We start from the raw sequence: 57,671 nt of genomic DNA on the forward strand, positions 1-57,671 counted from the left end.
CTTAGTTGTACTTTGAAGACTTCACATTATCTTATCTTCCATATAGTGAATTATTACCATATTCAGTCTCTGTTCCCTCTTCCCCCCCAAAGTCTCCATTGTGTTCAAAATCGCGTAACCCTGCTCTGTATTAATAGCGCTTGCTAGATCTCATTTTTAAACTATTGAAACGATAATTGGTTCATGGTGTTGTTTTTGTTTCATTTCCATTTTATGATTACGTTAAGTCTGAAATGGAGAGCATGCCGTGAATGAGGTAGAGCGTTTAAAACAAATTGCATTAAACATGCAGCAAGAGCAGTTGAGTAGGAAAGAGATCATAGAGAAACAAACATCGGTTGATGTCTCTGACGATCAAGTTGATGGTATTGACCGCCTTATTTATAACCACTGTCTAAATAAAAAGACGTTACGTGAGCATACAAGACTTGCCCCTGCAACCTTTCAAAAGCGCATACAGGCGGCGCTTGATAATAACGTCATCACTGAGCCTATCTATCAGAATAAACAGCATTTATTTACGCGACATGACATACTTTCTCTTATTGAACACTGGGGATTTGAGTCGTACAAAGATAAATATTTGCCACGAGTCATTGCTGTAGAAAATCAAAAAGGTGGTACTGGAAAATCAACCACAACGGCGTTAATGTCAACTGCGGCGGCATTAGATTTAGATACTAATGCTCGCGTATTACTCATTGATTTAGACCCTCAAGGAACGTTGGGCCAAGGCATGATTACGCGTACTGTGAGAGATGATGCGATTTATCTTACTGCGATTGATTTAGTACTCGGCGAGCTTGAAACGCAAGGTGATTATAGAGAGCTTATCGACTCAGGGTACACAGAGTCAGACATCATTAAAAACGCCCCTTTTAACACACACTTACCGAATCTCGATGTGTTACCTGCCTTTGCGACCGATGAAAGGTTCCATGATATTTTTTGGCAATCGGACGATGAAACAAAAGATAAGTTAATAGCACGACTCGCTAGCGATATTGTTCCTGTTCTTCAGGAATCTTATGATCTCATTTTTATTGATACACCACCTCAAGAGTCTCCATTGATCTGGGCTGCTAATGAAGCACTTGACTGCCTACTTATACCCATTTCTCCTCGAGAATACGATTACTCTTCAACCACTAACTATCTTTTGACGACGGCGTCGAGATTTGATGATTTACCTTCGAAAGGAAAAAACCTAGTTTGGAGTCGAGTACTTGTCGTCAATCATGATGAGAAAGTGAAAGCAGAAAGGGATACGGTTGATAAGCTCTCAAGAACGGTACAAGACAAACTGCTTTCTTCATACATAGTCCACTCTGAGCTTATGGTAGCGGCAGCCGAACTCAACAGAACGCCACTGGATGTAATGAAGTCCGAAAAATTGTGTTCTTCTAAAAAGTATGACGATGCAATTGCTTCCATCAATTCTGTATACAAACAAATCATCCGTGAACTAAAAGCGGTATCGGTCAAGACAGAGAATGAGTAATGAACAGTAAATATAGCAGAGCGACTGGCAAAGAAGCGTTTTTAGGCAAAGCGTCGAAAGGACACTTACAACAAGGGAATAATCTACAAGTCAGCACCAAACGTGAAGTCAAAGAGTACAAGCTAGAAAGTGGAATATACAAAGCCGTTCGACACGTGATAGCGCCCGACGACATTGAAACCAAAACACGCTCGCACACCTTGAATCCTCGTAATCAAGAAGCGTTAAACTACGATGCGGCAAGCTCAATCATCGAATCAATTCGCGAAAAAGGAATAGATACGGATTGTTTGGGGATATGGTCAAGCGATAACCAGACCATTTTAGTGATTGAAGGAAGCTTGAGGCGATATTGTGCGATAGAGACCAAACAACCCTATCCTATTTGGGTATTGCCGTCAGACTCTGCTTCGAGCAGCGATATTAGATCTCTGATCCGAGATGCACATTCTCTAAAGCCACATTCTCTTCGAGAGCGCGGCCAATCTATGATGGTTGAGGCCAGTGAACATGGCGTTGAGCCAACAACGCTGACTATCAATGAATTGGCTTCTCTTCTTTCAATAGGAAGAGAAACCGTCAGAAAGGCAATACAAGCGTTAAAAGTCGATGAAGAATTGCTGCATATCTTTCCAGACTATGAAGGTATACCCAATAGTTTTTATGCCAAACTAGCAAAAGTAGAGAAAGCGCTGAAAAAATTCGGTTCAAATATTCAATCGTTTAAGGACTCAATTCTTACCGACAAAGAGATCAAATCTTGCTCGCAATTGGATAAGTCTGAACGTCAAGAACTTGTCATGACTGTGATGGAAAGACAGGTTTTGGCTCTAAAAGGGGCAGGTTCAGCTAAGTCAGAAACAGTTGAAGATATTGTGCACTTCTCGTCTAAAGATAAACATATAAGAAAGCGAGTCAGCGCGAGTGGCAAAAATATTAAGTTTGAATTCTCCAGAATGGATAAAGCACTTATCGATAAAGTGGAGTCTTTAATTCGGGACTACTGCTCCTAAGAATCTTCACATAGCTCATCGTGTGTCCGATTATTTTCTCACACAAAACAAACCGTGTAACTATTTGATAATTAGAAATAAAGCTAATTTTTTAAGCAAAAACAACCGGGGTTGTTCGCACACCTTAAAGACGAAACCTAAGCAATAGAAGACATTTGGCCGGTCCTATTGACTGGCCACAGGGTCTCATTTATCTCATAGAGTCCATCCAAATGAATAGTGCCTATACTAGCCAAGTGAATAAAATTTTTTGTTATGTCGTTCTGTATTCTACTGCAGGAATAAGTATGTATCTAACGGTTACGTTTATGTACTCACTGGGTCAAGGGACAGGTTTAGCCACAACATTTGCAATCCTTGGATTGTTGTTTGATGCGGTAAAAAACTATTCACCGACGTTGATCGTGAGCATTTTTAATAAAACCAAATCCACAGTCATATTGCTCGGCATTATCTGCATCACTTTGACGTTTTTAAGTACCACTGCCTCAATTTATTCTCTTCAAAATGGCGTTGAAAGTGCCCTATCAAGCAGCAAGGAAGCTCATGTCATCAAGAAAAAAATAGAGTCGCTACAACAAGAAATCACCGACTTAGAAACGCTAAGATCTAGACAACTGAGCATCAATCATATTACTCAGGCCAGTGCTACCTCAAAACGGCTTGCAAACAAAAGAGCGGCTTTGAACAAGACGATGGAAATCTCTATCGATGTGAAAAGCGACAGCTTACTCTCTGTGTACTCAACGCCAATAATCCTCACGATCTCAATCACATTAGAAATTCTTTCTATTGCTATGACCCTGTGTCTTCACTGCCTTGAAAAAAAACAGCCAAAGCACATCGCCGAAAGCCTTACTGGATCGCACAATTCTATTGCTATACCACCAGTTAGCCAAAAGTCAGACCCTGCAGCTGGCTTAGATAGTATGACTTCAGATGTGAATTGCTTGGCAAAGACAGAAAAAGTAAAAATGGAATGCTCTGCCCTAGTCAATCCGAAAATTTTACAAGACATCAAACAAGCTCTTATCGAAGGCTCGTGTCTGCCAACACATCGTTCAGTGTATGAAAATTTTCGAAATTGTATTCGCCAAAAGGAAGTGAAAGTGTACATGATGGAATTGGCAGAAAATAATATCATTCGTCCAAGCGGAAATGGAGCCTATGTTTTACCGTCGTAGTTTCACTATTTCTGTCTGGAATATCTTCGATGTAGATAGGTTGCTTGAATCACCACACAAACCTGAGGCCAGCTTAAAAACAAGAAGCCTTTATCATAAGGCCATCAAGGCTCTAGATTTAATAGTGAGGTTAGCCCAATAAGTCACTTCATATAATGCTGAGTTTATATTTGGTGTACTAACATTAAGTGTCTCTTTGTAGTGAAAAGGACAAATGATGGTGCCTATGTAATGGCACTTCATGGACCCATTATAGAGGAGAAGTACTAATGAATATGACAATGCTTATAGTCGCGGTAGTAACAGCCAATTTTGCCACTACTGCGCTTGCACTAACCCCACCTACCCAACAAAGTAACGACCAGTTTAAACAGCATCATGAGTATCATCACGGTATGGACATCGAGCAGTACGAGCTTGCGCCTACGGCAATTTTGCCACTGTCACCGAGCGATCTTGCTAATAACCAAAGTATGACTTGTGATATCGAAGCTTTTATGACAACTAACAGTAGGGTATTGATTAATGAGATCATTGCTCAAGGTACAGAATGTATCAATTTGCTGTTTTCTGTGAACAGTTCAATTCAGGAATCCGTCTTTGATTCTCATCATATGCACAATGTCGCTTTTCACACAGCAAGCTCAGCGAAATCCTATGCTGGCGGAGGAAGTGGCGAACTTGAAGCTTTATATTTATACCTTCGTGCTGGTTATTACGTGGAGTTTTACAATGATAATGTGTCATTTGCTTCTTGGGTAACGCCAGTCGTACGTCAATCAATTGATGCGTTCGTTGCTAACGCTCATTTTTACGAAAATAGTGATGCGCACGGAAAAGTGTTGAGTGAGGTGATTATCACTATGGATAGCGCAGATCTACAGCACGTTTATTTATCACAAGTGACTCAGTGGTTAACACTATGGAATGATGATTATGCTCAAAGTTGGTACATGCGTAATGCGGTCAATGGTGTCTTTACAATTCTGTTTAGGGGGCAACACAATGCTCAGTTTGTTGATATTATCGGTGATCAAATGGAGTTAGTTAACGCTCTAGGAAGTTTCGCTTTAAGAGACAGTTCAATTGGCGCTAGTGATGAGTTTATGGCCGCCAATGCAGGTCGCGAGCTTGGTCGAATGACCCATTATTCAGGCAGTGCAAGCTCTACTGTGAAGAGGAAAATCAACGAAGTTTTTGCGCGGTACAAGATGTATGGAAAGGGCGATGCAGTTTGGCTCGCGACAGCATCTGCCGTGTCAGATTGTAGCGTATTTAAAATTTGTAACTTTGAAGCCGAGCTGAAACCTATGGTTCTATCACAAAGTTACTATTGCAGCTCAACGATTCGAATCTTGTCGCAAAACATGACACAAGCCCAACATATAGCGGCGTGCTCTAAGATGGGTTATGAGGAAAGTGACTTTCATCAATCAGTGGAAACGAAGTGGCAACCTGTTAAGGACGACTACAACACGCAGCTTCAAGTGAATATTTTTGATTCAAGTAGCGCTTATAGTAAATACGCCGGGCCAATTTTCAACATTAGCACGAATAACGGTGGTATGTATCTAGAAGGAGACCCTTCGTTACCAGGTAACATTCCAAATTTTGTCGCTTATGAGGCGACATATGCGAACCCAGAACACTGGGTTTGGAACTTAGAGCATGAATATGTGCACTATTTAGATGGCCGATTTGATCTTTATGGTGATTTTAATCATCCAACGGAAAAAGTGGTGTGGTGGAGCGAAGGTATTGCTGAATATATCGCTAAGGGCAACAACAACCAGGATGCGATCGATACGATTAAAGATGGTTCGACATACACGCTCAATGAGATTTTTGAAACAACGTATGATGGTTTTGATGTTGATAGAATTTATCGTTGGGGCTACTTAGCGGTTCGCTTTATGTTTGAGAAGCATAAGCAAGAGGTAAACTCGATGCTTCAAGAAACGCGCCAAGGCAATTGGAAAAATTACAAATCAGTCATTACTCAATGGTCAACGAGATACCAAAATGAGTTCGAGCAGTGGCAAGTAGCGCTTACATCGGAAGCGAGATCCAAAGCTAGGTAAAATGATATTCCTAGGCCCACATTGAGAAGGGGCCTAGGCTGATTTCGATTATTTGTATTAGTTCGGACTAGATCTGACACTTAACCCCAAAATCGAAATTGGGGTTTTTATTTTGAAAGAATACTATTTCCAGGAAGTTAGTTAATTTTTAATTGAAGGGGTAAACACCTATATAAACTCGCTCTTATACAGGTATACAATCTACTGTGAATTCGTATTTGAATACGTTTTCTAAATTAATTTAAGCGTTACCCACTTATACTATGAACGATTTGAAAGAAAGTATCACCAAATATAACTATGCGAATGGTCAGGAAAGTTTAACTCGCATTAACACTAGAAATTCGCTAGTATCCTGTGTATCAAGACCCTACAGTGAAGCAAATCGTGCACAAAAAATAGCTTTTTTTTGCGTTCTGTTGATGAACGTCATTTTTGCACTTAGCTATTTATACAACAAAGAAATAACGCATTATATTAATCCACCTCTTAGTTACTACTTTCAATCTGTACAGGCATTAGTTTGCTGTGTCGTTATGATGGCTTTTGTCTGGTATTGCAAAGCACTTTTTCCAAAAACAGGAAAGACGCTCTTACTTACCTGTGGTTTCTTAATCGTATTCCTTATCACGACGTGGGCGCCAGTACTCCGATTGACCCCGTTTCCCCCCATAGATAGCGACTTATTCAATCTTGATCAAGTGCTTGGCATTGACCAAAATAAAATCTTGGGCTTTGTTCACCAATACCAATACCTCGTTAAACTGTTGGCCCTTGCATATAATTCACTCGTGGTGCAGTTTATGGTATTGCCTTTGTTACTGTTTATTGTTTTTAAAAGAGAATGTGGTGAAGGTTTTATTGCAAAGTTTGCTTTAGTGAATTTTTTGGGGCTGAGTACTTATTACTTTTTTCCTACAGCTTCTCCAGCAAGCGTTCTTGATCATACATTCCTATTAGGTGGACAAATAAACCTCGCCTTAGAGTTCAAACAGATTCATCAAGGAATCACCCCGACGGTTGAAGGCGTCGGATTAATTAGTTTTCCGTCTTTTCACGTTATTTGGTCTACGTTATTTACCTATACGTTTAGAAACACCAAATGGGTGTTTTATCCACTACTCGTCATCAATACATTTTTGATAGCAGCTACTTTTCTCTTAGGGTGGCATTACTTTGTAGACATTTTGGGCGCCTGGGTCGTAGTCGCTTTGGCGATTTGGTTTGTTGACAAAAAGGCCAGATATAGAACAGTTACCTCGCTGCTCTTGTGCATAAAAGGAAAGTTGATATCTAGATTAATTCGCTTGAGCCAATGTTGGAAAGCTTGAACAATCAATATACGAAGAAAAGCCCATGTTCCTAAGCCCAGTACAAATAGGCTATGATTTCAAGTAGTTGATTTATTGTATAATTTTTCCCTTTTACATGGATTGAATGATGGCTACTGTTGAAGTGAAATGTCGTTTTTGTTCTTAGACTGACCCTGTCATGAAGCATGGGCGGAACCCGAGAGGTATCCAGCGATACCGTTGTTCGGAATGTAAACGAAGCTTTCTTCACGATTACGCTTATGAAGCCTGTCTACCCGGAGTAAAGGAAAAGATCGTCGACATGGCTATGAATGGCGCGGGACTACGAGACACAGGACAAGTGCTGAAAGTCGGCTACAACACGGTTTTGCGCACTCTAAAAAGCGCCAACCAAGGCAAGGAACCACGATCCCGTTTGATGACGCGAATATTGAACTCATTTGCGAAGTTGACGAGCAGTGGTCGTTTGTCGGAAATAAAAAGAATCAATGCTGGTTGTGGTACGCATCACAAAGAATCGAGCGAGAGTATTATTAGTAGTTCAACTAATTGGAGTCACGATCCACAAATGGATCAAGTAATTTATTCGAGTTCTTATTCCCATCTTTCAGAACTATATGATTAGAAGTAGGCTGGCCTTTTTGCGTAATAGCGAATGTGCATTGTTTTGTTACCACTAAACAGGATTGTCACCTCCTACACTCAGTCAACTTGAGCATAGGATAAGGTTTGAACAGTCTAAATCTGGGTATCAGAAGGTGAAGTATAGTGAATGGCTGTTTTATACAACAAAGCTAAGTAGGGATACAAAGTAAGCACAAGTGACAGCCTTAAGTATGAATGGTGTATTAGAATAATGAAAATATTATAGGTAAATATTATAATGTTATATTTTAGCTTTTGTAGAATTCAAGTTGTTATATATTCATTTTTCTTGTCTATCCTGTCTTCTTTTTGTTATATTCCTAGTCGATATTACTTTTTATTTCCTTTTTCTGTTCTCACAATGTATTTGTTTTTTAGATTCTTTTTTTATATAAATAATAAATGTATTCGTATTATTTTTTATTTTTTGTTTGTTTTTTCTTTTGTTGTATTAAATGCATATCGATATCAATATGGTGATGAGTTTAATTACTCTACCTTACTAGTTGTCCTTGATAGTAATTTTTCAGAATCCATTAATTTTATATCTCATCTTCCAATATTGATATATGTAGAATCGTTGGTAATTATTCTTTCTTTTATCCCGTTTTTATTAATTAAGTATGATCTTAGGTCTGTTAATATATCTAAAAGCCTTTTAATTATACTTCCTGCTTTGATTTTATGTTTATATTTTCTACCTAATCCGGTAAAAGGAGTCGTACTCTCTTTGAAAGAATTTTTCAAGTCATATAATACTCTAGTTTTACAGTCAAGAGTTAATTCTTGGAAAGAGGAAACGATTAATAAAACATCTAGCTTTGGTGGTGTTAAAGTCATAGTCATAGGTGAATCTGTTGGTATAAATTATATGGATAACCTAAATAGAAATAGTAATTCAAAATTATACTTTCCAGGAGTTGAAATATATAAATCCGCCATATCTCCATCAACAATAACAGATATTTCTGTCCCAATGATAATGACATATCACAAGGTGTTAAAGCCCAACTACTCAAAATCATTAATTAATCTTGCTAATGATCTAGGATATAAGACTTATTGGATTAGCAATCAAGGATATATAGGAAGATATGATACGCCTATAACAGCATTGGCAAAGCAAGCAAGTCAGCAAACATTTTTAAATAGGAAAAGTTATATTTATTCAAAAAACGATAAGGATGTTTTGAGACCCTTTTTAAAATACCTATTATCACCGTATAAGAATAAGCTAATTGTTATTCATCTTATGGGATCTCATGAATATGCTTGTGATCGACTAACAAGAGATGAATATAATAGTATTTCTAGTAATTTGCCTTATAGTAAGGATCTAGTAGAAAAATGTTATATTAGATCTATCAAAAACACATCGCAGTTGCTTGTAAAAATAGTTAACATGATGAGGCAGTTAGATGTAAAAGCCTCGCTGTTTTACTTTTCAGATCATGGGCTAGTCACCATAAAAAATAAACCTTATCTGGTACACGATAGAAACGATGTGCCATACTTAAACTCTGTCAGGGTTCCTTTAATATATTGGGATAAGATGAGTAACAACGTCATTGTTAATTCAGATAAAGTTTGCTTGTCGAATTTTTCTAGGATTGCGGCTGGCTGGCTTGGCCTAAAAGAGCGTAAGCGTATTTCTTTGGGGGATTGCAAATACGTATTGAATTCTAAGAGTGAGCCAGTAAACATAAGTAAGTTGAAAACTGAAACTTCTTCCTTGGGATTTCACATTCTCTGAGCTTTATGTTTAGCGATTTGGTCATTACTCCAACTAGTTGATTCACTAGTAATACTCTTGCTCAATGAAAGTACCGACCACCTTGTCGTGCATGGTTTCTGACTTAGAGAAGCCAATCGTTTTTCTCACTAATCTCTTTAGTCGAATACGTAAAGTGAGATTGGTCCGCTCGATTCTTTGTGATGCGTACCACAACCAGCGTTGATTCTTTTTATTTCCGACAAACGACCACTGGTCGTCGACTTCGCAAATGAGTTCAATATTCGCGGCACCAAACGGGATCGTGGTTACTTGCCTTGGTTGGCGTTTTTTAGAGTGCGCAAACCGTGTTGTAGCCGGCCTCCTGCACTCGTCCTGTGTCTCGTAGTCCCGCGCCATTCATAGCCATGTCAACGATCTTTTCCTTTACTCTGGGTTGACAGGCTTCATAAGCCTAATCGAGAAGAAAGCTTCGTTTACATTCCAAACAATGGTATCGCTGGATACCTCTCGGGTTCCGCCCATGCTTCATGACAGAGTCAGTCTGAGAGCAAAAACGACATTTCACTTCAACAGTAGCCATCATTCAATCCATGTAAAAGGGAAAGGTTATACAATAACTCAACCACTTAGCGCCATGACCCGCACTCGTTTGTCACGAGTGGCATCGTGCATATGCTAAAGTTGCTGCTTAGCATGACCCCGATTTAGTAAAAATTAAGCATCTTCAACGATCACGGGTATATCATTTTATCTTTGTATTCGAGTCAACTAAAGGTGATTGGGTAAACTTTGTCATCTGGTTGTATACAATCTTCCTTATGTTGCCAATCTGCTTGACTATTACAGTAATCACCTCCATGTTATCGCATTATTTTGTTCTATAGATTTGATAATTATGGATAATTTTCGTAAAAAACAACAAGGGAATGCTAGTATTATTTTCATTTTGATGTTGGCAGGAATGATTGGTTTGTTTCCGCTAGCCACAGACTCTGCCCACGCTTTACAAACAAGAGCACTCTTAGATGATGCATCTGAAGTTGCATCTATCGCAATTGCAGCGCTCAATGATCCTAATAAAGGTTCTAGCTCTGGAAGCCAAACAAATAGAGCTATCGTCGAAAATTATGCGTATGCGTATGTTCCTGGAGCAGACATACAGTCGGTAGCCGTCAGCCGAAAAGACTGTGAGATGAAAAATGTAATATGCTTAGCCCATTTTCAGGGAGGTTATCAGTACCAGGTTAATGTTTCAATGACTCAACAGTCGTGGTTCAATGGAAATGGTTCAATGCCTAGTTTCGGAGACTCCTACACTGTAAGAAGCCAAGCTATTTCGCAAAAGCTTAAAACTGTTCCAGTAGATGTTGTCATTGCGGCAGATTTTTCTGGCTCAATGAGAGATACATGGTCTGGTGGTACAGTGGCAAAATACAAATCTTTAATTGATATTATTCATCAGGTTACAAGCCAACTTGAGGTAGGAAATCAACAAGCAGTAGGGTCTAGCCCAAGTACTATTGGATTAACAGCGTACAATTTTTTTAACCATAGTATTCCAAGAGACTTGAGTAGCGGTGGAGCGTGTCGTATGACTCAAGAGCATGTGTATACTAAAGGCTGGTTTAGAAAAAAATATATTGACGTTTATCAAACTATCCGAGAAATATTTGTTCCCAAAAACCATAGCCATTGTGACACAAAGACAATAGATAATTCTATATTCTATGATATTAGTCTGACTACTGATTTCGAAGCGTTTAATCGTGCGTTAAGTCATTTTTATCCAGATCATGGAACAGCATCTTTTCAAGGTATAATTAGAGGCGCTCAATTGCTTAATGAAGGTAATAACCCAAGACGTTTGATGATTATAGTTTCTGATGGTGTGGATAGCCCGGCGAAAGCAAGTGGATATGCTGAGACCGCTAGTCAGAAATCAGCGGTTTTAGTCGATGCAGGTATGTGCGACATGATTCGAAATACGCTAGATAGCCAAATCGCTTATAACGGTAACTCAGTGGAAACGACCCTTGCCTTTATTGGCTTTGATTATGATCCTTTTACAAATGCAACTTTACAGAAATGCGTTGGCTTGGAAAACGTTTATCAAGCACAAGATAGCCAGCAAATGATTAACCAAATCCTTGCATTAATTAACGAAGAAACTGGTCATTTAAGGTGACCAAAAGGGTATCTCGTCTGTCAACCATGAACGGTCTGTTGGAAAACTGTCCCGATTAACCCAGTAAAGATCACTAATGCAAGTATGTAAAATCCTAAGCCTTAATTGAAAACACACCCTAGGCCCAATCCAAGAACATTGGGCCTATTATCGTTCTGCCTTTCGAAGTTAAGTTACATCGACTACTGATATACATGTAATTTATTCTTCGCTTATGACCCCTAAAAATGGAATATAGTTATTACAGTAGTCAATAATTTCCTGAGGTGCACCTTTTTCCAATAGCTCTTTACTTTTGTATGGATATGGCGTCGGCTGCAAGCTTTGCTTAATGAGCAAAGGCCAGTCGGGGTTGCCAATTGCTGTTCTCCCAAGTGCAACGAAGCTGGCACCTGCATCGATCAGTCCTGATGCTATCTCTCCACTAAAGATTCCTCCGGCAACAAAAATAGGAAATGAGTCTCCTAATGCTTCTCGGAAATAGCTGACAACAGGATTTTTTTGCTCGGCATATTTTGTTGCGGGCGCTGCTGCTTCAAGTTGAGAAAGATGAATGAAGTCTAAGCCATCATTCACCAACCATTGTGAGGTGATAATTGCTTCGTCAATATCAAGACCATCCCCCTCTGGAGAAAGGCGAGCTCCAATAAGAAAATCGTCAGGTAACTTAGTTCGGCATGCTTGAACTATTTCACGTGCATAGCGAGCGCGGTTTTCGAGATTGCCACCGTACATGTCTTGTCTTAAGTTGGTCGTGGTGCTTAAAAACTGAGTAATGAGATAACCATTAGCAAAATGCAATTCAACACCGTCAAACCCTGCCCGATATGCCCGCACCGCAGCACTAACATAGTTTTGTTTTATTTCATTTATATCATTAACACTCAACGCTTTGGGTTGTTCGAAATCGGGTAAATCCAATGAATAAGAAGAAGCTGAAAGGGGTTGTTCTCCCGTCACCGATGACGGACTACGGCCGCCATTATGGGCAATTTGCACTATGTTCAATCCATCTTCTGACAACAAAGCATTACCTAATGTGTTTAAGCCTGATTGCAATGAGTCATCGTGAATCCCTAACTGATTTGGCCAACCTTGACCGGACTTACTCACATAGCTCGCGGGAGTAATCACTGTCCCAAACCCACCACCTTTAAATCGTTGTAACCATTGGATATCCAGCTCTGAAACTTCGCCATTATCTGCACTTAGCATATTGGTCATCGGTGCAACTGAGATACGGTTCTTTACTCGTTTTCCATTAGGAAAAATGAAGGGAGAGAATAAATTAGAGTTTTTCATGGAAGTTCCTATGGCTCTTAAGGTTAACTAACAATTAAAATAGCTTATTGTCAATCTAGAATGTTCGTACCCTACAGGAATTACTGGACAGCGAAAATAGATGTCTGGGAAAACAGTATTTCATTGAATGGAAAAATAAGGTGCATGCTGAAGGTCAATTCTGAGAATGTATATGAAGTGTTGTCTTTTGGCAAAGCTGCATGCCTCGAGTGCTATTGACACTGTAATTAGACCTAAGTGTTTTTATAGCCAGAATAGTGAAACCATCAGTGGCCCACCACTAACCGATTTCTTGGTTTTTAGAGGAAAACATGCTTTTACGTTCTTGTTAAAGTTTGATGTGGGGGTTCCTATCAAAGAGATTTCGATTCAATGTAGTTTGAAAGAACAACTTTTAAATATCGCCTTTATATAGGGTTTGGGATATGTTGTTTGTTATTTCAAATAGAATAGGTGTTTACCACTAAATAACCTACTTTATAGTCTAATAATTAAATGGTAAATATTTTAACTTCCATTTTGATTTATTTTTACGACATGTGTTCACGCTTGTGTGACATTTTCTTTAATAGTGGTGTTATATTTTTATCCATCCGGAGCTACAACTATCAGCAATGTGCTTAAAGGTGGTGACGGGATTAAAGTGTACTACTAAACATGGGAAAATCTAATGATAAATAAATTATCTACCATCGCATACTGTAAGGTTGATGCTGTTTTTAACAATATTAAACAATCAGTCTTGAAATTTAAAAAAGACGAACAAGGGGCTGTTGCAATTGAATACGTTATTATTGCTGCGATTATGGCTGGAGTCGTTTATGCCGTGTTTAATACTGGCCTACACGATGCTCTAGATGATGCAATGGGAAAAATTACAGCGGTAATAAACAAGATTAGTTAAGTTTAGTGTGTTAGACCAAAAAATGTGGTGGCTGATATTAGCCGCCATATCAATTTATATAGGCTTTCTAGACGTATTTTATAGGAAGATACCAAATAATCTTTGCTTGTCTATATTTTTGATTTGCTTAACTATTAACAATGTTAGTGACGTAGATTCGAGCTTTAAACTTATTTTTATTGTATTCATATTTGGATTTTATTTTTTTATATTGGGGGTAGTATCTGCGGGAGATATTAAGCTTCTGTGTGTATTCCTTATAGCAATAGATAGCCAATATTATGTATTAACGTTTATGTTAATTGCTACTATTGGTGGGGCACTTGGATTAATTGAAGTGCTTAGAATAAAGTATATAGCAAAAGTAGCCACTGAAAATAAATCGAGTTTTCCATATGGAGTTCCAATATGTATTGGATGTCTATTTAGTGTCGCTATGTCAATGAACTTAATTTAGGGTGGTTTCTTGAAAACAAAAATATTAATCATTATAGCGATTTCGGCAATGGTAATTGGTCTATATGGAATATCAGGAAGTTTTATTAAAGATAAAAAGCCGGAGAAAAAGCAAGCACCAACCATTGAGGTGTGGAGGCTAAATAAAAATGTTCTATCGGGTGAGAAAGTGGATAGGAGTGAGCTGACCGTTGAGCACTTAGCACAGGAAAAAGCGAATAAGCTTGGGTTCAATCAGTCCGTTAAGCTTAATATTGTGCCAGGAACTGTATTTCGAAAAAAACTATCATCGGGTACATACTTATACAATTCTTATCTAGTTAAGCCAGATGACCCAGAATATATAAACTTTATAATCGAAAAAAATAATGTGGCATATCCCATTGAGCTTGAAAGTAAAGATATTGTTTGGGGAGGTGTCACGAGTGGTAGCAAAGTGGATGTACTTGCGATAATTGGTGCACAAAAAGAGCGCAATGACTACAGTCAATCAGATGGCAACGACAAAACGGTTTATGTAAAACCTTTGTTTGAGGGGGTAAAGGTTTTAAGAGTCATAAAACAATCACCATCAAAACAAAATAACAGAGAAGATAAATCCAGCAATAAAATAACAGTTATATTGGAGCTTACAAAAAAGCAATCAGTCACGCTTATGGTGGCTCAGAACGTTTCTCAAATTAAACTCGACAAGTCAGTTGGTAAGTATACGATCACCGATCTTCAAGCTGATTCTGGGAATATTATTCCTCACTCTCCGGGAGTAGCTGAGTATCGAGCTGATAAATTGAAAATAAATTAGGTCCTAGTCATGAGTAAACTAGTAAAAAAAATATTGATTTTGCTAACACTGTCATTGTTATCGTTTACGTCAATGGCAAGCAGTCTAATAAATTTGGCAGCAGGGCAAGCGAAAAGCATAACGTTAAAGAGTGATGTCTCATCTGTGTTTATTTCTGCGCCTAAGGTAGCGGACTATCAGGTGATTGGTAAGAGAAAGGTAGTGGTATATGGAAAATCTCTAGGCCAAGCCACGGTGATAATATTTGGTAAATCGGGCGCTACTCTAATCAATAAAACTATTGTTGTAAATCAGAATTTAACCGCGATACAACAGTATATTGCTATTAAGTTTCCAAACACGAATGTCAATGTTTTTAATGTCGGTAACCAAGTGGTCTTAAGTGGGGTTGTGTCAACTGAAACACAAAAAAGGGAGATAGCCAATATTGTTGGTACTTTACTAAAGCGTAAATTGACAAAACAAAAGTTAAAGTTTAAAGCGCCTGGTCGTAATAAACAAGATCAAGAGTTGTATGCCATGGAAAATAAAGTGTTTGATGATGTGGTAAACAATATTGAGGTGGCTGCAACCAAGCAAGTCAATGTAAAACTGACCATCGCAGAGGTGTCTCAATCCTTTTTGGAAGAGATTGGCTTTCGGTTTGGCGGCATTGCAGATGGAACTTCTTCTGGAACGTTTACTAGTCCGATTACCGGTATCAAAGCATCCAACCTTTTGGTGGCTATTAAAGCCGATCAAAGTGATACAGTGAGCAAGGTACTTGCAGAGCCAAATCTTTCGGTTATCTCTGGAGAAACCGCGAGCTTTTTAGTCGGTGGTCAGCTGCCATTAGCTTATACACTCGGTAATACCGCTACTGTGCGTTATAAAGATTATGGTATCCAGCTAAATATGGCTGCGAAAGTGCAGAGTGACGACAAAATCCGATTAACTCTCGCACCGGAAGTAAGCGAAATCGATAACTCCTACCAAAACGAGAACTACGATTTGCCTGCTCTTAAAACCAGACGAGAGAAAACAACGATTGAACTAGGCGATGGGCAAAGCTTTGTGCTTGGAGGATTGTTGAGTACCAAGGAAATTGAAAAGTTGAGCAAAGTACCTTTACTGGGAGACATCCCTATTCTCGGTACCCTATTTCGTGACGCGGCAACCACAAGAAAGAAGACGGAGCTGGTTATTGTTGCCACGGTGAATCTGGTTAAGCCTATCGCACCATCACAGATTCAGTTGCCTGAGATGAAAAAAACAACCACTTTGAATCGCTTCTTTGGCCTGAGTAAACACTCCTTTTCTAAAGCGAGTGATTCATTCGCCAAAGAGTTACTGGCAACGGGAGGGTTCAAACAATGAAGACCTTGTTAACATTGACGGTTATTTTGTTGCTGAGTGGGTGCGCAAGTGTGAAAGACCGCTCGGGAAGCAGTGTCGATATTTTTCCTGCCACTTATTCTTTAGCGGTGAAAAAGCCGTCTCCCTTTTTGCACAAGTTTATTGATTCGCACTTTAGCGTCATTCTCGCCCATGGCATTCGTATCGATACCTACACGAAAATAGGGAAAAATTGGGCAAAAAGTATTCGAAGACGTTTGTTGAAAAGAGGGGTTAACGCGAAGTTAATTCAGGTTCACCCAGGCATAAACAAAAAAGACGAGCAGTTTGATCTTCTCGTTTCAACCACCTCTCCGAAGGTCCAAGTAGAAAGGTGTCGTTATTACAGTGTTAATTCGTACGAGCATGCCTACTCTGGTTGCTTTGTGGAAAATAGTCGTTGGATATCAATGACTCATCCGCAAAAAATGTTGATGACAACCTCATTAGATAACACCAAAGAGTAATAATTATGTTTGATTTAGTTGATGCGATAAAAGTTCAGTCAAATGACACCAAAAACGAAGTTAAATATGATTCCATACTATTTTATAAGTCTAAAGAATGTCGGGGTTTTATTGAAGAAGCCTGTAAGTTTGAGGGATTGACAGTACCTAAATCTATAGCTATATCCGAAAAAAACATACAAACGAATACAAGAGATTCAAAAGCAAGCCTAATCATTTTGGATCTAACAAGCAGTGAATCAATACCTGAAGAGGTAGAGCGTATAGGAAATGTGATACCTATTAATACGGATGTGGTGGTTATTGGTAAAGAAGACTCTTATCAAACTTCTAGGCAGCTAAAATTAAAGGGGTTTCATTATATACTCTGGCCTTTCCCGCGAGAAGAGTTCATAGAGATATATCAACAACTAGGACTAGACACTGGCCCAAAAACAGTTATTGCTACATCCAGAAAAGCAAAAACTATTTCAGTGATTGGTGCTAAAGGGGGAGTGGGTTCATCGTTTATTTCGAGTCAACTAGCGAGAAGTTTATCTGAACAGCATAGCAGCTCATGTATTATTTCAGACAATAATTTCCTTGGTGGTGATGTTGATATATTTATGGGTTTAGAAAGCTTTGAAAAAGCAAAGCTTAATTCTTCAGACATGATGAATGATATTGACTCGACTTATGCGATGAGTATGGTGAAGAAGGTGAATGAACTGCTTTCTATACTGAGTATCCAATCCGATATATTGCCTGATAGTGATATGAGTGAAATTCTCAATACACTCATCTATTCGCTATCTGATCAGTATAATTTTGTAATAAGAGATTTTTCAAGTTCAATAAAAAGTATGACCAATATTGAATATGTCGAAAAAAGCTCGGATGTAATAATAATCGTCACAGATAGAAGCGTTTCGTGTATAAGAGAAACAAAAAAAATAATTAATGCATTAGATGAACGGCAGTCGTTATCAAGGCGAATGATAGTGTTAAATAACACTAGGCCAGAAAAGTCAGCAAACGCTTCTATGCAAGAAGTTAATTCATTTTTAGGGACTAGCCCCGACATTGTATGTGGTTATGACTCAAAGCTTAGTCAAGAAATATTGATTGGACGTAAGTTCAGTGAGCAAAAATTCGCTATAAATAGAGAAATCGAGAAACTAGCCCTTTTGGTATTAGGGAAAAGCCTAAAAGGATCCAAAAAATCATTTGTAAAAAAATGGATAAACAAAGGGGCATAATATGCAAAAGAGTAAGTCTATTTATATTAGCATCCGAGAAAAGATATTTGAGGCATTGGATCCACAATCAATAAAAACCTTAACGAAAGAGCAACTTACTAGTCAAATAACCAATGCGGTCGATCTGATTATCGATCATGCTGGTTATTCTGTCACGTCTCCTTCTCGTATTGAGTTTGTTAAGCACTTGGTCGACGAACTTATTGGGCTTGGGCCGTTACAAACTCTGCTAGAGGATGAATCGATAAACGATATTATGATAAATGGTCCCATGAAAGTCTTTATTGAGCGTGCTGGGATTCTTGAGGAGTCGACCGTTAAGTTTATTGACGAAAACCAATTGCAAAATATCGCAAAGCGTATGGCAGCAACAGTTGGTAGACGAGTGGATGAGTCGACACCAACTTGTGATGCTCGCCTGTTAGATGGAAGCCGAGTTAATATTGTTATTCCTCCAGTAGCCATTGATGGAACTTGTATATCCATAAGAAAATTTAAAAAACATTCACTTAACTTAGATATGATGGCGGAGTATGGTTCAATGAGTCGCCAAATGGCGAATTTGCTTAAAATAGCTGCGCGTTGTCGTTTGAATATTATTATTTCGGGCGGTACCGGCTCTGGCAAAACCACTTTGTTGAATGCACTTTCACAGTTTATATCAAACAAAGAGCGGATTATCACCATAGAGGATGCGGCAGAGTTGAGAATACTCCAGCCCCATGTCGCGCGTCTAGAAACCCGTACCGAAGGTATTGAAGGGAATGGGGCTGTTACCCAGAGAGATTTGGTAATCAACGCATTGCGTATGAGGCCTGACCGAATTGTTGTTGGAGAGTGCCGAGGGGCTGAAGCCTTTGAGATGCTCCAAGCTATGAATACCGGGCATGACGGTTCTATGTCTACCCTCCATGCCAATACCCCACGTGATGCGATTGCTCGTATTGAGTCCATGGTTATGATGGCGACGTCAAATTTGCCTTTAGAAGCTATTCGCCGAACGGTAGTGAGTGCAGTAGATATTATTGTACAGATTAGCCGACTACATGATGGTTCCAGAAAAGTAATGAGTGTTTCAGAGGTGGTGGGTCTAGAGGGAAGCACCGTAGTTATGGAAGAGCTATTTAAGTTCACCCATGACGGAAATACGGGAAGTGGTAAGGTAAACGGCAAATTTATTACTCCAGGGTTGTCTGGGCGATCGGTCCTGTCTAGCAAAGCCAGTTTTTTTGGTCTCAATTCCGAACTGAAGTCGGTATTCAGCACGATGGAGTAGGGGAAATGTTCTGGTTTATATTCTTGGTAGGGGCGGTGTCGATATTGGTTGTACTCTTAAAAAGTAAACCAAAACATAATTATCTGTCTCAATTACAAGCTAATGCGCAGTCTGATGATCAATTGTCACAAGCAGTAGATTTAACGGCACTTTTTGATTTGAGTTTGAAAGCTCGTATATTGACAAGTATGAGAACGGCATATCATCAGCTGGGAAAAATGGCTGGCATAAAAATCATTGCCCTCACATCTTTGTGTTTATTTTCCGCTCTATATATAAAAAAAGTTCTGTCTATAACTAATCTTCCCCAAACCATCTTGCTGTTTCTATTATTTGAAGTGGTCTGTTTAGTGCTCGGGTATAATTGGTTGAGAAAGAAAGCGTATACGAGGTTTTCAGATTCATTTCCTGAAGCGTTGAACATCTTGGGTAGTGCGGTGAGCTCTGGAGAAAGTGTGATTCATGCGATGGAATACGTAGGAAAAAACTTAGAAGGAGAGCTGGGCGAGGAGTTCAAAATAATGGCTGAAAGGCTCTTAATTGGAGAGCAGCATTCTAGTGTACTTCGAAAATCTTGTATTAAGTTCCCATATCCTACATTTATATTTTTTGCCATCGTTATGAACGCTAATATAGAAAGGGGAGGAGCGCTTAAGTCGGTAGTGAAACGAATTAATCGCATCATTTTTAATGAACGAGCAGCAGAAAAGAAAAAGTTAGCACTTACTGCTGAGGTTCGCTCATCTATAAAAATTGTTGCCTCTGTGCCTTTTATATTTTTATTCTTCTATCAATATATAAGTCCTGAAAACTTTCATTGGTTGATGGAAAATGAAATTGGCCATTATGTTCTTTATTATGTAATAGCCAGTAATACTCTTGGTGTAGCATTTGCTAAATATATTATGAGGGATTAATGATGACAGATCACCTTCGTGTTTTTTATAGTCTTATTGCCTCAGTGTTAGGGTTGGTTATATTACTATCTATATTTTATATAATGATAGTAAGAAAGAAGAAAATAAACAACTACTTAATGAGAGATAAAGTCAACTCAGACAGTAGTGAGTCAAAAATGCGTAATATAGAGAATTATTTACCTAAGGTTTTTTCTGCAAACAAAGATGAAATTAAGGAGATGTTTACATCAGCTGGGTATTATCATTTTAATTACGCATCCTTGTATATGCCCGTTAAATACGGCCTCGCCTTAATCGGTTTTGGTATTGTGTTTATCGTTGATAGATCAAACGAATGGTTATACTTAGCGGCTGGTATTTGGATGACATTATGTATTTTGGGACCAGATAAATATTTAGCTGAGAAAAAGAGAAAACTCATCAGCCAAATATCGGGTCAGTTGCCGTATTTAATTGATCTTATGGCTATGTGTGTGCAAACCGGTATGACCATCGAGCATTCTTTAAAGTATTTGTCTGAAGAGATGAGCGGTTTCGATAAGCATTTGTCGCATCACCTTGATCAGGTTAATACTCAAGCTAATCTGTCTGGTTTGGAGGTCGCATTGGATGGCCTCTACGTACAAATTCCGTCAAACGCGATGCGTAGCTTCGTGATGACATTAAAGCAAAGTTTACACTATGGTAGTTCCATTTACGAAATACTAGAGACACTTTCTTCTGATTTGAGAGAAGTGGCAACTCTTGAGCTTGAAGAGAAAATGGGCAAGTTATCCACTAAGTTGACGATTCCAATGATAGTGTTTCATATGTTTCCAATTGCCCCATTGGTTACGGTTCCAGCTGTTATGCGAGTTATGAGTATTTTTCAATAGAGTTTAGCCCATGTTTAAATATAAAAAATGTATTGTAATACTGATGATATTACTGGCGTCCGGATGTGTTTCTAATCCTAGCAAACACAAACAAACGTCGACGGAAACAACGCTTGCCGCCGCTAAAAATTATAAAGGACTCATCAATTACTACAGGAAAAAGCTGAAAGTCACCGATTCTCCCTCTATTAGGGTTAAGTTGGCGCAGGCATATTTAGAATATGGAGACCCAAGTTCATCCGTATTTATTATATCGCCCATCAATAATTCTAAACCCACGATACCTTCTTTAGTCGTAGAAGCTAAAGCGCACCTTATGCTTGGTGATGACAGATCAGCAATGTATTTTGCCAGTCTTGCGAATCGTATCGATAAAAATAATGGCGAAGTGGAGAATATCCTGGGCATTATTTATTCAAATATGGGCAATTACGACAAAGCAAGGCACTATTTTAACCTGGCGAGAATGCATTTTTACGACGAAGAAAAAGTCACTAATAACCTAGTAGTGCTTGATATATTACAGGGAGATTATAGTAAAGCAGTAAAACGTATTATGCCTTTCTATGAAAATGGTGATGCTGATGAACAAATGACGGCAAATTTGACTATTGCCGCAGCAAAATCAGGTGACCTGAGATTGGTGGAAAAAATATTAGCACCGAAGCTCAGTCAAAAGGACATTTCTCGACTGTATTTCACCATAAAATCGATGAAGGGAATATCTCTAGCGCAAGCGAAGCATAAGAATGTCAGTGCCCATTTGTCACCTAAGAAGAAAGAAGTAAGCGATGAAACGAGTTAAGTTTAATATCCGTGGGGTTGTAACGATTGAGTTTACATTGGGCTTTCTCTGTTTGTGGCTGTTGATGATGGCATGGCTAGAGGTCAGCTACCTCTCGTATGTCTCTTCTGTAACGGATTTAATTATTACCCAAGCGGTGCGGCGAGCAAAAGTCACTGAGGATAGCTCGAACAATTACCTCGCTACGATAGAGAACGTGATTAGGAGTAGTGGCTCACAATGGGGACATGTAATAGACCCTGCAAACTTTAAGATTACTATTCAGTATGCCTCTAGTATCAATGATTTAGAGTCCAAGAAGAACATTTGCTCTAGCCCGGCAGACCCTAAATGTGGTGGTGCAGCTGGCAGTGCTATAGCTATCTATCATGTCAATTATGAGCTGTTTAACACTGTCACTAAACTATTCAATACTAAGCCTTTAGTGCTGTCTCGTGAAATGATCGTAATACAGGAATATCAACGTGATAAATTCCCATTCTAAAAATAGACAAAGCGGTATTTACGCTATCGAATTTGCTTTGATAACGACAGTTATATGCTTGATTTTAATTTTTAGTTTTCAAGCCGTTGCTTCACTATCGATTAAAGGTCAACTTGAGCGGCTTTCATTCTCACTGGTCAGTATATTGCGAGAACGGACACAGCTCTATAATGGCAACTATACATTAACCCAACCTGAGGCTAACGCTCTATATACTATTGCGCAGAATTCTTTAAACCGAACCTTGTCTGGGTATGATGACAGCAACTTTGGCGCAGTCATTGAAGGTTTAACCTTCGATTCATCCAAACCTCCGGTAGGAACGCCGACGAGATTTGAATTAGGAAGTTATCACTGCAATGTACCACGCGATATTGCCAGCTATCAGAACCTCTCTGTTGTAACCACTTGGGGCAGGCAAGCCCCATTATATCGAGTGACGCTTTGCTATAAGGGAGTTAATTACTTTGCTCTGTTACACGCTGGCAACTACAGACGAGTTGAAGCGTCCTCTTATTCTATCGGTAGGTAATTATGAGTAATAGTCGTAAAAAGCAAAAAGGGATCGCTAGCATTATTTTTGTTTTGATGCTGGCAGGAATGGTTGCCCTTTTTCCTCTAGCAACAGATGCAGCCCACGCCTTGCAAACAAGGGCGTTGTTGGATGACGCATCCGAAGTGGCGTCTATTGCGGTCGCAGCGCTTAATGAGCCAACAAATAGCCAAGATAGTATCAGCCTCGTGACAAATTATGTTGATGCATATGTTCCAGATCAGTCGCCACAGTCGGTGCCAAGCGTCACGGTTAGTCGTACGAATTGCCAGACAAAAGGGGTATCGTGTTTAGCGAAGTTTAAAAGCGGTTATCAATACGGTGTCCAGGTTATGGTGAAAGAGGATTCTTGGTTCGGTAACCCCAAGATAGGTGGATTTGGTCGCAGCTATGATGTAAGTAGTGCCGCAGTCTCGCAGAAGGTAATGACCAGTTCAAGCCCAGTTGATGTTTCGTTAGCTACAGATTTTTCTAGTAGTATGCAGAGTAAATTACCTCATGGAAGTGTGAAAATTGATGTGTTAAAAAACACGGTTTCGAAAATCGTCGATCATCTTAAAATTGCCAACTCAAATCATCCGCCTTCTCTAAGTACTCTCGGTGCTGCGCCTTATGGTGCTTTCACCCACACTACACCCTCAGACTCAAAAACGATATGTGAATTAACCCAGGCGAAATCCAAAAGTGGAACAGCTACAGTTTGGAATCCAGATATTCAGACAACCATTAGAGACATGTTTAAACTTAAAGATAAGTCCTATTGTAACACCAACGAATCTAGATGGTATCATGATATTCCACTGACGAGCGAACTAGATAAATTTGTTGCAACTTTTTCCAAATTTAGCCCAGTTGGAAGTACTGTATCATGGAATGGTATAATCAGAGCGGCTCAGCTTCTCATTAAAGGACATAACCCAAGGCGGTTATTAATAATCATATCTGATGGGCAGGATTACGGTTACAAGGATACTCAGAAATTAGTGAATCACGGGTTGTGTAAAAATATACGAGATAAGATAAATTCACAAAAAGCATTTGATGGTAGAAAAGTAACGACGGGAATATTTTTTGTAGGTTTTGGCTATGACCCTAATCTCAACGCTCCATTAGTTGACTGTGTTGGAAAAGATCATATTTTTGAAGTTACTAAGGACGAGCAACTATGGAAATACATTGATTCACTAGTGGATAATTTTGCAGAAGAAACAGGTCATTTACGGTAATCAAAATAAAGGTTTTTAATAATATTATGAAAAAGATATTTTTTCTTTCCGTTACAATATTTGTAGTGCCATCTCTAACATTTGCTAACACTACTATTGATTCTAGTGAAGCCTACAGTCTTTATTGTGGCTCAAAGTATGGTGTATTTGAAAATAAAGTGACAGTGGGTAAGGGGAAGCAAGTAGCTCTAAACCAAGGTGCGTTTAATCAAATTCAGAAACTTGATGCTGTATCACCGAACAAATATATAAAACAAGCTGTGGTTAACAATGATTCGTTTAGTCGAGAGAACATAAATAAACAGTGTGAGGAATATTTGCTTAAAACGGCACTTTCTGAATCACACAGTGTGGATGTTTCAAAAAACGGAAAAGTGCTGGCTCGCGTTTACTTTTCTTTTGACAAAGCACAGCTAACCAGAAAATCGAAATATGTCTTGAACCAATTAATAAAGACAGAAAAGCATGAAACATCTCCGTTAACAGTAGCAGGCAATACGGATTCCACTGGTTCTAAAAGGTATAATACCAAGCTAGGACACAGAAGAGCAAAGAGTGTCGCCGACTACCTCTCTAGTCATGGTATCAGTAAAACGTTACTTGTGACGAAAAGTAATGGAGAGTCTAAGCCAATTGCGAGCAATAAAACCACTGCTGGTAGGGCTAAGAATCGTAGGACCGATATTATGATTCATGCCAACGCTGCGGACCATTGAAGCGGCTTACTAACAACATATTTGTATTTCTTCGGACATTTTATCGTAGCTCTAATTAGCTGAACTAATTGGAGTCACGATTCCTTTTATATAAATGTATATATTAAAGATGCTCTACATCATTATCGACAACAAATAGATTCTATCCGGGTAAGTACTCATAGGAATATGAATTACATAGTGACTACAATTTGTCATTGTTAGGCCACTTTAGTCAACCATTATCAGATTGAGTTACATATGAAAAGTGAAAGTATTCCTGGTTCTAGTTCCAACTCATGTACGTCAAAATTAGAATTTACTGACCCTTTAAGTGACCATACAGGATCTAGCTCAAGTTTATCGAAACAGGTTGAGGGTGTATCCAATACAGCACCAGTACCTTCAACAGTTAGCGTTGGTTCTCCGCCGCCACCTCCGCCTTTACCAAGTATGGCTCCTCCACCGCCACCTCCGCCTTTGCCAAGTATGGCTTCTCCGTCACTACCTCCACCTTTGCCAAAAAAGCTCTCTCCATCAGTGTCCTCACCTTCGCCAAATATGGATACAAAACCGCAGTCAAGTAAGGGAGTAAGTGTTGAGTTTTCTTCCTCGAACGCTAGTGAGAAAAGTAAACTCGTACTCGATTTATTTTCGGGTGACGGATTATTAATTCGAAGTGTGCAAACAAAAAACCTGTGGCATGAATTAACAGGTGAAACTCAGAATGATACAAAAACCACTGCTTCAAAACGGAATTGGAGTTTGATGAGCTCTGAGCTAAAGGATAATTACTATAAAATGGGGCCTGAAACTGGTCTGATGCCTAGAGACTTTGCAGTTTTGGCTTCACCTCATGGTCTAAGTGAAAATGTGATTGGAATATATGAAACAGACCAAGCCTCTAGCAGTAGCGAACCAATCGATAAACAGACGTTAAGTTCTGAAGAAGTAATGGTTGGTTTATCAAAATTAAAAAGTAATCTTGTTGAGAAGCAGAAAAGTACAACGGGAAGAATTGATAACAGTGAAATACAAACGCTCGGCTTGAACCCTAAAGGAGTTGTTGGACTATTGTTCTACCCGTCAAAAACTGGGCTAAGTTTTGATGATTTTAAGGATAAGATTCAAAGACAGTTTGAAAAATCAGGAAGTGGCTTCCATAACAAAGAGATGCCTATATTTGAATTTAGTCGAGATGACAATGGTTTACCAAGATTGAAGTGCCTTGGAAGTGTGACACCTAAATTCATCGGAGCTAGAGAAAATAGTGTCGAACAAGAGCGGACTCAAAAAGCTGGGAGTGAAAAATCCAGCTCAGCAACTGAAGATTTAGAGTCTGTTTCTGAGCTTGTTTCAAACACTCGATCAGAAGCTGAAAACAGAGAAAAAACCAACTCGTTACTTGGAGAATATAGATTTGGGAAATATGCTCCATCAGAATTTATTCCTCACGAAGCACAAGAAAAATATACTGAACTGCATACAAAAAATGAAGCGGCTAAAGAACAAGCCCAGCGTTCTTCAAGAACACATGCCACTAGTAGGGATCCAGACCGAAGTGATATCGTCGATTTGCGAAGAGGTACTCAGCAGGCGGACGCTCACCTTCAAGACGTACGCGATGCAAAAGTAGGGTTTATAGATATACCAGGTAGACTAGAAAGACGATCAGCTAAGAGAGAGGCGAAGCAAGAGGTTAGGGTGGCTCACCAAAGGCAAGGAAAATGGGAGCGGGCCTACACTGAGAAATATCGCGAAGAAATTGCCCCTCATAAGAAAACAATGGAATCTGCGATCAAGCAAGTGATGGCTGAACATGGTGCGCCTATTGCTGAGAAAGAGCGTGAAGCTAAGCAAAATGCAAACTCATTGCTAAAAGACCGTGGTTATGGCACCTACTCCTCATCAGAAGCTGTACCTCCAGAAGCACAAGAGCTATTTCGTCGGTTATATGAAGACAATGAGGTTGCCGAAAAACGAGCGCATCAATCTGCTAGAGCTTCTGCTATAAGAGCGGATAAGAGCAATAGTGACATAGATGGAATAAGGGAAGACGTTAAACGAGCAACCGCAAACATTGAAGCAGCAAAGAGTGAAAACGATGGTGAAGGAAAGAAGGCGGCTAAGGAAGAGCTTCGTGAAGCTCAAAGGAGAGAAGAGTATTGGGGTTGGAAATATGGAAAGGAATTTGAAAGAAACATAGCCCCTCATAAAAAAAGAATGGACTCTGAGCTCAAGAAGGTGATGACTAAGTATGGTCCTCCTGAAGCCGAAATAAACCGTGTCTCCAGAAAGTTGGAGGAAGCGCTCGCTAAGGGACAAGAAAATGTCAAGTATTATACAAACCCGACAACAGGAGAGATTAGACTTGGAGGTTATAATGGTGCAGATACAGAGATAAAAGGTAAAGTTGAGGATGTTCTAAGAGAAAACCCCCACTATCCGTATGCTAAAGAGGCTCGAGAGGCGGCTTCTTCGGTGAGTACCAGTTTGTATAGTGCATCAAAGGCAAATCTTTCTCAATATCATAGAGAGAAAGCGAGACAAGAAGGTGAGGCTTATTACCAAAACCAGCAAGCAATGAAGGCGGCAAGGCGTCAAGCCGACGATGAGGCTTACAAAGCAAGAAATGAAGCCGACTATCAACAAAGAAAAGCGATAAAAGAATATGAGCTGGCAGCCAGTATAGCCAAACAAGAACATGATGCGGCAGTGAGAGAATATCAGAAAGCTGAGAAAGCGAAAAAAGCATCGCAATCACAGGAAACTCAGAAAGCACATCAGTCACAAGCGCCCCAACAAAAACGGCAAGCTGGACAGGCCCTCACGGAGGACCAGAAGGCAGCCCTAGAGTGCAGGAGGCAAGAAGAGGAAGTTAGGCAAATAATTAGGTGTGCGGATGCTGTCCAAGATCAGGTTAGGCCTACCGTTGATAAAGCAATAACAAGTAATGCACAATTTCCTAGACAATTAGAACAGTTCATTACAGATACTCGGAAAATTAATAGTGAGCAAGAGAAGATAAGTGAAATTATTTCAAGACCTTCACACATAGCCGGAGCTTCGACCAGCAATATTGTGCGAACTCCTGACTTGAAGTTACCTGATCCACCGAATGTAGAAGTTGGTGATAGGATTAGAAGTGGTGGGGCGAAAAAAAAGAAAGTTATGTTACCGTCTTAAAGACACCGGGCTATGGCGGTACAGTCATATAACCTGTGATAGTTATAAAAAGCTTCTCACTCAGCCAATTTAGTTTCTCAAAGTGTAGTGCAATAGCTCGGATGTGTTGGGTGAGCCGCTTAGACAGCTCAAATGGGTAACATGCTCGACTTCATATCTTTCCGTATGATGGTCGAGATAATAAGCCAGCTTTGCTCCAGAAATCGGTGGGCGCTTTAGATATGGACCCAGATAATTGATGGTGGAATTGGGGTGCTGAGTCTTTCGGACGAAATGGACAAGCCAGAAACGCGGTCTTTGCGTGTGACGAAGCATCGGAATTCATCGAAATCACGACAGTGATGCTCTGTGTCTTCGATACTAAGAGAGGCGTATTCTGATAGCAGAAAATCGCATAGCTTATGTCGCCAGCGTTGTTCGACGTTTTCATGACGGTAGGCGAGGTTTTTCCAATCACCGTACACATTCATCCCGCCGAGGGTGAGCGACGCATGCTCGTGTGGATGCCAAGTGAGTCGACTGCCAAAGGTATGCAGCGCGCAGACAATGCCAATCTCTAGCCCCTGCTGTTTTACAGTTTAAAGCAAGTAAACCAGAGGTTTTTGAAATGGATACAGTCGTCATTTTCACAATGCAGCTCCTTACAGCCCAATGTGGGGTTGCCGCAGACAAGCATTTTAGTGACTTCGCTGATTTTAATATCTCAAAGGTTGACATCATTCTCCACCAGGTGTTGCCAGATTTTGTTGTACTCGAAGACGAAATTAATGGTTCTGGGCTGATATGGTTGGCAGATGAACGAGCAGTCATGGGTAGTGAAGGTTAATGAAGCGTCATTATACGCATAAATCTGTCATGCTCCCAACAGCAGAGTAGCCGTTATGTTCTTTTACAACCTCCATTGTTACGTAGGTGTGAACAGTAACGTTGGATTTTTAATCGTGGAACCAGCATGCTAATTTTTCTAGATAAACATTGTTAAATATAAAAGTATCATTATATTTAAATTTTCATGTAGTTGATATTAGATACCAAATTAAATTTCAATGATATCTTAATTGAAAATAGTTTTATTAAATATTGAGATTAAATACTAAATGAGTATTGGTCTTTGCATTTAGTGAATATGGTTCTACGTAAATTAACCAGTTATATGAAAATTAATTATTGCTATGAAATTAGGAAGGAATTATGAAAGACTTAACTTGTGACTTTATGGACTCGGCAGTGTGTGATTTTATGGATTCATCAGTCTGTGACTTCATGGACTCAGTTGTGTGTGATTTTATGGACTCAGCAGTCTGTGACTTTATGGACTCGATAAGTTGCGACTATATGGATCGATAATGAGCATTATCTAGGGAGCTCTAGCAGTTTCCTAGATATAATCATTCTAACTAGGGTAGTGTAAATCATACTTTTATGTGCTTATGGATTATTATATTGTAGCGAAAAACTATCTGATCAGTTGTGGTATCAAGGAGATTAAACAAGCTCTATCTAACCAAGATAATTTGTATCTTATAGTAGAGGGTGTTGAACAATGCGTAAGAAAAGAAGATATTGCCTATTTTGATAAAATATACAAAGTAGAAGGTCTAGAGTATAGAGATATCTACAATGTAATCATAAAAAACTCACCTAATGGCAGATTTTTCATATCGACAAGACAAGAAAGCTGTGTAGAAATGGTGTCACAAATCAGAGATAAATTTAATATACGAGGAGCAAAGTATCATCAAGCGATTCGGTTTTTAAACAAGTTAGAAATGAAGTCTATTGTTAATGATGATAAACTCTTTGCCAAGTACATTAATATTAATTTACTAAAATATAATAAAAATGAAATAGTAGATAGGATTAGCAATGATCTAGGCTTCCCCATTTTTGTTAAACCTGTCGATGGAACCACCTCTATAGATGCGAAAAAGCTATCGACTAAAGAGGAGCTTACCGGTTTTATTCATCTCAATAAAGAGAAATTGGATTCTTATATATTTGAAGAATATCTCGATTCAGTGTCTATGTTTCAATGTGATACGGTAGTGCTTAATGGGGAAATTAAATCAGTATTTGTAAGTGAGTACTTATACCCGTGTACCTCATTTTCTCATGGGTTTCCCGCTATTGTAAAAACGATTCCCAGCTCCCATGAAATGTTCAAAAAAATAGCTAAGTTTAATGCGAATATTCTCAACTTATACAAAAATTCGATTGAGTTGCCAAATGGGGTGACTCATATGGAAGTCATGCTCATGCCCAGCGGTGATTTGAAGTTTGTAGAAATTGCAGCTAGGCCGCCAGGCCCTGTGCCCTTTGGCACTGTCGAGTTGTACGAACATATATATGGAGTAAATCTAGAGAGAGTACATATTTTTTCAGAACTTGGTATAAGTCAAGATGTTAGTCACGATGAAAGTATTAAGTCTGGCGCTTTTTTTTATTTTCCGTATCCAGGCGGTTATATGGGTGACTTTGAAAAGCCAAGTATAGATAACGGTGTTATTTGCTATGAAAAAGTGAAAATAACAAGAGAGAAGAACTACATAAAACCAAAAGATCTGAGGCAAATCTATCATAACTCTTTTTATGTTCTTGGCGTGCTATCTGATACGTGGAAAGAGATAAATAAAAATATTAACGTTGTAGAACAGAAAGTGAAGTCGCAGTTTAATTATGGCTGAAGTTCTACTTAATTTTGAAAACCTCAAGAACAATTACAATTATCTTAACTACCTGTTTGGAAAAAGAAAAGCATCTTGGGGAGTGGTTACAAAGCTGCTGTCGGGGAATGATCTTTATCTGAGAAAAATATTGGAGCTCAATCCGAACCAAATACTAGATTCTAGAATAGATTCTTTGATGAAAGTTAAGTCTATAGATAAGACAGTTGAGACAATTTACATCAGGCCACCTTCCTTATACGAGGTCGATGATATTGTCGAATTTTCCGATATTAGCTTTAATACCGAGGTTTCTGTAGTAGAAAAACTAAACCATTTCGCTAAAAAAAAGAATAAGACGCATAAGGTGGTGTTGATGTCAGAAATGGGGGATATTCGAGAAGGTATTCCCATTGAATGTCTACTTAAAGATTTTTATAAAATATTAAAGTTAAGTCATATTTCAATAGTTGGCATTGGAGCGAATTTTTATTGTTTATCTGGTGTATTACCAACACGGGACAAGTTCTCTGAGTTGGTTTCAATAAAGCGAGATCTAGAGAGCAGGCTGCAGCATAGCATAAGTTGGGTATCTGCTGGGTCTTCAAAATCGATTGGTTTAATTGAAAGCGACACCTTACCAGACGGAATAAATCATTATAGGATTGGGTATTCACTATTTTTTGGTGGGCTTTCAGAGGTTGACCCATTAATAAATGGTATGTCAGATAAAATTTTCTCTATTAGTGCAGAGATCATAGAGATAAAGTGTAAAAGCAATCGCCCATATGGGAGTATTGGCGATCATATAAATTACGGAGGTAGTCTACTATTCAAGGAAGATACCATACCTAGTGTTAATGCTATAAGGGCCATTGTAAATATTGGCAACAGTGATGCGCCTTATGAGCACCTTGAACCCGTAGACAAAAATGTTGTGATTGTGGGTGCAAGCAGTGAAATGTTGGTGGTAACAATCTCTGGAGGTAATAGATATAAAGTAGGCGATAAGATTTTCTTTTACTCTAAATATGTTTCAACAAGAAATGCAATTAATTCAAAATATATAAAGAAAGTTGTTGTATGAAAAATAATCACAAGGATAAATAGTGTCTTCAGGGAAAATGATTGAATTTTTAAAGTCGGTTGAAAGTAGGATTCCAGAATACTTAGACGATAAAACGATATGGCGAACTAGATGGATTAAACCAAACAGAAAGGGGGTGAAATTTAAACATACATTTGAAAGAGTTTACCTACCGTTTAAAAATTTCCAGTTTTTTATCAATGTAATGCACCCAGTAGAAAATCCGGAATGGCATCTACATCCTAGACCTGCTGCATTTAGAGTGTTGTCTGGAAAGTACAAGTCCACCTTTTCTCATTATGAAGTAGAAAGAGAAAAAAGAGAATACTCCTCAAAAATCATTGCTCCTGGGCAATACTATGAAATGATAAATCCTCAGTTAGGCCATTTTGTTGATGTTATAACCGATTACACGTTATCGGTAAGCGTGATAGGTGAACCATATGCTAAGTACAATAACAGGTTTAAATCATTAAAGTATTCTGGGCCTCCGGTAGAATTTATCGAATTGTCGGATAAAAGAAAAAATGAAATCATAGACATGGTTATTAGCTACTATAATCATGACAAATAAATATTGTTATCTCTATTTATAAAAACGTAACTCTTCGCAGAAAACTAAACGCTCAACCTGCTTTTATATGACACCTGACGGACACTTCTGTCTGTCAGGTTAATTCCTCATTGTTCTTCACTGAAATAATTTCAAAATTTAAGCTTTACGATATTACCCCTTATATGCTATTAGCTATATGTTTTATATTTATTAATCATTTATAATAAAATACCCATCTCACAAAGTTGACTTATCCTCGAAAGCGTCAATAATATTAATATCAACGTTTTACATGGGTTAGAGTAATGGAACTTGAAGGTTCATTGTCGAAAAGATTAATTAAAAAAACGCTATTTATCACATTCTTTGTTTTACTGGTATTCTCTGTAAGTATTATGTTTAACGTTTATTTGGATTTCAAGGTATACACAATTAACAACCTTTCCGAAGTTACAAAACTAATAAGGGATAAAGAAGAGCTGAGAATAGTCGCAGCAAAAAACAATCTAGAGAAAATGGCCAACCATTGGGCTGTATTGTTGTCAAAACATTCAAAAGTGATATTGAATGAATTTTATGACGAAAATTCAAAAACAAAAATATACATCATACCTGAAGTTGGTTTAACTCATAATGTTTATTATCATAATGCATTTATATACAATAATTATGATAATAAGCTCTATCTATTTAGTGACCCAAGTGAAACTAGAGATGAATCAATATCGAGAAAGAATAATATTATAAAGCAGTACAATTCTATGGATAATGGTTTTTCTTGGGGTGGAACAAGCATTGACTCTAACGGTAATGACTTGGTTTCCATGTACATCAAGAAGAAAAATGGAATAATGGTAGGCATTTCAATTCTTGTAAAGGGAAATGATAATTATAATATACAAGCTAAGGATAAGGTGAAGTATGAGCTTCTGTATCTCTATAAAGATGATGAGGTTATTGGCGTTGATGACCCAGATAAAAAACTTAATGCTAATGAACTTTCATTGATTAAGACTAAGGGTGAGATTAAATCTAAAGATGAACTGTATAGTGAAAAAAGTTATCTGGTAGCCAAAAGGAAGATTCGAGGTTCCCCGATTGATATCATCATTCTTTATCCTACCAGTAAAATTATTGAACCCGTTATAAAACCAGTGGTTCATATGCTACTCCTGTTAGTCTTTCTAATCGTTTTTTTATTGATATATATTTATTTTCAAATTAAGAGGGATTTAAGTGATCCTTTGAACGCTTTCTCAAAGCACATGGATTTATCAAGCGGAAACATGTTTAAGACGCGTTTACCAGTGGAAAGAGACGATGAATTGGGACGATTTGCTAAGCACTTTAATAGTTTGCTCAATGAGTTAGACAAGTTTAGTTTTAAGCTTGAAGAGAAAGTCAACAAAAGAACCCAGCAGCTTTATGAAGCCAAAAAACAAGCGGAGAAAGCCAACGAAAGAAAGAATGAGCATATCGCGAATATCAGCCACGAGATACGAACGCCGCTTAATGGGGTAATGATTTCACTTGAGCTATTAAAAAAAACCAACAGTGATTCTAACAATGATTACTTATTCTCTACCGCAAGTGAATCGTCTTCAGTATTACTCGATATTGTTAACAACCTGCTCGATTTGTCGAGAATTGAATCGGGTACAATTTCTATATCGAGTGATAGGTTCAATATACTTGATGTTATTGATCAGGCAATGAATACAATAAGCCATATCGCGGAGCAAAAGGAAATACAATTAGAGTGCTTAGTGACGAAACCCGTACCTGTTATTGTCCTAGGTGATGAGACTCGCGTTCGCCAGGTTCTGATTAATTTGCTAGGCAATGCCGTTAAATATACGACATCTGGCTCCATCTCTATTTTAGTAACATATGAAGATTCAAAGCTAGTATTTTCTGTTAAAGATACTGGGATTGGAATTTCGAAATCGGATCAAAAACGAGTGTTTAATAACTATGAAAAAGTGGATGAATACAGTGTTGGAACCGGAATTGGACTGTCTTTAACTAAAAAACTCGTCGAGCTTATGGGTGGAGATATTAGCTTAAAAAGCAAACTAGGAGTTGGAAGTACATTTACGGCAGTGATCCCAGCTAGTTCAATTCAAGAGAACAATATAGAACTTGTCCAAAAAGACAAAGTTGTGGCTCCAAACGCGTTGCGTGAACAGTTGGCTGAATGGCGGGTGGAGTTTTCCCTATCAGAGGATAGCGATATTGATATAAATAATAAATATCAACCAGGAAAGCTGTACAGAAATATCGTCTCCACCCTTTACCATAATAGTTATTCACCACTAGATTACTGTGAATCGGATATTCAGCCTTGGTCGCTAAAGTTTCTTGTTGTGGATGATTTTGAAACCAACCGTATTTTACTCAGTTCGCTGTTAAGCCAATTAGGTCATAGGTGTGATATGGCATCGAGTGGGCAGCAAGCTTTAGAAATGGGTAAACAGTTCATCTATGACGCAGTTTTTCTTGATTTAAGGATGCCAGATATGAACGGCTGGGAGACGTATGCATCGTGGCTTAAAGACACAAGTCAAATACTCGACCCAGACTGTATGATTATCGCAGTGTCAGCTGATGCAGATAAAAGACAGTTGGATGAAGTGACTAAAGTAGGCATGAGCGATTACTTAGTTAAGCCTGTGTCACTCAATCATCTATCTAAGGTTGTCGAAAAAATAATTACCTACCAAATTGAGCGTGGTATTGATTTACCACCAAGAAGTAAAGTTCAGCGCTCTGTGTTGAATAAAGACAGAATTAAGCTGGAACTCGACTCCATCGTCGAGCACTTGGTTCGAGCGTCTAAAGCCAATGACGTCTATGAATTAGATAAAGCTAATCACTCGTTAAAAGGTGTCGCTGGCAGTGCGGGCATCAAAGAAATTCATCGAATCTCGATTGAGATTGAACATGGCTTACATTCCGGTGGATCGGTAAGCGATTTGGTTGAACAGGTGGTAAAAATGAACTCTGAAAGAAAGTAGTAAATGGGTCTTTTTACTTAATCCTTGAAGCTAGATTATTTTGCTGATGGTCATCTCTTAAGCGGGTTAGGTATATTTTAGCTATCAGGTGTTTTTTGAATCATGTTATCAAACTATTAAATAGGTATATACGCCTATAACAAGTCAATTTTTTTCGTGATACGTTCTAACATAACAGATTTGGTTAATTATGCGTCGTATCAGAGCTTGGTTTCTATCTGGATTCTTTTATAGCTATTTTTGATAGTGAGATTTTTAATTCACTCAAAGGTCTCGGGCAGTCACAAAAGGAGTAAGTGACCATTTAGTTCGCAATGGATGTTGCGCTTTTATGGTGGATAGCCGTTGAGAGCAGTAGGTCTTGGCAAAGCCAGATGGTAAAGGAGTGTACAATGTATGCCCAAAGTAACATCAGTAAAACGATACATGAGTTGTCGTCAATTCTTCAGATAGATCTGAACATCGAACTTGGTGCGATAAAACTCTATGATGAACTCGAAAATCAATGGGTTATTGAGTGCCCTAATAATAGCGATGTAATACATATCTATTCTGCCGTTAGTCGTTACGACCCAAACGATTTCCAGCTCACTAATAAATTGGCTAAAGTTCTAGAGCTTAACTCCAGAATGGATGTTGTACGCGGCTGCTGGCTAGCAGTAAATAACCTCACATCGGAAATCACGCTAAATTATTCACTACCAGAGGCCCTCAGTAACGGGCAAATTCTTAGTCACGCACTTAATAATATGCGAGTGATTGCGAGTGATTTAGTTCGTTTGATTGAGGAGCAGTAAAATGCCAATTATTCCTATAGCAAACAGCGCTCCAAAAGTAGCAAGCGCAGGTGAAAAGAGTCAGTTAAACACTACGGCAGGATTTATAGCTGCCGAGAGTTGTTCTGCTAATGGTCAGCCTACGTCATCAGCAATCAGTACCAATAGCCTTCCACAATCATGGTATCCAGAAGTCAAACCTACCGATATCGACCACTATTTGTTTTTTGATGAAATTGAGATGTATCGTACTGACGTCAAACCAGAAAACTATGTGTTTTTAGGTGGTGTAAATGGTTCACATGCTATGCCTTACGGCCTAGGCCTTAACCATAGGGGAGAACTTAACCTTATTGCGGGTAAACCTAAGAACCTCATGAAATCGCTGCTAGCTTCAGCGAAAGGCCTAGGTGGCCAGGCACATAATTTTCAACAACCAGAGCAGAGAAGAAATAAAATTAGACAAGCCACTTTAGAAACTGCAGATAGCTATAAAAGCCTTACAATAGGTCAGGACGGTAATATATATGCCCAATTAAAGAACAAGGACAATTCCTTTCATAAGTTAGAGATATCCCAAAATAAAGGGCCAAACTTGTCTGATCCTCTTCAAGTCAGAGTTAAGGCTGAAAGTGTCTCAAAGCAAGTGTTTGAAACTAACACCGCGGTAGACGGACTTTATGTAAAAAATGGTCGAGTATTCTTGGAAGCCAGTGATAGTAGAGGGCAACGTACACCTAAACAGTTGCGATTCAGAGGTAGTTTCCTTGACGCAGTAGATGTTAAACGTTGTGGTGACCGATATCAGGTTACAGCAAAAGATACCACGACAGGACGAGCAAGAGTTCGTTATGTGAAAAAAGCGGATATTGACTGGGAATCTGGTGTGGCAAAATATAGTCACAAGGGACCTCAAAGCTTGAATATGGCAATTGGCGGTGATCCCAGGGAACGTGTCACCTCAGGACAGCCCTTTGATTCGCGTAGGTTGGGAAATGCTGAGCTTAAAACCATCCCCTTGTTCGGAAATTCCATCAGTCAAATTTTTCACAAGGAGGTCCCTATTGTCAATCCTCAAGCTATAGCTACTGGGGCCAAAAAAACAGCGCGCACGGTAGCAAAAGTACAACATATTGAACCCAAAATAAGATTTTGGCATCAGAATTTAAGCCATAAAGGAAAAGAATTAACAAAAAACAAGTCAGTCATACTTGGTCATTTGAAGGATTACAATTCATCGAAAAAAATCACAACCACTCAATCTGGACGAGTAGCAGAAGATGGAGACTTAGTGAAGAAGGTTGAAGTTAGGGCAACAGAGGCATTAGATAAACTGAATAAGATACTGCTTTCTTCAAGAGATAGAAAAAATTCTGACTTAGAACCCATAGATGGCAAGACCAATATACACAATGTTAAACCAAAGGACTTAAATGGATTAGTCGACGATATATTGCAGAAACTCCAAAGTGCTGAGCCGCAAGTTAAAGATGAAAATAGACAGGCGTATACACGACTAGTAAATCGCGTCGATGGCATTAAAGCCACCATTGCGCAACTCAGGAATAAAAAAGATGTCTCAACATCGGATGAGGCGTCTAGCAAATTTGATCTTGTCTTCGCTTCAGCCATTGAAGATTTGCTTGCTATAAACAAATCTCTTGATATGGGTGATATAGAGTCGTCAGAAAGAGACAGCCTACTAGTTAATGCCGTTAGGTTAGGAATGCCCGGTTTAAAAGACTATACCTCTATTGATACGATGATGACTAAGTTGGGAAAAAGTCATCGCTTAGAGAGTTTGATTCGATCAGCAGATAGTTACAACTCAGAAACTCAAAGCAAAATTGAAGCACTGACAAAGCAAGTTAACCGTTTGCAAGAAGGCCAGTCAATTAAGCTTGATAAGGGGTTCCAGGCAGGAATGTTCTTTGGTATGGCCAATGGAGGAATTCCCGCTGTTTTCCCTGGGAGTGATCATACTGGGTGGTTCGCGGGTGCTGTTGCCTCACTACATAACAATTACGACGTTTCTTTTGCTCCTGATAAGTCGAGTAACATCACTGTCAAGTTTGCCAATAAACATGAAAAGTCTGCCGTTTTGTTGGCTGGAACAGGGCAGGGACTCGAGTTTGAACCGATAAAACAAACTGTGGGATCACTAAAATGGGGTACTGTTATGCCTTTCGAAGCTAACCTTATCTTATCCCATGCAAGAGAACTCAATAGAAGTTTCGAGTTTTCGGTAAGCCCTGAAAACATGCCTGGGGTTATGGAAGCATTGTTAGATCCTGGAAGTGTATCTCTACAACCGGCTACGGAAACGATATCCAGTAGTGACCCTGCACTTAAAATGACGGAAAAACAATATCAAACAAATAAATCGAACACTACATCGTTAGCGCTAGAGGGGAGTTCAGAATCAAGGTTGCAAGTCGGTACTGATTGGAAAGGTGGAACAGATCCAGTGTTTGGAGTGACTCCAAGAACAGCATTAGGTGCCAAGCTCAACCTAAATATAGCGAGCTACACTAGATCAAGAGATTTCGCATTCGGCGATCGTGAGCACAAGCCAGAGCAGTTACAAAGCAAATTAGAAGGTATGAGGATCACTTACAAGCCCTATTTTTCAACAAAGATTATGCCTATCGTAATGCAAAGTTATGCAATGGGAGATGGTGCGTCTAATGTTCACGCTTTTCCACTGCCAGTGATAGAGGAGTCAAGGGAGTTGAAAACTGTATTGCCTTCAAATATTCCTCATTCATTGAGAAGTGTTCTGTCAGAAAGCTCAAGTTCAAATTTATCTGACAAGTTGGTGCCTAATCATGGGGTAGAAACTCCAAGTGGTGCGAAAAATTTAGACATAAGATCAAAACGCCCTAGCAGCGCAGTTGATGTTGGTGAAGCTGATGCCAAATTGCTGCAACGGTCGGGTGTAGAAACGCAAAAAGCGCAGGAATATGCAGATAAAATCACCGATAAAGTTAATAAAATAAACGAAAACCCTAAACTTTCAAATGAATCTAAACGAATTCTGGTTGAGATTGGTAGTAAAATCATCCAGGGCCTTGATGAAGGGATAACGCAACAACGAGAAAAAAGTGGTGAGGACTTTCAAGCATTTAATTTACGTCAACCTGTAAAGCCGTCAGTTCTAGGTGAGCTAATGGGTGTGGATGAGCCGATTTCAACTGTTAGTTTGAGTGATTATTTAAAAGATAAAGAGCATACGTATAGAAGCATTACCGGGCTAAGTATCAAGCCTCATTCGGACAAAGTACAAAAGCTAGATTCTATGCAGAAAGACTTCTCTAGGCAAAAAGTTCTTGCTCACAACAAAACTTCTGATATCACGGCGATTGCTGAGTACTCTATGTTGCCAGAAAAAATTGAGACACTTGCGCAAGACTATACTGAGGTATTGGGCAAGCTAGACTCCTTTTTACGTGATGATCCCGTACAAGCTGAAAATACTCTTATGGCTTTCCATGGCAAACTAACCGATAGAATGACAAGTAGGTTTACACCGATGTCAGATAGGGGAAATAGTATCTCTGGACAGTTAGAGAAAGTCGTAAAAAAACTCAATTACAAGGGAGAAAGTGCAAAAATAGATTATCATTTGGCTAAAATAGAATTCCAAAAAACGTCCAGAAAGCATATCACCCATGAAGGAGGAATATCTAATTTAAACCTTTCTAACTCAGTAGGTTATAGCCTAACGGAAAAGTTGGGGAAAATTGAGTTTAAATATGGTGCACGTAATCAAAACTTGCCGAATGATATTGATTTCTCAAAGTTAAAGCTTGTTGCGCAATACTACCCACATAAGGAGCCGCTATCGGTTAAATCGGGCGTAGAACCGTTAAACGTAAACCGTTTGGGCTGAAGGTGTGGCAATGACCTGAGTGATACTCTCTACTGTGGTCTATTTCGACTAACGACCGTTCTACTTCGCCATCGAAGTCTGAACCCATGGGCTGCTGAGTCAGTCGTGACCACTCAAGCAGATCACATCTATGACTATCGATTCTTTCGAAACGAAAAACCTATTGTATGCTGGTAAAAGATCTATCGAGATGAAGAGTATTTTTAAAAGCCCATAGTAAGACATGATGCAAGCAATGCTCTAAGGGAATGGAAGCAGGAGTGCGATTATCTATGGTTTCGATGAATGATAACAGCAAAAAATTTTCGATTCGGATAACCATTGGGACACTGTGCCTTCTAGTGACCATTTTGACCGCTGTTGTCGCTTTATCTATTCATTATTATTTTATTTCTTCTACGTTGAAGTCGAATCAGTTAGACGAGTTTGCCGATCTGGCTTCTGACATCTCTCATGATATTCAATCGCTCGATAATAGAATGGGCAGTACGGTCACTATGTTATCGAATATTCTGACTACCAAGCCGATGGATACAGATCGATGGCTGCCGATTTTGGTGGCGACATTAGAAGCCAGCCCAATGATTTACAGCGCATATATTGGCACACAACACGACGAGTTTTATCAGCTGATAAATTTGGATTCATCCGTTAATTTGCGGCAAAAGGTTAATGCTAAGCCCAGCGATAGGTGGGTAGTCGTCCATATTAGCGAAAAAGACGGCGTACGAACTAAGACGACACAATTTCTCAATGAGCAATTGGCAGTACGGGATAGTTATACACAAAGCAGTCGATTTTATCCTACCCAAAGGCCGTGGTTTCAAACGGCGCGATCAACAGGAGGCGTGTTTAAAACTGAGCCTTATCTATTTCAACATCTCGCCGTTTCAGGTCAAACGTACTCAGCACAAACTATAGACAACACGGCGGTGGTCGGTGTCGACATACTGTTATCGACACTTTCTAAGACGCTTCGAGATAGAGTGGATACAGCGAGCAGTGAAGCGTTTTTATTTCGCGAGTCCGGAGAGGTGCTAGCGGATACGCGCGTTAACCAACCGTCTATTTCACTGCCTCAGCTTAGCCCACTGCCACTATCTGAAGTAGAAAAACAAACCATCACAGACGCACGAGTATTAAAAATATCTAATCAAAGAAGTTGGGCGCCTATGGATTATACGGTCTTGGGTGAGCCTAAAGGTTACGCGATTGATGTGCTGCATATGATCAGTCAGCTCACTGGTATTCAGTGGAAGTTCGTTAATGGCTTTGATTGGAGTGAGCTTGTTAAACAATATGAAGAAGGGTCAATCGATGCGTTGCATTCTTTGCAAAAGCACGATGATGGCTACGTGAAAGGAGAATTTAGCCAACCCATATTTACCCTCCCGTTTGGTGTGCTTGTCTCTGATAACAACTCCAAAATTCGCAGCTTAACGGATCTTGAAGGGCAAAGAGTAGCTATTCTTGCTGGTTGGTCTGTTATTCCTAAACTCAAAAAACAATACCCTAAGATGAAGTTGGTTGAGGTCCCGGATATTTTTGATGGGCTGCAACGTTTGAAAAATGGCGATGTGAAAGCGTTTATCGATAGCCGTGAAATTCTACAGCATGCGGTGCAGCATTACTTTTCTACTGGCATGACAGTATTGCAAGATGTTGAGCCGTTTAACCACAGTTTTATCAGCCAATTCCACATTGTTGTCAGCCCCAAGCATGCGGCGCTGATCCCCATTGTTAATAAGGCCATTCAATATATAGACCAACATCACGTGGGATTATTGCAAGATAAATGGATGAAAGACAGCACATCGTCTTTCCAAAATGTGGTGCCGTATGCGATTTTTTATGAACTTATCAGCCATCCAAAACAACAAGGGAAGTTAGTCGCGACCACCATTCGAGGTACCGACTCTTATGTTTATGTACAACCAGTCCACGTTGGGGCATTGAAAGAGTATTTGGCCATCACTTTACCTGCTAAGGCGTTACACCAAAAAGTGATTCAACAGATAACCAGTGCGACATTGATCTCGACGCTTTTTATTATTCCCATGCTCTGTGTGGCTTGGTTTGCAGGAGCCCCCATTGCTAGAGCAATCCGCACTTTGAGAGCTGAAACAGACAAGATAAAAAATCGAGATTACGATAATGTGCAACCTGTACCTAGCCGCGTAATGGAAATTGCCGATCTGTCAAAAGCGATTGTACGAACTTCCGATCAGCTTAAGCAGAACGAGGAGCAGCAAGAAGCCCTATTTGATTCCATAGTGCAGTTGATAGCGCAAGCCATCGATGACAAATCGCCCTATACCGCAGGCCATTGTAATCGGGTTCCGATTATTGGTTTAATGTTGGCTGAAGCTGCAGAAGACACTCAGACTGGCCCGTTTAAAGACTTTCGATTCGAAGGGGAGAAAGCAAAACGCGAGTTTAGCTTGGCGGCTTGGTTACACGACTGTGGCAAGTTGACAGTACCAGAATACATCGTCGATAAAGGGACGAAACTTGAGGCAAACTATAATCGCATTCATGAAATTAGAACTCGCTTCGAAGTGCTTTGGCGCGATGCCGAGTTGGAATGCTATCGGCATATTGAAAATGGGCAAGATAGAGAACAGGCTAAATCTTGGTTGGCCGCGCAGCAGCTACGTTTGCAAGAGGAATTTGCTTTTATTGCCGCTCTGAATATTGGTGATAAACCAGTCAGCGACGCCGATAAGGACAAACTTCAAACGATTGGTCAGCAGCCTTGGACCCCTCATTTTGATGATAATCTCGGTTTGTCACCCGTCGAGCAATTGCGAAAGCCCACATCTGAATCCGTACATACGTTATTAAGGGATCTACCAGAGCATCTCATCCCCCGATATCACCCGCCTTGTTATGATTTCGGTATCAAGATGAAAGCGCCCGAATACTTAGCGAATTTAGGTGAAGTTTATAATCTATTGATACCTCGAGGCACTTTGACAGCTGAAGACCGATATCGAATCAATGAGCATATGATAAGTGGTATCAAAATGCTGGAAAGTTTGCCCTTTCCTGAAGAGCTGAAAAATGTACCGCGCTTGGCGACCACGCACCATGAGACTTTGGCAGGTACTGGTTATCCGCGCCAACTGTCGGCGAAAGACTTATCTATACCTGAGCGGATACTGGCGATAGCCGATATATTTGAAGCATTGACAGCGTCAGATAGACCGTATAAAAAAGCCTTTCCTTTAAGTAAAGCAATACAAATCATGCATGATATGGCAGATAGAGAGCACATTGATAAAGCGCTGTTTGAGTTATTTTTGCAAAGAAAATTGCACCTTAAATACGCGCAAGAATACCTCAACCCAGATCAATGTGATTTGTCTTAGTATACACAGCTGAACAAAACACGAATAAAATTAACCATTATCAGGACACCGCGATGAGAACGCTTTCGTTATTCACTTTCACCCTTTTGCTTCTAAGTGCTTGTACCAACTCCGTAGATACGCCAGACCGATGTAGCCAATTAAAAGCTAAATTACAATCGCAGTGGACAACTGACAATGCAATGGCATACACCAAGAATTGTGTTGCTTCCGGCGATGTCGGCAGCCAATCTTGGTGTAAGGAGGTGAAAGAGGTGCTGACCAATGACGGTTGGACGGACAAAAAAGCGCAGGTCGTTGGTTACCAGGAATATTGTGAATTTTAGTTGGCCTTCTCACTCAGCTTGTCTGGTAGAAACTCATTCATAACATCAACTAGGTTATCCAAAGAGAAGCCTCTGTATTCTACATGGTAGCCTTTGTAATTGAGCTTTTTGAGGAGGCCATGTGACTTCTCTACAAGCCTCGCTTCGTTATAGCGCTTTTGCTGGCGCTTAACCTCCACTACCAATATTTTTTTATCAAGATCATTGATGGCTACAATGTCTATTTCATTTTGACCTTTTGCATCCCAATAGCCACCAATACGACCAAATTTTTTCGACTCAATAACTATTGCTTTGAACAGTGACTCCAACGCTAGTCCAGAGTAAACCTCAAAATCTCGCTCTATATTGCGCTGGATGTACTCGTAGTTTTCCATCTCGACGGCACTCTTATTGGAGTGGATGAACCTAAACCAAAAATTCAGAAATGGATCCGAAATTGCGTAACGAACATCCCTAGAGGTCTCCTTCGAGCTGATTGGTCGCATCTTGGTGATGACATCAAAGATCTCATCCAATTTTTCAAGGTGCACACCAACACTCGTACCAAGAAAGTTTTCTATACGTGCTCGACTTGTATTTCCTTTTGATATTGCGCCTAAAATATCAAAATACACTCTATGCTCAGAGCCAAAGTCTTCAACTAATCGGTGCGCGCCTTCTTTGATGAACGGTGAAAACTCAGAGATCACGCCCTCAAAGAGGTTGTCATTCTCGGCAGTAAAGCGAGTAAGCCACTCAAGGTATTTGGGTATGCCTCCAGATAAGCACCACCAGACAAGCATGTTTTCAGCGCTAAACTGATGGTGATCATTCATCACAGCAGCAATATAAGATGGTTGAAGGGGTTGAATCCTGAAAAATCGGTCATCACGATTGAACAGAGGCTCATCTTTCCCTTTAAATATTTTGGTCATCATACTGTACAGAGAGCCGCAACATACAAGATGCGTCATCGCTTCTCTTTTGTTGGTATCCCAAAGGTTTTGCATTTCGGAAAAGAGGCTAGGGTTTACGATCTCAATATCTTGGAATTCATCGATAATAACGGTGAGTGGCTGGCTTTTAGAGTAGTCTAATAGGAATTCAATAACCTCTTTCAGTGACTGTGGGTGGAAGAATTTTACTCCTAATTCATTACGTATAATGTCTGTAAATTCATCGACAAGTGAGCTTTCGTTTTTTCTACTTATAAATAAATACAGGTACTTAATATCGCCTTCGATAAAGGCTTCATTCAGAAGTCGAGTTTTACCGACTCTTCTTCTACCAACCATTACACTCAACTGCCCTTTGCTTGCTGCAATCTCGTTTGAAACTCGTTTTAACGCTGCTAGCTCTTTCTTTCTATTATAGAATTTTTGCATAACATAACACTCTTTCCATCTACTACCCTTGGTAGGATAAAGTGTAAAATGGTTAATGTAAATAAAATTACAGTAAGATTAATTACAGTAATTTATCCAACAGAAACCTGTTGATAAGTGAATCGCACCGAGTTCATCGGAGACGCGATATTTAAGCCAGGTTACTTTACCTGGCTCTTCAAGCCGCACATAGTGATTTGATGCATGACTCCAACTGGTTGAGTTAGTGTACAATTTTTCTTCTTTGCATGGATTGAATCATGGCCAACTTCGTTTTTTAACGTTTCCACTGTTCAATTTGACTAGCTCAAGAGTTTTTTTCGATTTCGATTCAAGAGAGGTTAAGCATTGTTCGACTTTATGTTGAAATTCACTTCTTCCACTAGGGTTCGTCTCTTGGGTAAGAGTGTGTGAGTGTTGTAACTGATGTAACAGATCAGTCAGCTTGCTATTTTGTCCTTCTAAGTGATTAACTTTGGCTGTCAGTTGTTTTAATATTTTGGTCTGATCAGTGAGTTTATCCTCTATTTTATTAAAAGCACTGAGGATTTGGGCAATATTTTGTTCCGCCATCTGAGTGTTCTCTTTATTATTTTTAAGCCGTCATAGTTGATTATAGGTGACATTCATCTAAAGCCATCATGGCGAAATCGGACAAAAATAGCCTTAACGTAGAATGTTTTCCCAATTCCATGTGGACCCCACCTTTATCACGATGAGCAAGAATTTAATGCAAGGCGTTAATGCATAGTATATTTATCCTATTTTATGTGTGTAATGGGAATAAATATTACTTTTGTTTTTGTGATACAAAGACAAAATGAACTCTGTTGTATATGGAGTGGGTGAGGTAAATTGTCCCCCGATTCATAAGAGGGAATTATTGATGAAGACTAAATTAATAACTATTGGCGTTTTTGCCTGTCTCAGTGCCCAAGTGCAAGCACAAAACCAACAAGCGGTAACAGGTACCTCGCCAGAAAGTGTATTGAGTAAATTTGAAGCCATGTATCAGGTTCGTGATCGAATGGAAAAAAATGGCTATACCCTACACCGTTGCGGTATTCAGCCGATTCGGCAGAGTGCATCAAGCCATATACCACATAGTCAGGTCCAGTGCGTTTATTCCAAGCCTGGCCCACTTCCAGTCGATGAGTCTGAGCTTGCTTATTGGCATCTCAATGTACTCTACGGCGTAGAGTCTGGTTTGTATCAATCGGGTGATGAGTTTACCAATTACTATCAATCAAGAGTGTTTACTCATGAGCCAGAGCATCTATTGGCCTCTGGGCCACATTACTATCGCGAAAGGGCGCGCCTGCAATCTTTAGGCATGACCGTTGGTGAGTGCTATCTTCAGCAAATATATTACTTTAGTAACCCTACCGAGAAAGCGTATTTATCGCATGTAGCAACATGCCCTGTTAACGGAGCTGAGGGTAGCTTTTCCGGCAATATTCAAATCGACATCGATTATAATGTCGACAACATGGCCTATAGTGAAAAACAGGTCACTTTTGGTGCTATTTAGCATGGCGTTAAAATAGAAGACTCACCGTTATTGTGTAGTATTCAGCGCCGATAGAAGGTTAAACGCCGAAGTTAACCTTCTATTATCTTGTCAAATCTGCTCATACACTCCTCCAATTATTTCATGTAGTTATCTACGCCTTAGCTGTCTTCCAAAAGGATGAGGCGCTCTTAATTCATTGCCGATAGGGTATCTCGCCTAAATCGCACATCGTTCTTTTATATGCATTCGCTACGGAAAGGTGAATATCAATGGATAGTAAAAAAAGTAATCTAATGAGGAAACCATGCTTAGCACTCATGGTGTTTGGGCTGTTGGTAGGTTTTGCTAGCACTTCACAAGCGTTTGAAATGACCCATCATGCGCAAGGTATAGCAATATCAAATACGGGTGCTAATGCAAACCAACCCGTTATTGTTAGTAAGCCCAACGACGAGACATTTCACTATCGGGAAGGTGAGTCGCCAAACTTAAGTATCTCGGATGCGTCAGCGCATTGGTTGGATATCAATACTATCGCGTGGTTTGAGAACTCGGGTGCGAGCCGCTACGCGTTGTGGAGTCGAGCACAGGGTAGTCCTCAGATCGGCCAGCAAAAGGAGTTCAAACGATACCCTTTGTCGATCTCCGGAATCATTGATAATCCAGACGCCCCTTACCTTAACGGCCGCACCGCTTTCCATCTTCAGGTTAGTCGTACAGAAGCAAAGGCCCTGCTGAAAACGCAACTTCTTGCCGTTGCCTTGGAAAACAATGGTAAGCCGATAGCTGTGACAAGGGTTCAAATTCCAGGTGTTGTTGACGATCTCTATACTCTTGGTAGCGATAGCGCTTTACAGGCCCACTTAGGGAGCTGGATTGAGGGCAACAAGGTACACTTTGCATTGTGGGCTCCCACTGCGCAAAAAGTCGAGCTGTTACTGTACAGTGACAATAAATCGCTGTTGCCTGCATCTCCCATCACAATGAAAGAGGATAGTGCGACTGGGGTGTGGCATTACCAAGGGAGCGCAGCGCTGAATAAGAAATATTATCGATATCGAGTAAAGGCCTTTCAACCAGAAACTGATAAGGTAGAAAACATGGTAACGACGGACCCATATTCCTTGTCTCTTAGTCGCTCGAGTCAATATTCTCAGGTGGTTGATCTGACGGCTGAGGAAACCAAACCCGCAGGATGGGATACACAGCGCACGCCTAAGATGAAAAAACCTATTGAGAATGTGGTGTACGAGATGCACATTCGTGACTTCAGTGCTAGTGACACGCAAGGAACGCCGAAATACAATGGCAAGTATTTGGCGTTGACAGAAAACCAGCGCGAGAGCGTTCAACACCTTCGTTCACTGCAACAAGCAGGTCTCACCACCGTGCATTTACTGCCGACGAATGATTTAGCGTCCATCCCGGAAGAGGACAGTAAGAGTGTGAATATTACCGATACAGTTAGCAAGCTTTGTCGGATCTCCCCTAGTGCTAAATTGTGTCGCAGTGGCGCTTCAAGTAGCACCACGATATTGTCTTTACTTGAGCAAGCTAACCCATACAGTGGAGAAGCTCAGGATATTATGGCGGATATTCGAGCCCTGGATAGTTTCAATTGGGGGTATGATCCCTACCATTACACTGTGCCAGAAGGAAGCTACGCGGTGAAAGCCGATGGCATTTCTCGTATTAGAGAGTATCGCCAAATGGTGCAAGCTCTGCATGAAATGGGACTTTTGGTGGTAAGCGATGTGGTGTTCAACCATACCTACTCAGCGGGATTGGACGATAAATCTGTACTCGACAAGGTGGTCCCTGGTTATTATCACCGACTTAACCCTATAACTGGCGCCATTGAACATTCAACTTGTTGTGAAAATACAGCGTCAGAGCATCGTATGTTTAGCAAGTTGATGTCTGACAGCCTAACAACATGGGCTCGTGAGTATCGAATTGACGGCTTTCGTTTTGATTTAATGGGGCACTTGATGAAATCGAGTGTTTTACACGCGTATCGTCAGGTAAAGCGTATCAATCCCAATATCTGGTTTTATGGCGAAGGTTGGGACTTTGCCGAAGTGGCCAATGGTCAAAGAGGTGAAAATGCCACCCAGTGGAACATGGCCGGCACAGGTATTGGAACTTACAATGATAGGTTGCGTGATGCCGTCCGTGGTGGTGCGCCGTTTGATAGCGGCGATGAGATAAAACAATCGTTCGGCTTTGCCAATGCAGGCGATCGATTCGATGCGTCAGTGCAATCAAGAATGGATTTGATACGTTATGGTATGGCGGGCAATTTACAAAATTATCCCCTGCAAACCTACAGTGGTGCGATGGTCTATGGGCGAGATTATCAGTATAACGGCCAAGCTGCAGGGTATACGCTGTCACCGCAAGAATCGATCAATTACGTGTCCAAACATGACAATCAAACGCTTTGGGATATCAATCAATATAAAGTGGCGGACAACGTAAGCTCTGCCAATCGAGCAAGAATGCAAATTGTTGCCCTTTCTACGGTATTGTTGGGTGAAGGCGTTCCGTTTTTGCACATGGGCTCTGAGCTACTTCGTTCAAAATCCATGGAGCGCGATAGCTATGATAGTGGCGATTGGTTTAACCGAGTCGATTTTAGCATGCAAACGAACAACTGGAATGTGGGGCTGCCTAGAGCAGACAAAGATAAAGCGAACTGGCCCACCATTGCCTCTGTCATCAGCAATCCCAATACACAAGCGTCTGCGCAAGACATTCGCTGGACAGATTCGGCGTTTAAAGACTTGTTAAGAATAAGAGCGTCTTCTCCACTGTTCAAACTCAGCCGAGAAGATCAGGTTGTGAAACGGGTGAAATTCCACAATACAGGGCCAGATTCATTGCCAGGTTTGATTGCCATGTCAATCAGTGACGGGCCGGAAGTTGGGGGAGATCTTGACAAACAGTTTTCGGGTATCCTGGTGGTTATTAACGCCAATACCGTAGAGCAAAGCATCCATATACGAGGGTATGAGCATTACGTTCTACATCCAGTATTACAAGATTCACGAGATGATATCGTTAAACAGGCCTGCGTTGATGGCAGTATTTTCACTGTCCCAGGCTTAACGGCCGCAGTCTTTGTCAAGCCGAGATAAACATCACGTTTGGCGATACACTGTGTGAATTCACAGTGTATCGCTGCGCAATTTTGGCAAACCAAATACAGCAATAAAGCAAAAAGCTATGCACAACTTCTGTGGAAAACCTGTTAGACCCCTGATGGCAAGGTAATGGTTCAGGTGCAAATATAATTTTACCGTCCGGCTATTTTTATCATGTTTAAAACACGGTTTGCAGAACAGCAGTTTTCGTCTTTGGAATAGTATATTTGTGACATTCTTGGGTTTTTTAGACTGTTAGTGATTATTGATAACACACAATTGTTGCTATTTTGTTGCAAGTTAACAAAATATTAAACACTAACAATTACAAAAACAATGTGGAGTGCTCAATGTCAGTTTCCAAGTCTTCCCATCAGCCCCATTATGCTGCAAGAGAAATAGGCCGTATCGGCTTTCTGTTATTAGACAACTTTACTATGTTAGCGCTAGCTTCAGCTGTTGAGCCTTTGAGAATGGCGAACCAGCTTAGTGGCAAGCCGTTGTATGATTGGTTCACTGTGACGGAAAATGGCGAACCGGTATACGCCAGTGATGGTATTCAGGTCACCCCCGATACCTCTGTGGCCACTGCGCCAAAGCTAGATACCTTGATTGTTGTTGGAGGGGTGAACATCACACGCAGTTATACCCGTCGCCAGATAAGCTGGGTACAGTCTTTGGCGCGTAAACATGTTCGTCTGGGTGGGGTATGTACTGGGCCATACGTGCTCGCAGATGCTGGGGTTCTTGATGGCTATGAGTGCAGTGCCCATTGGGAATGTATTCCAGCGTTGCATGAAGCCTACCCTAGAGTACTGTGTTCAAACCGCTTATTTGTCATTGACCGCGATCGCATGACTTGCAGTGGCGGAGCGGTCCCCATGGATATGATGATCCACATGATTAAGCGTGACTACGGCCATGAACTCGCCGCCAGTATTTCCGAGATGTTCATTTGTGAAAGAATCCGTGGTGAGGGCGACTACCAACGTGTTCCTCTGCGTCATGTGCTAGGCACCGCCCAACCCAAATTAGTGGAAGCCATCGCATTGATGGAAGCCAATATTGAAGAAGTGATAGAGCTTGATGAATTAGCGATGTATGTAGGTTTATCTCGACGTCAGCTGGAACGTTTGTTCCAAAAATACCTTCAATGTCCTCCCTCTAAGTACTACATGAAACTGAGACTATTTCGCGCTCGGCAGTTGTTACGCCAGACATCAATGTCGATTATTGATATTGCCACCGCGTGTGGGTTTGTCTCTTCTCCTCATTTCAGCAAATCTTATCGGATACACATCGGTATTTCTCCTCGAGCAGAGCGCATGAACCACGCTGGCGATGGTGCATTGAGCAATGCTTCGCTTGCCCCTGAACTGGTAGAGGTGGCAACGCCTGCTGAACTTGCGGCGATGAATATACCTCAGCTGCGCTCATCGCGCTCTTTGCATGAAGCGCAATATGAACCCACTTACGGCGATGTACTCATTTAAGAACGCTTAAGCCGGTGTCATCTTTCATCGGCTTTTCTCTTTAATACCCCTTCATATAGCCAATTCACGTTGCTTAGAATCTCGCATCTTGGCGTAATGTGATCATCGCGATGTCGCAAAGTGCTACGTAAAAAGAGACTTGAGTGACGTTTTCAGAACACTTCAAGCGCGCGGGAATACCTATTCTGATTACACCATAGTGAACAGATGTAGGTGAGAAGATGAACGCCAGGGAACTTCATGATGATGCCATCGTCATTGATGGACTCGTGATTGCTAAATGGGATCGCGAGCTATTTGCAGATATGCGAAAAGGTGGGTTGACGGCCGCCAATTGCACCGTATCGGTGTGGGAAGGGTTCCATAGCACAGTAAACAACATCGTCGAGATGAATAGGCTCATCGATGCCAACCAAGACATGGTGATCAAGATAAAGTCTACCGATGACATTCGTCGCGCTAAACGTTTAGGTAAAACGGGTGTGATGATGGGCTTTCAAAATGCAAACGCGTTTGAAGATCAGACGGGCTATGTTCAGATATTTAAAGACCTCGGCGTGGGTGTGGTACAGATGTGTTACAACACCCAGAACTTGGTGGGTACGGGGTGTTATGAGCGTGATGGTGGCCTGTCTGGCTTTGGGCATGAGATTGTTGAAGAGATGAACAGTGTTGGGGTGATGTGCGATCTTTCACATGTGGGAGAGAAAACCTCAAAAGAAGTGATTCTCGCCTCAAAGAAACCTGTGTGTTATTCCCATTGCTTACCAAGCGGCTTAAAGGATCACCCGCGAAATAAATCCGACCAAGAACTGAAATTTATCGCCGATCATGGCGGTTTTGTCGGCGTGACTATGTTTGCCCCGTTCCTTAAAAACGGCATTCATTCCAGCATCGAAGACTATGTAGAAGCGATTGACTATATTTACAACTTGGTCGGTGAAGACCAAATCGGCATCGGGACTGATTTTACTCAAGGGCATGGGCAACCCTTTTTTGAATGGCTCACTCATGACAAGGGTTATGCTCGTCGCTTAACCGACTTTGGCGAGATCATTAACCCCGAAGGGATCCGAACGTTAGGTGAGTTCCCCAACTTAACTGATGCATTGCTGCGCCACGGCTTTAGTGAAACTTTGGTTCGAAAAATCATGGGCGAGAATTGGCTGCGCGTTCTGGCCGACGTGTGGGGCGAGTAATGCCAATTCAAAGCCAATATAGTCATGTTCAGAAAAAGGAGTTGAGATGAGTGTACACGCACCTGAAATGCCTATTTTGGTTGATGACGTCACTGGCGTATGGACAACAGACGCGTTGCCCATGCTCTATGTTCCACGCCATTTTTTTGTCAACAACCATATGGCCATAGAAGAAGAATTGGGGCCACAACGTTATGCGCAAATCCTTTATAAAGCGGGATATAAATCAGCCTATTATTGGTGTGAGCGAGAGGCCGAAGAACATAGTTTGGTCGGTGAAGAGATTTTCCAACACTACATGAAACGCTTGTCGCAGCGCGGTTGGGGCATTTTTACCACCGAGCGATTGGATCTTCCTTCTGGCATTGCCCGCATTCGCTTAGACAATTCTGCGTTTGTCTACCAATACGGCAAAGTGAATCGCAAAGTGGATTATATGTTTACTGGCTGGTTTGCAGGCGCGGTGGATCAAGCTGCGCTAAGCCTAGGTGTGTCGGTAAAAACCCAAGCGACTCAGATACAGAGCGCTGCCGAGGAAGGATGCGAATTTGGCCTATTCGAAGTGGAGCCCATTAGCCATTAAGTCGCTAAGTCATGATGATAACGTTGAGTTAAGCCCTATCACGTAAGACAGCCTTAGACCATGAGGAATAAGGCTCGCACAGAGGTAAAGTATGTCTCAATTCGGTGTTCTGTTTCAGCCTTTAAATATTAACAAATTGACGATTCGCAATCGCATTGTCAGTACCGCCCATGCGGAAGTTTACGCAACCGACGGAGGCATGACGACTGATCGTTACGTCAAGTACTATGAGGAAAAAGCGAAAGGCGGTTGTGGTCTGTGTATATGTGGAGGGTCAAGTGTCGTGTCCATCGACAGTCCGCAAAGTTGGTGGAGCTCTGTTAATCTTGCTACCGATCGTATTATTCCTCACTTTCAGGATCTCGCTCATGCAGTGCACAAGCATGGCGGCAAAATCATGATTCAAATTACCCACATGGGACGACGTTCCCGTTGGGATGGTGAGAACTGGCCAAATCTGATGTCACCATCTGGCATTCGAGAGCCAGTGCATCGCGCGACGTGTAAAACCATCGAAGAAGAAGAAATTTGGCGAATCGTTGGCGATTTTGCTAAAGCGGCGGTGCGCGCTAAAGAAGGCGGACTCGATGGCGTAGAATTGTCGGCCGTGCATCAGCATATGATTGACCAGTTTTGGTCCCCTCGTGTTAACAAACGCAGCGATCAATGGGGTGGCAGTTTTGAAAATCGCATGCGTTTTGGTATGGAAGTGCTCAAAGCGGTGCGTGAGGCCGTTGGGCCAGATTATGTGGTCGGCATGCGCATTACTGGAGATGAATTTCACCTTGATGGGCTCAGCCATGAAGACATGAAGCAGATCGCCGCGTATTACGATGCAACGGGACTGGTGGATTACTTTGGTGTTGTCGGCTCTGGCTGTGATACGCACAACACATTGGCCAATGTCATTCCCAACATGAGCTTTCCACCCGAGCCTTTTTTGCATTTGGCCGCTGGGATAAAAGAAGTGGTGTCTGTACCTGTGATTCACGCGCAAAACATCAAAGATCCCAATCAGGCGAAACGTATTCTCGAAGGCGGTTATGTGGACTTTGTCGGCATGACTCGAGCGCATATTGCCGATCCGCACATTATTGCCAAAATTAAGCTCAATCAGACCGATCAAATTCGTCAGTGTGTTGGCGCTAACTATTGCATTGACCGTCAGTATATGGGGCTAGATGTACTTTGTATTCAAAATGCGGCGACGTCGCGAGAATACATGGGACTGCCACACATTATTGAAACCACCAATGGGCCTGTGCGGCGCGTAGTCGTCGTCGGAGGAGGCCCGGGAGGTATGGAAGCTGCACGGGTGGCGGCTGAACGCGGTCATCATGTAACTTTGATTGAAAAAGCCGCAGAGCTTGGCGGGCAGCTCAATATTGCCGCTAAAGCGCCACAACGGGATCAGATGGCGGGAATCACGCGTTGGTTGGCAATGGAGCTCAGCCGCCTTGGCGTTGAGGTGATACTTAACCACAGCGCCAATGCTGAGATGATTCGTGAGATGAGCCCTGATGTGTGCATTCTTGCCACGGGAGGACGCCCGTTCATTGAGCAAAATCCGCAATGGGGCGCGCAAGAAGGCTTGGTTGTGTCAAGCTGGGATATTTTGAGCGGTGAGGTGGAGCCGGGGAAAAATGTTCTGGTCTACGACACCATATGTGAATTCTCTGGTATGTCTGTGGCTGATTATCTCACTGCAAAAGGCGCATTGGTGGAGCTGGTCACTGATGACATCAAGCCAGGCGTAGGCATTGGCGGAACCACCTTCCCAACCTATTACCGCAGTCTGTATGAAAAAGAAGTCATCATGACGTCGGATCTCATGCTGGATAAGGTTTATCGCGAGGGAGAAAGCTTAATTGCGGTGCTGGAAAACGAATACACCGGACAAAAAGAGGAGCGTGTGGTTGATCAAATTGTCATTGAAAATGGCACTCGTCCTAATGAAAGCCTGTACTACGAACTAAAAGCAGACGCCATCAATAAAGGTCAGATTGACAACGAAGCGCTGTTTGCTGCTAGAGCACAACCTGTACTGGAGCAGGAAACGCATGGCATGATTTTATGGCGTTTGGGAGATTGTGTATCGCAGCGCAATGTCCACGCTGCTATCTATGACGCATTGCGCCTGTGTAAAGATTTGTGAGGAGATGCTCATGAGCTTCAATTTGCTGTCTGAAGACTGGTTGTTGCCGCTACTTATCCTCACTTTTGGCCTACTTGCTGTGGTTGGTATGTTGCTTCGCGTTCGTTTGTGGCGACAAGGGCAAAAAGAGCCTGTAGCGATCTTTGCAGGACTAAAAGCGATGCCAAAGCGCTATCTCGTCGATCTTCACCATGTGGTGGCGCGTGATAAAGCCATGTCTCACACTCATGTCGCCACGGCGGGCGGTTTTGTGCTTTCAGCGCTACTCATTGTTGTGGTTCATGTGTTTCAGCTCGAATCTCAAGTACTTTCTTGGGGATTGCTCGTATCGCTTGCGTTGATGTTGGCAGGAGCGGCGTTTGTCTTTTATCGCCGTGTTAACCCGCCGTCTCGCTTGTCCAAAGGAGCGTGGATGCGTTTGCCAAAAAGCTTGATTGCGTTTGCTGTCAGCTTTTTTTTGCTCACGCTGCCGACTTCGGGGCTCGTCCCCCTAGGGTGGGGAGGCGAAGCGCTGAATATTTTTCTGCTGATCGGTGTTATTTGGGGGATGGGGGAGTTAGTTTTCGGCATGGGTTGGGGCGGGCCAATGAAACACGCCTTTGCGGGGGCGCTGCACCTAGCATTCCATCGCCGACCTGAGCGTTTTTCTGGTGGTCGTTCAACTGGGTTGAAAGTGCTCGATCTGGAAGCCAATAAGCTTGGAGTAGAGAAGCCAGCGGATTTTAAATGGAACCAATTGCTTGGATTTGATGCCTGTGTGCAATGCGGCAAATGTGAAGCCATGTGCCCAGCTTTTGCGGCAGGTCAGCCACTGAATCCGAAAAAGCTTATCCAAGATATGGTGGTTGGCCTCTCAGGAGGAAGCGACAAACATTACGCGGGCAGCCCTTATCCGGGTAAAAAAATAGCGGAGGCTCGCGGAGGGGCGCATAACCCCATTGTGAATGGACTTGTGCAGGCTGACACTTTGTGGGCTTGCACCACTTGCCGTGCATGTGTCGAAGAATGTCCGATGATGATTGAGCATGTTGACGCTATCGTGGATATACGTCGCTTTTTGACTTTGGAAAAAGGTCAAACGCCGGAAAAAGGGGTTGAGGTACTGGAAAATCTTATTTACACCGATAACCCAAATGGCTTAGTCCCACACCATCGCTCACATTGGGCAGCCGATCAGGATCTGAAACTGATGTCGGAGGTGAAGCGCGCTGATGTTTTGTTTTGGGTATCGGATGGTGCCTTTGATATGCGCAGCCAGAGGATCTTAAAAGCCTTCGTACAAATCGTCAAAGCCGCTGGCATCGATATGGTGATTTTGGGGGACGAAGAGCTTGATTGTGGAGATGTGGCGCGCCGCCTGGGCGATGAAGCAACCTTCCAACGGCTGGCCAAGCGCAATATTAAAACCTTGTGCCAATATGATTTTAACTGCATTGTCACGACCGACCCACATGCCTTTCACACGCTCAGAAATGAATATCCAGATCTCTATCCTGAGGGTGAGAAGCCGCAGTATCCAGTGTGGCACCACTCAACCTTCATCAATCAGCTGGCGGAAAAAGGCCTGATTCAGTTGCGCGCCTATCAAGGGGGGAAAGTGACCTATCATGACCCTTGCTATCTTGGCCGTTATAACGGCGAATACCAATCACCACGCGCTTTGTTGAAACTGTTGGGCTGTGAGCTGGTGGAAATGGAGCGCTCTGGATTTCGCTCGCGATGCTGTGGTGGTGGTGGCGCTGCGCCAATCACTGATATTCCAGGAGAAAAGCGTATTGCCGACATGCGTATGCAAGATATTCGTCACACTGGCGCAGATCTAGTGGCAGTGGGGTGTCAGCAATGCACCGCCATGCTCGAAGGGGTGGTTGAGCCAAGGCCACAAGTCAAAGATATCGCTGAAATCGTCGCTGAAGCTTTGCTGTTGGACAAACCCTCTGCAGAGGCGTTTGTTTGGACGCCAGAGTCGAGTGTTGAGCCGGTATAGGAGCCAAATATGAATGAGCGTATTTTACGTCGTGATCGCCGGGTGGAATGGATTCGGCGTAACCGCTTGCATCCACAGCATCTCCAGTATCAGCTGCAGCCTGATGAGTGTCGTGGGCCAAGCGGCTTAATTCGGCGTTACCCTCACCAGGTCGGATTCATTGGGCCAAATGGTATCAAGCGTATTGATCGCTTGAACGGCAGTCGTGTCTTGTCAATTAGTCTAGGCAGCAAAAAAGCAGAAGCCAATACCGCCTTGCCAATGCATTGTGTTGAAGCGGCTAAATATTACCTGATTGTGGTGCCGGATATGCCTGGGGG

43 protein-coding genes and 4 pseudogenes (1 of these 47 running past the window's edge) are annotated in these 57,671 nt (G+C 41.0%); 41 read left to right on the forward strand and 6 right to left on the reverse strand.

What is annotated here, in order from left to right:
* The first annotated feature begins 247 nt into the window (after nt 1-247).
* The 7 genes and pseudogenes from M9194_RS18065 to M9194_RS18095 all read left to right on the forward strand — a co-directional run bounded on the left by M9194_RS18065 (nt 248) and on the right by M9194_RS18095 (nt 9,490).
* Complete coding sequence (locus M9194_RS18065) at nt 248-1,501, forward strand: ParA family protein (RefSeq protein ID WP_250614096.1); 1,254 nt, start codon at nt 248-250, stop codon at nt 1,499-1,501.
* On the forward strand, nt 1,501-2,514 hold the full coding sequence (locus tag M9194_RS18070) for a ParB family protein (RefSeq protein ID WP_250614097.1): 1,014 nt from the start codon (nt 1,501-1,503) through the stop codon (nt 2,512-2,514). Before M9194_RS18065 ends, M9194_RS18070 begins: the two co-directional genes overlap by 1 nt.
* 287 nt (nt 2,515-2,801) lie before the next feature.
* Nucleotides 2,802-3,698 carry a hypothetical protein gene (locus tag M9194_RS18075; protein WP_250614098.1) on the forward strand — a complete coding sequence of 299 codons (897 nt, stop codon included), beginning with the start codon at nt 2,802-2,804 and terminating at the stop codon, nt 3,696-3,698.
* Between the two features lie 269 nt (nt 3,699-3,967).
* Nucleotides 3,968-5,755, forward strand: a pseudogene (locus M9194_RS18080) (collagenase); the annotation flags it as partial.
* Between the two features lie 287 nt (nt 5,756-6,042).
* The gene (locus tag M9194_RS18085) at nt 6,043-7,110 is read left to right on the forward strand and encodes a phosphatase PAP2 family protein (RefSeq protein WP_250614099.1); all 1,068 of its coding nucleotides are present in this window, start codon (nt 6,043-6,045) and stop codon (nt 7,108-7,110) included.
* A gap of 160 nt (nt 7,111-7,270) precedes the next feature.
* Nucleotides 7,271-7,599: pseudogene (locus tag M9194_RS18090) on the forward strand (IS1 family transposase); the annotation flags it as partial.
* A gap of 868 nt (nt 7,600-8,467) precedes the next feature.
* On the forward strand, nt 8,468-9,490 hold the full coding sequence (locus M9194_RS18095) for a sulfatase-like hydrolase/transferase (protein ID WP_250614100.1): 1,023 nt from the start codon (nt 8,468-8,470) through the stop codon (nt 9,488-9,490).
* A gap of 45 nt (nt 9,491-9,535) precedes the next feature.
* On the opposite strand, the pseudogene M9194_RS18100 reads toward M9194_RS18095, so the two are convergent.
* Nucleotides 9,536-10,052: pseudogene (locus tag M9194_RS18100) on the reverse strand (IS1 family transposase).
* Nucleotides 10,053-10,367: 315 nt separating this feature from the next.
* On the opposite strand from M9194_RS18100, the gene M9194_RS18105 reads away from it, so the two are divergent.
* Nucleotides 10,368-11,657, forward strand: coding sequence for a TadE/TadG family type IV pilus assembly protein (locus M9194_RS18105; protein WP_250614101.1), 1,290 nt, complete (start codon nt 10,368-10,370; stop codon nt 11,655-11,657).
* Between the two features lie 201 nt (nt 11,658-11,858).
* Here M9194_RS18105 and M9194_RS18110 read toward each other — a convergent pair whose 3' ends face one another.
* Entirely contained in the window at nt 11,859-12,959 is a 1,101-nt protein-coding gene (locus M9194_RS18110; protein ID WP_250614102.1) for an oxidoreductase, read from the reverse strand.
* A 670-nt stretch (nt 12,960-13,629) separates the two neighbouring features.
* On the opposite strand from M9194_RS18110, the gene M9194_RS18115 reads away from it, so the two are divergent.
* From M9194_RS18115 to M9194_RS18180, 15 genes are all read left to right on the forward strand, one after another.
* Nucleotides 13,630-13,863 (forward strand): Flp family type IVb pilin, encoded by a 234-nt coding sequence (locus M9194_RS18115; RefSeq protein WP_250614103.1) that lies wholly within the window; start codon nt 13,630-13,632, stop codon nt 13,861-13,863.
* Between the two features lie 22 nt (nt 13,864-13,885).
* The gene (locus tag M9194_RS21835) at nt 13,886-14,320 is read left to right on the forward strand and encodes an A24 family peptidase (protein ID WP_431769423.1); all 435 of its coding nucleotides are present in this window, start codon (nt 13,886-13,888) and stop codon (nt 14,318-14,320) included.
* Nucleotides 14,321-14,329: 9 nt separating this feature from the next.
* Nucleotides 14,330-15,121, forward strand: a complete 792-nt coding sequence (gene cpaB / locus M9194_RS18120) for a Flp pilus assembly protein CpaB (RefSeq protein ID WP_250614104.1) — start codon at nt 14,330-14,332, stop codon at nt 15,119-15,121.
* A 9-nt stretch (nt 15,122-15,130) separates the two neighbouring features.
* On the forward strand, nt 15,131-16,477 hold the full coding sequence (locus M9194_RS18125; RefSeq protein ID WP_250614105.1) for a type II and III secretion system protein family protein: 1,347 nt from the start codon (nt 15,131-15,133) through the stop codon (nt 16,475-16,477).
* A complete protein-coding gene (locus tag M9194_RS18130; RefSeq protein ID WP_250614106.1) occupies nt 16,474-16,962 on the forward strand; it encodes a hypothetical protein in 489 nt (162 codons plus the stop codon). The genes M9194_RS18125 and M9194_RS18130 overlap by 4 nt, the downstream gene beginning before the upstream one ends.
* 5 nt (nt 16,963-16,967) lie before the next feature.
* The gene (locus M9194_RS18135) at nt 16,968-18,200 is read left to right on the forward strand and encodes a CpaE/TadZ family protein (protein WP_250614107.1); all 1,233 of its coding nucleotides are present in this window, start codon (nt 16,968-16,970) and stop codon (nt 18,198-18,200) included.
* A 1-nt stretch (nt 18,201) separates the two neighbouring features.
* Entirely contained in the window at nt 18,202-19,476 is a 1,275-nt protein-coding gene (locus tag M9194_RS18140; RefSeq protein WP_250614108.1) for a TadA family conjugal transfer-associated ATPase, read from the forward strand.
* Nucleotides 19,477-19,481: 5 nt separating this feature from the next.
* Nucleotides 19,482-20,393, forward strand: coding sequence for a type II secretion system F family protein (locus M9194_RS18145; protein WP_250614109.1), 912 nt, complete (start codon nt 19,482-19,484; stop codon nt 20,391-20,393).
* Nucleotides 20,393-21,271 carry a type II secretion system F family protein gene (locus tag M9194_RS18150; RefSeq protein ID WP_250614110.1) on the forward strand — a complete coding sequence of 293 codons (879 nt, stop codon included), beginning with the start codon at nt 20,393-20,395 and terminating at the stop codon, nt 21,269-21,271. The genes M9194_RS18145 and M9194_RS18150 overlap by 1 nt, the downstream gene beginning before the upstream one ends.
* Nucleotides 21,272-21,281: 10 nt before the next feature.
* The gene (locus M9194_RS18155) at nt 21,282-22,076 is read left to right on the forward strand and encodes a tetratricopeptide repeat protein (RefSeq protein ID WP_250614111.1); all 795 of its coding nucleotides are present in this window, start codon (nt 21,282-21,284) and stop codon (nt 22,074-22,076) included.
* Nucleotides 22,063-22,560, forward strand: coding sequence for a TadE/TadG family type IV pilus assembly protein (locus tag M9194_RS18160; RefSeq protein ID WP_250614112.1), 498 nt, complete (start codon nt 22,063-22,065; stop codon nt 22,558-22,560). The genes M9194_RS18155 and M9194_RS18160 overlap by 14 nt, the downstream gene beginning before the upstream one ends.
* Entirely contained in the window at nt 22,541-23,092 is a 552-nt protein-coding gene (tadF, locus tag M9194_RS18165; RefSeq protein ID WP_250614113.1) for a tight adherence pilus pseudopilin TadF, read from the forward strand. The genes M9194_RS18160 and tadF overlap by 20 nt, the downstream gene beginning before the upstream one ends.
* 2 nt (nt 23,093-23,094) lie before the next feature.
* A complete protein-coding gene (locus tag M9194_RS18170; RefSeq protein ID WP_250614114.1) occupies nt 23,095-24,339 on the forward strand; it encodes a TadE/TadG family type IV pilus assembly protein in 1,245 nt (414 codons plus the stop codon).
* A 26-nt stretch (nt 24,340-24,365) separates the two neighbouring features.
* On the forward strand, nt 24,366-25,055 hold the full coding sequence (locus tag M9194_RS18175; protein WP_250614115.1) for an OmpA family protein: 690 nt from the start codon (nt 24,366-24,368) through the stop codon (nt 25,053-25,055).
* 540 nt (nt 25,056-25,595) lie between these two features.
* Complete coding sequence (locus M9194_RS18180) at nt 25,596-28,220, forward strand: hypothetical protein (protein ID WP_250614116.1); 2,625 nt, start codon at nt 25,596-25,598, stop codon at nt 28,218-28,220.
* A 69-nt stretch (nt 28,221-28,289) separates the two neighbouring features.
* Here the strand turns inward: M9194_RS18180 and M9194_RS21840 are convergent, their stop codons facing one another.
* Together M9194_RS21840 and M9194_RS21845 are read right to left on the reverse strand one after the other, a co-directional pair.
* A complete protein-coding gene (locus M9194_RS21840; protein ID WP_431769422.1) occupies nt 28,290-28,535 on the reverse strand; it encodes a transposase in 246 nt (81 codons plus the stop codon).
* Nucleotides 28,436-28,774 carry a transposase gene (locus M9194_RS21845; RefSeq protein ID WP_431769424.1) on the reverse strand — a complete coding sequence of 113 codons (339 nt, stop codon included), beginning with the start codon at nt 28,772-28,774 and terminating at the stop codon, nt 28,436-28,438. The genes M9194_RS21840 and M9194_RS21845 overlap by 100 nt, the downstream gene beginning before the upstream one ends.
* Before the next feature lie 53 nt (nt 28,775-28,827).
* On the opposite strand from M9194_RS21845, the gene M9194_RS18185 reads away from it, so the two are divergent.
* The 10 genes from M9194_RS18185 to M9194_RS18230 all read left to right on the forward strand — a co-directional run bounded on the left by M9194_RS18185 (nt 28,828) and on the right by M9194_RS18230 (nt 43,908).
* Entirely contained in the window at nt 28,828-29,046 is a 219-nt protein-coding gene (locus M9194_RS18185; RefSeq protein WP_250614117.1) for a hypothetical protein, read from the forward strand.
* 365 nt (nt 29,047-29,411) lie between these two features.
* Nucleotides 29,412-29,567 carry a hypothetical protein gene (locus M9194_RS18190; RefSeq protein WP_250614118.1) on the forward strand — a complete coding sequence of 52 codons (156 nt, stop codon included), beginning with the start codon at nt 29,412-29,414 and terminating at the stop codon, nt 29,565-29,567.
* A gap of 83 nt (nt 29,568-29,650) precedes the next feature.
* The gene (locus M9194_RS18195) at nt 29,651-30,904 is read left to right on the forward strand and encodes an ATP-grasp domain-containing protein (RefSeq protein WP_250614119.1); all 1,254 of its coding nucleotides are present in this window, start codon (nt 29,651-29,653) and stop codon (nt 30,902-30,904) included.
* On the forward strand, nt 30,897-31,970 hold the full coding sequence (locus M9194_RS18200; RefSeq protein WP_250614120.1) for an alanine racemase: 1,074 nt from the start codon (nt 30,897-30,899) through the stop codon (nt 31,968-31,970). Before M9194_RS18195 ends, M9194_RS18200 begins: the two co-directional genes overlap by 8 nt.
* 22 nt (nt 31,971-31,992) lie before the next feature.
* Complete coding sequence (locus M9194_RS18205; protein WP_250614121.1) at nt 31,993-32,544, forward strand: hypothetical protein; 552 nt, start codon at nt 31,993-31,995, stop codon at nt 32,542-32,544.
* A 287-nt stretch (nt 32,545-32,831) separates the two neighbouring features.
* A complete protein-coding gene (locus M9194_RS18210) occupies nt 32,832-35,543 on the forward strand; it encodes an ATP-binding protein (RefSeq protein ID WP_250614122.1) in 2,712 nt (903 codons plus the stop codon).
* A 392-nt stretch (nt 35,544-35,935) separates the two neighbouring features.
* A complete protein-coding gene (locus M9194_RS18215) occupies nt 35,936-36,340 on the forward strand; it encodes a CesT family type III secretion system chaperone (protein ID WP_250614123.1) in 405 nt (134 codons plus the stop codon).
* A 1-nt stretch (nt 36,341) separates the two neighbouring features.
* Entirely contained in the window at nt 36,342-40,211 is a 3,870-nt protein-coding gene (locus M9194_RS18220; RefSeq protein ID WP_250614124.1) for a hypothetical protein, read from the forward strand.
* A gap of 272 nt (nt 40,212-40,483) precedes the next feature.
* Entirely contained in the window at nt 40,484-43,582 is a 3,099-nt protein-coding gene (locus M9194_RS18225) for an HD domain-containing phosphohydrolase (RefSeq protein ID WP_250614125.1), read from the forward strand.
* A gap of 53 nt (nt 43,583-43,635) precedes the next feature.
* Nucleotides 43,636-43,908, forward strand: coding sequence for a DUF3012 domain-containing protein (locus M9194_RS18230; protein ID WP_250614126.1), 273 nt, complete (start codon nt 43,636-43,638; stop codon nt 43,906-43,908).
* Here M9194_RS18230 and M9194_RS18235 read toward each other — a convergent pair.
* Both M9194_RS18235 and M9194_RS18240 read right to left on the reverse strand, forming a co-directional pair.
* Nucleotides 43,905-45,275, reverse strand: a complete 1,371-nt coding sequence (locus tag M9194_RS18235) for an ATP-binding protein (RefSeq protein ID WP_250614127.1) — start codon at nt 45,273-45,275, stop codon at nt 43,905-43,907. The two genes, M9194_RS18230 and M9194_RS18235, sit on opposite strands and share 4 nt — an antisense overlap.
* Before the next feature lie 258 nt (nt 45,276-45,533).
* A complete protein-coding gene (locus tag M9194_RS18240; RefSeq protein ID WP_250614129.1) occupies nt 45,534-45,848 on the reverse strand; it encodes a hypothetical protein in 315 nt (104 codons plus the stop codon).
* Nucleotides 45,849-46,161: 313 nt separating this feature from the next.
* On the opposite strand from M9194_RS18240, the gene M9194_RS18245 reads away from it, so the two are divergent.
* From M9194_RS18245 to etfA, 8 genes and pseudogenes are all read left to right on the forward strand, one after another.
* Nucleotides 46,162-46,806: a hypothetical protein gene (locus tag M9194_RS18245; protein ID WP_250614130.1), complete on the forward strand. Its 645-nt coding sequence runs from the start codon at nt 46,162-46,164 to the stop codon at nt 46,804-46,806.
* A gap of 413 nt (nt 46,807-47,219) precedes the next feature.
* A pseudogene (gene pulA / locus M9194_RS18250) lies at nt 47,220-49,925 on the forward strand (pullulanase-type alpha-1,6-glucosidase); the annotation flags it as partial.
* A gap of 359 nt (nt 49,926-50,284) precedes the next feature.
* Entirely contained in the window at nt 50,285-51,427 is a 1,143-nt protein-coding gene (gene gbdR, locus M9194_RS18255; RefSeq protein WP_250614132.1) for a choline metabolism transcriptional regulator GbdR, read from the forward strand.
* 221 nt (nt 51,428-51,648) lie between these two features.
* Complete coding sequence (locus M9194_RS18260; RefSeq protein WP_250614133.1) at nt 51,649-52,626, forward strand: dipeptidase; 978 nt, start codon at nt 51,649-51,651, stop codon at nt 52,624-52,626.
* 46 nt (nt 52,627-52,672) lie between these two features.
* Entirely contained in the window at nt 52,673-53,209 is a 537-nt protein-coding gene (locus M9194_RS18265; protein ID WP_250614134.1) for a DUF5943 domain-containing protein, read from the forward strand.
* Nucleotides 53,210-53,300: 91 nt separating this feature from the next.
* Nucleotides 53,301-55,364, forward strand: a complete 2,064-nt coding sequence (locus tag M9194_RS18270) for an NADH:flavin oxidoreductase (RefSeq protein ID WP_250614135.1) — start codon at nt 53,301-53,303, stop codon at nt 55,362-55,364.
* Nucleotides 55,365-55,374: 10 nt separating this feature from the next.
* Nucleotides 55,375-57,351, forward strand: a complete 1,977-nt coding sequence (locus tag M9194_RS18275) for a (Fe-S)-binding protein (protein WP_250614137.1) — start codon at nt 55,375-55,377, stop codon at nt 57,349-57,351.
* A 9-nt stretch (nt 57,352-57,360) separates the two neighbouring features.
* A protein-coding gene (etfA, locus tag M9194_RS18280; protein WP_250614138.1) for an electron transfer flavoprotein subunit alpha crosses the window boundary here: on the forward strand, nt 57,361-57,671 show its 5' portion. Its footprint extends 928 nt past the window's final position; the window shows 311 of its 1,239 coding nt (coding positions 1-311); the start codon lies at nt 57,361-57,363; its stop codon lies beyond the right edge, outside the window.

The sequence above is a fragment of the Vibrio sinus genome, assembly GCF_023634645.1.
In the GTDB taxonomy this organism is placed as follows: Bacteria; Pseudomonadota; Gammaproteobacteria; order Enterobacterales; family Vibrionaceae; genus Vibrio; species Vibrio sinus.

Excerpts from the sequence above, each read along its gene's own strand:
- M9194_RS18070 (WP_250614097.1), top strand. The coding sequence starts at position 1,501 with ATGAACAGTAAATATAGCAGAGCGACTGGCAAAGAAGCGTTTTTAGGC.
- M9194_RS18075 (WP_250614098.1), top strand. The coding sequence starts at position 2,802 with ATGTATCTAACGGTTACGTTTATGTACTCACTGGGTCAAGGGACAGGT.
- M9194_RS18085 (WP_250614099.1), top strand. The coding sequence starts at position 6,043 with ATGAACGATTTGAAAGAAAGTATCACCAAATATAACTATGCGAATGGT.
- M9194_RS18105 (WP_250614101.1), top strand. The coding sequence starts at position 10,368 with ATGGATAATTTTCGTAAAAAACAACAAGGGAATGCTAGTATTATTTTC.
- M9194_RS18110 (WP_250614102.1), bottom strand. The coding sequence starts at position 12,959 with ATGAAAAACTCTAATTTATTCTCTCCCTTCATTTTTCCTAATGGAAAA.
- M9194_RS18115 (WP_250614103.1), top strand. The coding sequence starts at position 13,630 with ATGATAAATAAATTATCTACCATCGCATACTGTAAGGTTGATGCTGTT.
- M9194_RS21835 (WP_431769423.1), top strand. The coding sequence starts at position 13,886 with ATGTGGTGGCTGATATTAGCCGCCATATCAATTTATATAGGCTTTCTA.
- M9194_RS18125 (WP_250614105.1), top strand. The coding sequence starts at position 15,131 with ATGAGTAAACTAGTAAAAAAAATATTGATTTTGCTAACACTGTCATTG.
- M9194_RS18130 (WP_250614106.1), top strand. The coding sequence starts at position 16,474 with ATGAAGACCTTGTTAACATTGACGGTTATTTTGTTGCTGAGTGGGTGC.
- M9194_RS18135 (WP_250614107.1), top strand. The coding sequence starts at position 16,968 with ATGTTTGATTTAGTTGATGCGATAAAAGTTCAGTCAAATGACACCAAA.
- M9194_RS18140 (WP_250614108.1), top strand. The coding sequence starts at position 18,202 with ATGCAAAAGAGTAAGTCTATTTATATTAGCATCCGAGAAAAGATATTT.
- M9194_RS18145 (WP_250614109.1), top strand. The coding sequence starts at position 19,482 with ATGTTCTGGTTTATATTCTTGGTAGGGGCGGTGTCGATATTGGTTGTA.
- M9194_RS18150 (WP_250614110.1), top strand. The coding sequence starts at position 20,393 with ATGATGACAGATCACCTTCGTGTTTTTTATAGTCTTATTGCCTCAGTG.
- M9194_RS18155 (WP_250614111.1), top strand. The coding sequence starts at position 21,282 with ATGTTTAAATATAAAAAATGTATTGTAATACTGATGATATTACTGGCG.
- M9194_RS18160 (WP_250614112.1), top strand. The coding sequence starts at position 22,063 with ATGAAACGAGTTAAGTTTAATATCCGTGGGGTTGTAACGATTGAGTTT.
- M9194_RS18170 (WP_250614114.1), top strand. The coding sequence starts at position 23,095 with ATGAGTAATAGTCGTAAAAAGCAAAAAGGGATCGCTAGCATTATTTTT.
- M9194_RS18175 (WP_250614115.1), top strand. The coding sequence starts at position 24,366 with ATGAAAAAGATATTTTTTCTTTCCGTTACAATATTTGTAGTGCCATCT.
- M9194_RS18180 (WP_250614116.1), top strand. The coding sequence starts at position 25,596 with ATGGATACAAAACCGCAGTCAAGTAAGGGAGTAAGTGTTGAGTTTTCT.
- M9194_RS21840 (WP_431769422.1), bottom strand. The coding sequence starts at position 28,535 with ATGCTTCGTCACACGCAAAGACCGCGTTTCTGGCTTGTCCATTTCGTC.
- M9194_RS18185 (WP_250614117.1), top strand. The coding sequence starts at position 28,828 with ATGGATACAGTCGTCATTTTCACAATGCAGCTCCTTACAGCCCAATGT.
- M9194_RS18190 (WP_250614118.1), top strand. The coding sequence starts at position 29,412 with ATGAAAGACTTAACTTGTGACTTTATGGACTCGGCAGTGTGTGATTTT.
- M9194_RS18195 (WP_250614119.1), top strand. The coding sequence starts at position 29,651 with ATGGATTATTATATTGTAGCGAAAAACTATCTGATCAGTTGTGGTATC.
- M9194_RS18200 (WP_250614120.1), top strand. The coding sequence starts at position 30,897 with ATGGCTGAAGTTCTACTTAATTTTGAAAACCTCAAGAACAATTACAAT.
- M9194_RS18210 (WP_250614122.1), top strand. The coding sequence starts at position 32,832 with ATGGAACTTGAAGGTTCATTGTCGAAAAGATTAATTAAAAAAACGCTA.
- M9194_RS18215 (WP_250614123.1), top strand. The coding sequence starts at position 35,936 with ATGTATGCCCAAAGTAACATCAGTAAAACGATACATGAGTTGTCGTCA.
- M9194_RS18220 (WP_250614124.1), top strand. The coding sequence starts at position 36,342 with ATGCCAATTATTCCTATAGCAAACAGCGCTCCAAAAGTAGCAAGCGCA.
- M9194_RS18225 (WP_250614125.1), top strand. The coding sequence starts at position 40,484 with ATGGTTTCGATGAATGATAACAGCAAAAAATTTTCGATTCGGATAACC.
- M9194_RS18230 (WP_250614126.1), top strand. The coding sequence starts at position 43,636 with ATGAGAACGCTTTCGTTATTCACTTTCACCCTTTTGCTTCTAAGTGCT.
- M9194_RS18235 (WP_250614127.1), bottom strand. The coding sequence starts at position 45,275 with ATGCAAAAATTCTATAATAGAAAGAAAGAGCTAGCAGCGTTAAAACGA.
- M9194_RS18240 (WP_250614129.1), bottom strand. The coding sequence starts at position 45,848 with ATGGCGGAACAAAATATTGCCCAAATCCTCAGTGCTTTTAATAAAATA.
- M9194_RS18245 (WP_250614130.1), top strand. The coding sequence starts at position 46,162 with ATGAAGACTAAATTAATAACTATTGGCGTTTTTGCCTGTCTCAGTGCC.
- gbdR (WP_250614132.1), top strand. The coding sequence starts at position 50,285 with ATGTCAGTTTCCAAGTCTTCCCATCAGCCCCATTATGCTGCAAGAGAA.
- M9194_RS18260 (WP_250614133.1), top strand. The coding sequence starts at position 51,649 with ATGAACGCCAGGGAACTTCATGATGATGCCATCGTCATTGATGGACTC.
- M9194_RS18265 (WP_250614134.1), top strand. The coding sequence starts at position 52,673 with ATGAGTGTACACGCACCTGAAATGCCTATTTTGGTTGATGACGTCACT.
- M9194_RS18270 (WP_250614135.1), top strand. The coding sequence starts at position 53,301 with ATGTCTCAATTCGGTGTTCTGTTTCAGCCTTTAAATATTAACAAATTG.
- M9194_RS18275 (WP_250614137.1), top strand. The coding sequence starts at position 55,375 with ATGAGCTTCAATTTGCTGTCTGAAGACTGGTTGTTGCCGCTACTTATC.